This window comes from Streptomyces sp. NPDC019443 (genome assembly GCF_044389785.1).
Taxonomy (GTDB): Bacteria; Actinomycetota; Actinomycetes; order Streptomycetales; family Streptomycetaceae; genus Streptomyces.
The window spans coordinates 1-57,340 of record NZ_JBIRYJ010000023.1 but is presented as its reverse complement, the minus strand read 5'-3'; the positions used below and the strand labels follow the sequence as shown (position 1 = coordinate 57,340).

General features: G+C 68.9%; 49 protein-coding genes and 5 pseudogenes (1 of these 54 cut by a window edge). 33 read left to right on the top strand and 21 right to left on the bottom strand.

Features of this window, described 5'->3' with window-relative positions; all coding sequences use genetic code 11:
• The 4 genes from ACH492_RS37045 to ACH492_RS37030 form a co-directional block, all read left to right on the top strand.
• On the top strand, positions 1 to 2,529 hold the 3' portion of the coding sequence (locus ACH492_RS37045) for a putative T7SS-secreted protein (RefSeq protein ID WP_398993363.1). It extends 1,881 nt beyond the left edge of the window; only the last 2,529 of its 4,410 coding nucleotides appear in the window; its start codon lies beyond the left edge, outside the window; it ends in the stop codon at positions 2,527 to 2,529.
• A 3-nt stretch (positions 2,530 to 2,532) separates the two neighbouring features.
• Positions 2,533 to 2,865, top strand: coding sequence for a hypothetical protein (locus ACH492_RS37040; protein ID WP_398993361.1), 333 nt, complete (start codon positions 2,533 to 2,535; stop codon positions 2,863 to 2,865).
• A gap of 983 nt (positions 2,866 to 3,848) precedes the next feature.
• Complete coding sequence (locus ACH492_RS37035) at positions 3,849 to 5,102, top strand: choice-of-anchor Q domain-containing protein (RefSeq protein WP_398993360.1); 1,254 nt, start codon at positions 3,849 to 3,851, stop codon at positions 5,100 to 5,102.
• Positions 5,103 to 5,188: 86 nt separating this feature from the next.
• Positions 5,189 to 6,832, top strand: a complete 1,644-nt coding sequence (locus ACH492_RS37030) for a carboxylesterase/lipase family protein (protein ID WP_398993358.1) — start codon at positions 5,189 to 5,191, stop codon at positions 6,830 to 6,832.
• Between the two features lie 798 nt (positions 6,833 to 7,630).
• Here ACH492_RS37030 and ACH492_RS37025 read toward each other — a convergent pair.
• A complete protein-coding gene (locus tag ACH492_RS37025) occupies positions 7,631 to 8,287 on the bottom strand; it encodes a TetR/AcrR family transcriptional regulator (RefSeq protein WP_398993356.1) in 657 nt (218 codons plus the stop codon).
• 278 nt (positions 8,288 to 8,565) lie between these two features.
• On the opposite strand from ACH492_RS37025, the gene ACH492_RS37020 reads away from it, so the two are divergent.
• Positions 8,566 to 9,048: a peptidoglycan recognition family protein gene (locus tag ACH492_RS37020; RefSeq protein WP_398993399.1), complete on the top strand. Its 483-nt coding sequence runs from the start codon at positions 8,566 to 8,568 to the stop codon at positions 9,046 to 9,048.
• Between the two features lie 173 nt (positions 9,049 to 9,221).
• Here the strand turns inward: ACH492_RS37020 and ACH492_RS37015 are convergent, their stop codons facing one another.
• Positions 9,222 to 9,548, bottom strand: coding sequence for a tetratricopeptide repeat protein (locus tag ACH492_RS37015; RefSeq protein WP_398993354.1), 327 nt, complete (start codon positions 9,546 to 9,548; stop codon positions 9,222 to 9,224).
• 464 nt (positions 9,549 to 10,012) lie between these two features.
• On the opposite strand from ACH492_RS37015, the pseudogene ACH492_RS37010 reads away from it, so the two are divergent.
• A pseudogene (locus ACH492_RS37010) lies at positions 10,013 to 11,448 on the top strand (IS1380 family transposase).
• 706 nt (positions 11,449 to 12,154) lie between these two features.
• Here the strand turns inward: ACH492_RS37010 and ACH492_RS37005 are convergent.
• Together ACH492_RS37005 and ACH492_RS37000 are read right to left on the bottom strand one after the other, a co-directional pair.
• Positions 12,155 to 12,625 carry a hypothetical protein gene (locus tag ACH492_RS37005; RefSeq protein ID WP_398993352.1) on the bottom strand — a complete coding sequence of 157 codons (471 nt, stop codon included), beginning with the start codon at positions 12,623 to 12,625 and terminating at the stop codon, positions 12,155 to 12,157.
• A 346-nt stretch (positions 12,626 to 12,971) separates the two neighbouring features.
• A pseudogene (locus ACH492_RS37000) lies at positions 12,972 to 13,314 on the bottom strand (transposase); the annotation flags it as partial.
• Positions 13,315 to 13,436: 122 nt separating this feature from the next.
• Here ACH492_RS37000 and ACH492_RS36995 point away from each other — a divergent pair.
• The 4 genes from ACH492_RS36995 (at position 13,437) to ACH492_RS36980 (ending at position 18,674) form a co-directional block, all read left to right on the top strand.
• Positions 13,437 to 14,912 (top strand): IS1380 family transposase, encoded by a 1,476-nt coding sequence (locus ACH492_RS36995; RefSeq protein ID WP_398993397.1) that lies wholly within the window; start codon positions 13,437 to 13,439, stop codon positions 14,910 to 14,912.
• A 456-nt stretch (positions 14,913 to 15,368) separates the two neighbouring features.
• Positions 15,369 to 17,627, top strand: coding sequence for an ATP-binding protein (locus tag ACH492_RS36990; RefSeq protein ID WP_398993350.1), 2,259 nt, complete (start codon positions 15,369 to 15,371; stop codon positions 17,625 to 17,627).
• 167 nt (positions 17,628 to 17,794) lie between these two features.
• Positions 17,795 to 18,193 carry a hypothetical protein gene (locus tag ACH492_RS36985; RefSeq protein WP_398993348.1) on the top strand — a complete coding sequence of 133 codons (399 nt, stop codon included), beginning with the start codon at positions 17,795 to 17,797 and terminating at the stop codon, positions 18,191 to 18,193.
• 85 nt (positions 18,194 to 18,278) lie between these two features.
• Positions 18,279 to 18,674, top strand: a complete 396-nt coding sequence (locus ACH492_RS36980) for a hypothetical protein (RefSeq protein WP_398993346.1) — start codon at positions 18,279 to 18,281, stop codon at positions 18,672 to 18,674.
• Positions 18,675 to 19,293: 619 nt separating this feature from the next.
• On the opposite strand, the gene ACH492_RS36975 is transcribed toward ACH492_RS36980, so the two are convergent.
• On the bottom strand, positions 19,294 to 20,535 hold the full coding sequence (locus ACH492_RS36975) for an IS110 family transposase (protein ID WP_398993395.1): 1,242 nt from the start codon (positions 20,533 to 20,535) through the stop codon (positions 19,294 to 19,296).
• Positions 20,536 to 20,918: 383 nt separating this feature from the next.
• Entirely contained in the window at positions 20,919 to 21,293 is a 375-nt protein-coding gene (locus ACH492_RS36970) for an AQJ64_40280 family protein (protein WP_398993344.1), read from the bottom strand.
• A 438-nt stretch (positions 21,294 to 21,731) separates the two neighbouring features.
• On the opposite strand from ACH492_RS36970, the gene ACH492_RS36965 reads away from it, so the two are divergent.
• The 6 genes from ACH492_RS36965 to ACH492_RS36940 are packed head-to-tail and all read left to right on the top strand — an operon-like array spanning position 21,732 to position 27,124.
• A complete protein-coding gene (locus tag ACH492_RS36965) occupies positions 21,732 to 22,250 on the top strand; it encodes a hypothetical protein (protein WP_398993343.1) in 519 nt (172 codons plus the stop codon).
• The gene (locus tag ACH492_RS36960) at positions 22,247 to 23,335 is read left to right on the top strand and encodes a peptidoglycan-binding protein (protein ID WP_398993341.1); all 1,089 of its coding nucleotides are present in this window, start codon (positions 22,247 to 22,249) and stop codon (positions 23,333 to 23,335) included. The genes ACH492_RS36965 and ACH492_RS36960 overlap by 4 nt, the downstream gene beginning before the upstream one ends.
• Positions 23,332 to 24,075 (top strand): ABC transporter ATP-binding protein, encoded by a 744-nt coding sequence (locus tag ACH492_RS36955; protein WP_398993339.1) that lies wholly within the window; start codon positions 23,332 to 23,334, stop codon positions 24,073 to 24,075. The genes ACH492_RS36960 and ACH492_RS36955 overlap by 4 nt, the downstream gene beginning before the upstream one ends.
• Positions 24,069 to 25,262, top strand: coding sequence for an ABC transporter permease (locus ACH492_RS36950; RefSeq protein ID WP_398993338.1), 1,194 nt, complete (start codon positions 24,069 to 24,071; stop codon positions 25,260 to 25,262). Before ACH492_RS36955 ends, ACH492_RS36950 begins: the two co-directional genes overlap by 7 nt.
• A gap of 54 nt (positions 25,263 to 25,316) precedes the next feature.
• Positions 25,317 to 25,970, top strand: a complete 654-nt coding sequence (locus tag ACH492_RS36945; protein WP_398993336.1) for a response regulator transcription factor — start codon at positions 25,317 to 25,319, stop codon at positions 25,968 to 25,970.
• A gap of 20 nt (positions 25,971 to 25,990) precedes the next feature.
• Positions 25,991 to 27,124, top strand: a complete 1,134-nt coding sequence (locus tag ACH492_RS36940; protein ID WP_398993334.1) for a sensor histidine kinase — start codon at positions 25,991 to 25,993, stop codon at positions 27,122 to 27,124.
• 202 nt (positions 27,125 to 27,326) lie between these two features.
• On the opposite strand, the gene ACH492_RS36935 is transcribed toward ACH492_RS36940, so the two are convergent.
• Both ACH492_RS36935 and ACH492_RS36930 read right to left on the bottom strand, forming a co-directional pair.
• Positions 27,327 to 27,578 (bottom strand): DUF6207 family protein, encoded by a 252-nt coding sequence (locus tag ACH492_RS36935; RefSeq protein WP_398993332.1) that lies wholly within the window; start codon positions 27,576 to 27,578, stop codon positions 27,327 to 27,329.
• 150 nt (positions 27,579 to 27,728) lie between these two features.
• Complete coding sequence (locus ACH492_RS36930) at positions 27,729 to 28,394, bottom strand: winged helix-turn-helix transcriptional regulator (RefSeq protein ID WP_398993331.1); 666 nt, start codon at positions 28,392 to 28,394, stop codon at positions 27,729 to 27,731.
• A gap of 78 nt (positions 28,395 to 28,472) precedes the next feature.
• Between ACH492_RS36930 and ACH492_RS36925 the strand changes: the two genes are divergently transcribed.
• The 5 genes from ACH492_RS36925 (at position 28,473) to ACH492_RS36905 (ending at position 31,733) form a co-directional block, all read left to right on the top strand.
• Positions 28,473 to 29,321 (top strand): alpha/beta fold hydrolase, encoded by an 849-nt coding sequence (locus tag ACH492_RS36925; RefSeq protein ID WP_398993329.1) that lies wholly within the window; start codon positions 28,473 to 28,475, stop codon positions 29,319 to 29,321.
• On the top strand, positions 29,314 to 29,481 hold the full coding sequence (locus ACH492_RS36920; protein ID WP_398993327.1) for a hypothetical protein: 168 nt from the start codon (positions 29,314 to 29,316) through the stop codon (positions 29,479 to 29,481). Before ACH492_RS36925 ends, ACH492_RS36920 begins: the two co-directional genes overlap by 8 nt.
• A 6-nt stretch (positions 29,482 to 29,487) precedes the next feature.
• Positions 29,488 to 30,039 carry a hypothetical protein gene (locus tag ACH492_RS36915; protein ID WP_398993325.1) on the top strand — a complete coding sequence of 184 codons (552 nt, stop codon included), beginning with the start codon at positions 29,488 to 29,490 and terminating at the stop codon, positions 30,037 to 30,039.
• 107 nt (positions 30,040 to 30,146) lie between these two features.
• Complete coding sequence (locus tag ACH492_RS36910) at positions 30,147 to 31,241, top strand: M20 family metallopeptidase (RefSeq protein ID WP_398993393.1); 1,095 nt, start codon at positions 30,147 to 30,149, stop codon at positions 31,239 to 31,241.
• Between the two features lie 138 nt (positions 31,242 to 31,379).
• Positions 31,380 to 31,733 (top strand): hypothetical protein, encoded by a 354-nt coding sequence (locus ACH492_RS36905; RefSeq protein WP_398993324.1) that lies wholly within the window; start codon positions 31,380 to 31,382, stop codon positions 31,731 to 31,733.
• Between the two features lie 345 nt (positions 31,734 to 32,078).
• On the opposite strand, the gene ACH492_RS36900 is transcribed toward ACH492_RS36905, so the two are convergent.
• Positions 32,079 to 32,471, bottom strand: a complete 393-nt coding sequence (locus tag ACH492_RS36900) for an alpha/beta fold hydrolase (protein WP_398993322.1) — start codon at positions 32,469 to 32,471, stop codon at positions 32,079 to 32,081.
• A 15-nt stretch (positions 32,472 to 32,486) separates the two neighbouring features.
• On the bottom strand, positions 32,487 to 33,107 hold the full coding sequence (locus ACH492_RS36895; RefSeq protein WP_398993320.1) for an isochorismatase family protein: 621 nt from the start codon (positions 33,105 to 33,107) through the stop codon (positions 32,487 to 32,489).
• A gap of 137 nt (positions 33,108 to 33,244) precedes the next feature.
• Here ACH492_RS36895 and ACH492_RS36890 point away from each other — a divergent pair, with 137 nt between their 5' ends.
• Positions 33,245 to 34,123, top strand: a complete 879-nt coding sequence (locus tag ACH492_RS36890) for a LysR family transcriptional regulator (RefSeq protein WP_398993318.1) — start codon at positions 33,245 to 33,247, stop codon at positions 34,121 to 34,123.
• A 472-nt stretch (positions 34,124 to 34,595) separates the two neighbouring features.
• Here ACH492_RS36890 and ACH492_RS36885 read toward each other — a convergent pair whose 3' ends face one another.
• Together ACH492_RS36885 and ACH492_RS36880 are read right to left on the bottom strand one after the other, a co-directional pair.
• Entirely contained in the window at positions 34,596 to 35,036 is a 441-nt protein-coding gene (locus ACH492_RS36885) for an ArsR/SmtB family transcription factor (RefSeq protein ID WP_398993316.1), read from the bottom strand.
• A gap of 527 nt (positions 35,037 to 35,563) precedes the next feature.
• Positions 35,564 to 38,353 (bottom strand): AAA family ATPase, encoded by a 2,790-nt coding sequence (locus ACH492_RS36880; protein WP_398993314.1) that lies wholly within the window; start codon positions 38,351 to 38,353, stop codon positions 35,564 to 35,566.
• An 868-nt stretch (positions 38,354 to 39,221) separates the two neighbouring features.
• On the opposite strand from ACH492_RS36880, the gene ACH492_RS36875 reads away from it, so the two are divergent.
• Complete coding sequence (locus ACH492_RS36875) at positions 39,222 to 39,836, top strand: hypothetical protein (protein ID WP_398993312.1); 615 nt, start codon at positions 39,222 to 39,224, stop codon at positions 39,834 to 39,836.
• Between the two features lie 450 nt (positions 39,837 to 40,286).
• Here the strand turns inward: ACH492_RS36875 and ACH492_RS36870 are convergent, their stop codons facing one another.
• Positions 40,287 to 40,451, bottom strand: a complete 165-nt coding sequence (locus ACH492_RS36870; protein WP_398993310.1) for a hypothetical protein — start codon at positions 40,449 to 40,451, stop codon at positions 40,287 to 40,289.
• Between the two features lie 928 nt (positions 40,452 to 41,379).
• Between ACH492_RS36870 and ACH492_RS36865 the strand changes: the two genes are divergently transcribed.
• Positions 41,380 to 41,691, top strand: a complete 312-nt coding sequence (locus tag ACH492_RS36865) for a hypothetical protein (RefSeq protein WP_398993308.1) — start codon at positions 41,380 to 41,382, stop codon at positions 41,689 to 41,691.
• 138 nt (positions 41,692 to 41,829) lie between these two features.
• Here ACH492_RS36865 and ACH492_RS36860 read toward each other — a convergent pair whose 3' ends face one another.
• Entirely contained in the window at positions 41,830 to 42,306 is a 477-nt protein-coding gene (locus ACH492_RS36860) for a GNAT family N-acetyltransferase (RefSeq protein ID WP_398993306.1), read from the bottom strand.
• A gap of 157 nt (positions 42,307 to 42,463) precedes the next feature.
• Positions 42,464 to 42,862, bottom strand: a pseudogene (locus tag ACH492_RS36855) (ATP-binding protein); the annotation flags it as partial.
• A 323-nt stretch (positions 42,863 to 43,185) separates the two neighbouring features.
• Here ACH492_RS36855 and ACH492_RS36850 point away from each other — a divergent pair.
• Together ACH492_RS36850 and ACH492_RS36845 are read left to right on the top strand one after the other, a co-directional pair.
• A complete protein-coding gene (locus tag ACH492_RS36850; RefSeq protein ID WP_398993304.1) occupies positions 43,186 to 43,863 on the top strand; it encodes a hypothetical protein in 678 nt (225 codons plus the stop codon).
• Between the two features lie 1,350 nt (positions 43,864 to 45,213).
• A complete protein-coding gene (locus ACH492_RS36845; protein WP_398993302.1) occupies positions 45,214 to 45,453 on the top strand; it encodes a hypothetical protein in 240 nt (79 codons plus the stop codon).
• Positions 45,454 to 45,505: 52 nt separating this feature from the next.
• Here the strand turns inward: ACH492_RS36845 and ACH492_RS36840 are convergent, their stop codons facing one another.
• On the bottom strand, positions 45,506 to 45,664 hold the full coding sequence (locus ACH492_RS36840) for a hypothetical protein (RefSeq protein ID WP_398993300.1): 159 nt from the start codon (positions 45,662 to 45,664) through the stop codon (positions 45,506 to 45,508).
• Positions 45,665 to 46,363: 699 nt separating this feature from the next.
• Here ACH492_RS36840 and ACH492_RS36835 point away from each other — a divergent pair.
• Positions 46,364 to 47,176, top strand: coding sequence for an alpha/beta fold hydrolase (locus tag ACH492_RS36835; protein ID WP_398993298.1), 813 nt, complete (start codon positions 46,364 to 46,366; stop codon positions 47,174 to 47,176).
• A 675-nt stretch (positions 47,177 to 47,851) separates the two neighbouring features.
• Here the strand turns inward: ACH492_RS36835 and ACH492_RS36830 are convergent.
• The 4 genes from ACH492_RS36830 to ACH492_RS36815 form a co-directional block, all read right to left on the bottom strand.
• Positions 47,852 to 49,393, bottom strand: coding sequence for a hypothetical protein (locus tag ACH492_RS36830; protein ID WP_398993296.1), 1,542 nt, complete (start codon positions 49,391 to 49,393; stop codon positions 47,852 to 47,854).
• Positions 49,390 to 49,725: a helix-turn-helix domain-containing protein gene (locus ACH492_RS36825; protein WP_398993294.1), complete on the bottom strand. Its 336-nt coding sequence runs from the start codon at positions 49,723 to 49,725 to the stop codon at positions 49,390 to 49,392. Before ACH492_RS36825 ends, ACH492_RS36830 begins: the two co-directional genes overlap by 4 nt.
• On the bottom strand, positions 49,722 to 50,858 hold the full coding sequence (locus tag ACH492_RS36820) for a tyrosine-type recombinase/integrase (RefSeq protein WP_398993293.1): 1,137 nt from the start codon (positions 50,856 to 50,858) through the stop codon (positions 49,722 to 49,724). The genes ACH492_RS36825 and ACH492_RS36820 overlap by 4 nt, the downstream gene beginning before the upstream one ends.
• 546 nt (positions 50,859 to 51,404) lie before the next feature.
• Positions 51,405 to 51,974 carry a GNAT family N-acetyltransferase gene (locus ACH492_RS36815; protein ID WP_398993291.1) on the bottom strand — a complete coding sequence of 190 codons (570 nt, stop codon included), beginning with the start codon at positions 51,972 to 51,974 and terminating at the stop codon, positions 51,405 to 51,407.
• A 72-nt stretch (positions 51,975 to 52,046) separates the two neighbouring features.
• Here ACH492_RS36815 and ACH492_RS36810 point away from each other — a divergent pair.
• The 5 genes and pseudogenes from ACH492_RS36810 to ACH492_RS36790 all read left to right on the top strand — a co-directional run.
• Positions 52,047 to 52,379, top strand: a pseudogene (locus ACH492_RS36810) (Tn3 family transposase); the annotation flags it as partial.
• Positions 52,380 to 52,659: 280 nt separating this feature from the next.
• Positions 52,660 to 53,865 carry an NAD(P)/FAD-dependent oxidoreductase gene (locus tag ACH492_RS36805; protein WP_398993290.1) on the top strand — a complete coding sequence of 402 codons (1,206 nt, stop codon included), beginning with the start codon at positions 52,660 to 52,662 and terminating at the stop codon, positions 53,863 to 53,865.
• Positions 53,866 to 53,898: 33 nt separating this feature from the next.
• Entirely contained in the window at positions 53,899 to 54,798 is a 900-nt protein-coding gene (locus ACH492_RS36800; RefSeq protein WP_398993288.1) for an RNA polymerase sigma-70 factor, read from the top strand.
• 258 nt (positions 54,799 to 55,056) lie between these two features.
• Positions 55,057 to 55,203: a hypothetical protein gene (locus ACH492_RS36795; protein ID WP_398993286.1), complete on the top strand. Its 147-nt coding sequence runs from the start codon at positions 55,057 to 55,059 to the stop codon at positions 55,201 to 55,203.
• 242 nt (positions 55,204 to 55,445) lie between these two features.
• Positions 55,446 to 55,751 (top strand): annotated as a pseudogene (locus ACH492_RS36790) (site-specific integrase); the annotation flags it as partial.
• Positions 55,752 to 55,985: 234 nt separating this feature from the next.
• Here ACH492_RS36790 and ACH492_RS36785 read toward each other — a convergent pair.
• A complete protein-coding gene (locus ACH492_RS36785) occupies positions 55,986 to 56,576 on the bottom strand; it encodes a flavodoxin family protein (protein WP_398993285.1) in 591 nt (196 codons plus the stop codon).
• Positions 56,577 to 56,686: 110 nt separating this feature from the next.
• On the opposite strand from ACH492_RS36785, the gene ACH492_RS36780 reads away from it, so the two are divergent.
• On the top strand, positions 56,687 to 57,199 hold the full coding sequence (locus ACH492_RS36780; RefSeq protein ID WP_398993283.1) for a winged helix-turn-helix transcriptional regulator: 513 nt from the start codon (positions 56,687 to 56,689) through the stop codon (positions 57,197 to 57,199).
• Positions 57,200 to 57,340: the final 141 nt, after the last annotated feature.

Sequence of the window (57,340 nt, the reverse complement as noted above, 5' to 3'; positions counted from 1 at the left end):
ACCACCCGTACTGAGCGGGACGAGACCAACCGGCTACGTCTCGCCGTGACCGACCCGCTCGGCCACGCCACCCGCTACACGTACGACGACTCCGGTCATCTCCTGCGCGTGGAGCGCCCGGACGGCACGACGGGGTCGGCCGCGTACAACGAACTGGGCCTGCCGGTGGAGGTACGAGAGCCGGACGGCGCGCTCTGGCGGCACACCTACGACGCGCGCGGCAACCGCACATCGACCACCGACCCGGCGGGCGCCCAGACCCACTACGCGTACGACGTCCACGGCCATCTGAGCGTCGTCACCGACGCGCTGGGCCACACCACCGCCATCGCCGCCAACGAGGCCGGTCTTCCCATGGCGGTCACCGACCCTCTCGGCCACACCACGTCCGTCCGCCGCGGCCCGCACGGGCGTGTCACGGCCATGACCGATCCCCTCGGCAACACCACCAGGCAGGGCTGGACCATCGACGGCAAGCCCGCCTGGCGGGAACGCCCGGACGGCACCCGCGCGACCTGGCAGTGGGACGGCGAGGGCAACCTCGTCGAACACACGGACTTCGCCGGCAACACCACGCGGCACACCCACACCCACTTCGACCGGCCCGCCACCCGCACCGACCCGGACGGCGCGCACTACGCCTTCGCCTACGACACCGAGCTACGGCTGAAGCAGGTCACCAACCCCCAGGGCCTGACCTGGAGCTACGACTACGACCCCGCCGGCCGTCTGACATCCGAAACCGACTTCAACGGCCGGTCCCTCAGCTACACCTACGACGCGGCCGGACGGCTGGCCTCCCGAACCAACGGGGCAGGCGAGACGCTCCGCTTCACCCGAGACGCCCTCGGCCGGGCCACGGCCACGCGCGCCGACGACGGCACCCGGACGGTCCACGCCTACGATGCCGTGGGCCGCCTGATCAAGGCCGCCAACCCGGAAGCCGAAATCCACCGCGAGTACGACGCCCTCGGCCGCCTCGTCGCCGAGTCGGTCGACGGCCGCACCAGCAGCTACACCTACGACCAACGGGGCCACCGCACCTCGCGCCGCACGCCCACCGGCGCGCTGTCCGAGTGGACCTATGACGCCGAAGGCCGCCCCGCCGGCCTGACGACCGCCGACAACCGGCTGGACTTCGCGTACGACGCGGCCGGCCGCGAGATTTCCCGTACCTTCGGCGACGACATCGCCCTCACGCAGACCTGGGATGCCGTCGACCGCCTCACAGTCCAGTCGCTCACCAGCAATCCGGAGGCCGCCCAGACACTCCTCCAACACCGCACCTACGCCTACCGGGCGGACGACCACGTCACCGAGATCCGTGAACTGACCAGCGGAACCCGGCACTTCGACGTCGACCCGATCGGCCGGGTCACCGCCGTCCACGCTCACGGCTGGACCGAGAGATACGCCTACGACAACCTCGGCAGCCTCGCGCACGCCACCGCCCCCGACCATCCCTCCAACGGCGACCGCGATTTCAGCGGAACCCTGATCCGCCGCGCCGGCCGGACGGTGTACGAACATGACGCCCAAGGCCGCCTCGTCCGCCGTACCCGCAAGCTGCTGAGTGGGCAGCAACGCACGTGGACCTTCACCTGGAACGCCGAGGACCGTCTCACCGACGCGACCACACCCGACGGCGACCACTGGCAGTACACCTACGATCCGCTCGGCCGCCGTACCGCCAAACAGCGCCTGGGCGCCGACGGCGCGATCGCGGAACGCATCACCTTCACCTGGGACGGCACCCGCCTCGTCGAGCAGGCCACGATGGACGGTCATATGACCACCTGGGACTATGTTCCGGGCACGCATCGCCCCCTGACCCAGGCCGACCGCCACACCCCGGCGGAGTACGACACCCGCTTCCACGCGATCATCACGGACGTCGTCGGCACCCCGACGGAGCTGGTGACACCCGACGGCCGCATGGCCTGGCAGCTCCGCACCACCGTATGGGGCACGGACCTCCCGACGCCGCCCAGCTCAACATCGGTCGGCTGCCCTCTCCGTTTTCCAGGCCAGTACCGCGACCCGGAAACCGGCCTCAACTACAACTGCTTCCGCTACTACGACGACGAAGTCGCCGGCTATATCTCAGCCGACCCGCTTGGTTTGAGTGCCGCGCCCAACCACCATGCCTTTGTGCCCAACCCCTTCGGCTGGTTGGACCCGCTCGGACTGAAATGCCTCGACCCCGACGACCAGGTCCGGCATGATTCCGCACGTGCCACGGCCGTCGACGGCGACGGCAAGATGATGGGAGAGGAAGACAGTCCCGGCGTCAGAATGATCGACGACGTGCAGTTGGAGAGAATCCGCCTGGACTTGCATGCCAAGCTCGGCGAGCCCGACGTCAAGAGCACACCGAAGGGCAATATCGAGGTGTGGCAGCTGTCGGACGACCCGAAGGCGACCGTCACCTATCGCCCGTTCAGTAAATCCGGTGGAGCGACCATTGACTACAACGGCGTGGACGGTCTGGATATGAAGCGATTCCATATCCCGCAGCATGGGAACTGAGCCATGGTGAACCAGGACGCATACTGCCGCGAGGTGGAGTATCTGATCCAGTACGCTCACGACGACTGGCTCGGTTTCTCGGTCATCAGCGGGTCCGTGGGCAGCCTCCTCGGACGCGGCGCCTCGTTCCAGGAGCAGCTGACGTTGCTCCTGCGGATCGTCGGCGATCTGTATGACGCTGGAGCGCGAGCGGGCGATCTGACGGAGTCGACGCGGGAGCCTTTCCTGCCGTGGCAAATGGAGAAAGCCGAGGCCCTGGCGCGGATCGCGGCGGAGGTTCAGCCGCATTCCCGGTTGCCCGACTCCGGTGACGTCTGCTGGTTCACGGTGCCGTGATGACGCCATGGCCGCCGTGATGCCCGGCATCACGGCGGCCTCGCGTGCTGAAACCATCGCCAGGCCTGGTGGAGGGCGTTGGGTGCCTCCCCGAGAAGCTCAAGCCGCCGGGCACGTGAAAAGTGGACATTGCTGGTAGCGAGTCGAGGGCGCTCACCGCGTTTGCTGCGGTCGACGCCCCGGGCACCGAGGTCGTCTTCGAGCGCCTGGCGGTCACCGAGCAGCAGCCGGGGTGTCCGGCGGACTCCAGCAGACGGCGATGAACGTCGGCACGACGCTGGGGGGTCGCCACAGCGACGATGCTGATGACCCTCACAGCACAGGCCGCCGCCACAGGCCGCCGCCCCCGGCCGCCCGCCCGGCGACGGACCACGCTGGACCGGCGATGCCTTCACCCCCGTGATGGGGCCTACGTTGGTGTTCCTCGCGGCCGTAGCTGCGATGGGTGCGCTTCTCCGGCGGCTACGCATCTGCTGCCAACGGTCCGGGGCCGCCGCGCCGCGTTCGCGCACATGCGCGCGCGAACGGCAGCACGAACTCTCAGTTCGTCCGCGCTTCGCACCTCCCGGTCGTCCGAAGGCCGATCAAGACGACTTCGGGCCACGGCCGCTGTTTCCCTGTCAGTTCTGTAGACAGCTCCGACCGTGAATGGAACGCTCACTACAGAGAGGCAGGGTTGTGTCGCCGAGAACGCTCGTCCTGCCTGTGCAGGGGACGGCTTTGACGGGCAGTTCGGTGTGACACCAGGTGGGCTTGGGCCGTGGTGCGCAGCGGTGTCCGGCGGGGCCGTCGGCGAGCCGAAATGGTTCTTCGCTCCCGCACTCGGCGGTGGCGATTGCGTTCGTCCGCGCTTCCCTTCTCCACGGCTTCTCACCCCGCAGCCCAGACCGGCCTCGGAGCGATCCCGGCAGGTCCTGAGACCCCGGCAGACATTGCCAGTCGGAGCACCAGTCAGCATTCCTTCGCGGACAGGAGTTCACCAGATGAGACACCGAGCCACCCCAGGAGCACTCGCCGTCGTCGTACTCGTCACGGCGGCGAACTTGGCCGCCTCCTCCTCCGCCTCCGTCTCGGCCGCGGCCAAGGCCGCCGGGCCGACTGAGTTCACCGTGGACACCACCTCCGACGCGGTGGACGCGGACCCGTCGGACGGCGTCTGCCGCACCGCGGCCGGTGCGTGCAGTCTCCGCGCGGCGGTGATGGCCGCCAACTCCCGGCCGGGCAGCACGATCACGCTGCCCGCCGGCCGGTACCGGTTGACGATTCCGCCCAACCCCCTGTTGGTCATCGGATCGCACCCCGACCCGAGCACCGGTGACTTGAACGTCAACGTGCCGACCACGATCCGGGGCGCCGGCACGCGTACCGCCATCATCGACGCCAACCGCATCGACCGGGCTTTCCGCATGCGGGCGAACACCTGGCTGTCCGACCTCACGGTCACCGGAGGAGTCGCCAGGCAGCGCGAAGTGCCCATTACCGACACCGGTGGCGGCGGCATCGCCAACGACAAGAACATGACCCTGAGGCGGGTTGCCGTGACCGGGAACTCCGCCGGATACGGAGGCGGTATCTTCAACACCCCGGATTCGCACCTGGACCTGATCGCCAGCACCGTCAGCGGGAACATCGCGGGGGAAGCCGGGGGAATCAGGTTCGACGACAGCGGCACAGTGGTCAACTCGACGATCGCCGACAACCGCGTGATCGATCCCGGCGGCCGTCCCGGCAGCCTCGGCGGCTACGGCGGGGGCGTGGACATCCGTGGCCTGAGGCCCGTGAAGATCCTCAACTCGACCATCACCGGCAACAGATCGACCGACGGCGGCGGGGGAATCAACATCGCGCCCGCCTACCTGGACAGCCTGCCCTCGCCGATCACCGACATCATCGATGTGCCACTGGGACATCTCACCCTGCAGAACTCGATCGTGGCAGGCAACACCAGCGAGGACGCGTCCGGTGACTGCAAGAAGGTCTTCGCTGACATCGAATCGCGTGGCCACAACATCGACAGCGACGGCAGTTGCCACCTCACCGCCGCGGGCGACCTGCCAAGCCGTACGCCGCTGGTCGGACCTCTTGCCGACAACGGCGGGCCCACAGACACCAATGCGCTGCTGCCCGGCAGCCCCGGCCTCGACGCGGCCGCCCACTGCCCCGCTACCGACCAGCGCGGCGTCCCCCGTCCCCAAGGCGCCGCCTGCGACATCGGCGCCTACGAACACACGCAGTGACACCGGTAACCCTGCTGCGACGGAAGCACCAGGCGGGCACCCGCCGTGTGCCCGCGTCCGCCACCGAAGGAAACAGAAGGAGACCGATGAGATCCCGCAGCGTGCGCCGTACCGCGACCCGCGCCGTGACCGCCGTCGCGGCACTGCTGCTGTCGATCACGGCACCCCCGGCAGCCTCCGCCGACTCCGGACACGACCCTCTGGTCGTCCGCACCACGCACGGCATGGTGCGCGGCGCCGCCGGTCCCGATGGCGGCCGGGTCTTCCAGGGCATCCCCTTCGCCGCCTCCCCGACCGGGGAGTTGCGCTGGCGCCCGCCCCAGCCGGCCGCAGCGTGGTCCGGCGTACGGGACGCCACCGCACCGGCCAGCCCCTGTCCCCAATTACCGCTGACGCTCCTCCCGGATGGCGGACCGGTCCTGCCAGGTGACTCCAACCGGACCGGCAGCACCTCGGAGGACTGCCTGTACCTCAATGTGTGGACCCCGGCCCGGACCGGCAACAGGACCCTGCCGGTGCTGGTGTGGTTGCATGGCGGCGGCAACGCCTACGGCGCCGGAAGCGATTACAACGGCGCGGCGCTGGCCGCGCGGGGCGTGGTCGTGGTCACAGTCAACTACCGCCTCGGAGCACTGGGGTTTCTCTCCCACCCCGCCCTGTCGGCCGAGAGCGCGGACCATGCCTCGGGTGACTACGGCCTAATGGACCAGCAAGCCGCGCTGCGCTGGGTACGGAGCAACATCGGAGCGTTCGGCGGCGACCGGACCAGGGTCACCCTCGCCGGCCAGTCCGCCGGATCCGTCGACACCTGCCTCCACATCACCTCGCCGACGGCGAAGGGCCTGTTCCACCGGGCCGTCCAGCAGAGCGGCAGCTGCGTATCCCACGGCGCTCTCACCCCGCTCACCCTGGCCGCGGCCGAGATGAAGGGGCAGAGCTTCGCGGCCTCGGTCGGCTGCACCGCCCCGTCGACCGCCCCTGCCTGCCTGCGTGCGGTACCCACCACCGAGCTCATCCGCGGCGCCCCCGGGGCCGCCCCACCCTTGTGGGGAGCCAATACCGGGCCGAGCATCCTTCCGGTCTCGCCGGACAAGGCGTGGGCTGCGGGGCGGGTGAACGCGGTCCCGACACTGAGCGGCAGCACCCACGACGAGTACCGGTACTTCACAGCGCTGTATGTGGATCTGCTCGGCGGCGGGCCGCTCACGCCCCAGACGTACGCCGCCTTGATCAGACTGCAGCATCCCGACCGGGCGGCCGCCGTCCTCGACACGTACCCGGCCTCCGCGTACCCGTCCCCCAACCTGGCCTATTCCGCCGTCGGCACCGACCAGCGGTTCGCCTGCCCGGCGAGAGCGGACAGCCGCCTGTACAGCGGCCGGGTGCCCGTCTACGCCTACGAGTTCAACGATCCCCAGGCGCCGCCGTTCATCCCCGCGCCACACACCCCGCAGGGCGCCTTCCACGCTTCGGAACTGGCTTACCTGTTCCCGATGAACGCTCTGCCACTACCGACACCCGCCCAGCGCCGGCTGTCCGCCACGATGGCCGGCTACTGGGTCAGGTTCGCCGCCACCGGCAACCCCAACGGGCCGGGAGCGGCCATCTGGCCGCGATACGCTGCCGACCGCGACCGCATCCAGGTGCTGGCCCCGGACCGGACCGCTCCCACCACTGGTTTCGCGGCCGACCACCGCTGCACGTTCTGGCAGCCCTCCAGCACCTCCTGACGGGCGCCTCGTCGCTCTACGAAGCGGGTCCACTTCCGCTGCGACGGGCCCCTTCGGCGGCCTCGCCCCGTACGGTGAGGCCGCCGTCCCGGCCCCCGAGCGGGGACCATGCCCCGTCCCCGGCCGGCCACCGAGTCGGGGCTCAACCGTGATCCGTCCTGAGCAGGGCAGGCACGGCGATGATGACGGAAGAAGAGTGTGATGCGTTCACGCTGGTCCGGGACGGGCGCCGGGCGTGCCGACAGGGTCCGGATGGTTTGGCGAGCGTCCTGTGGCGTCCGGTATCCACGCCCGTGCGAGGACTTGCTGCCCGCGATCAAGATCCGCGGCCGCGCCGCGGACCTGCTGTCCTTCTCACGCCGAGACCGCGAGTCCGTCCGTATCGTGCCGATGGCATTCGAGACTTCATCGAGCGTACCCTGACGTCGACTTCTTCCAGATCGTGCAGATGAACCCACCACCTTGCGGGTGCGGATACGGTCGACCCGGGAGCGGATCCGGACAGGGTGTGGAGCGCGGTGCGAACCGAGATCGTTGGCCTGCTCACGGCCCATCAGGTCGCCACTGCACCGTCGAACGCGCCCACGAGTCACCCCCGCAAGCCCAGGCGGTAAATTCCGCGTTGGCATCCCCTTCACGTGACCCATGAGAGCGCGCACGGCGTGCTGGGGCGGGCCATGGGTTTCGTGCTTCCGGGCCTGCTTTCCGCGAGTAATGGCCACGAGCACCGGCGGGATACTCAGTCCGCGGCCAGGCGTGCCCGGCAGTGCGGGGCGGCCTCGACTGTCTGGCGGAGACCTACCGGTTCGCGACACGTCCGGGACGCGGGGCCCCCGCGGACGCATTTCCCAGGGGAACGCCGTGGTGGGCCGCCAAGGCCATCAACGCGACGTGCAGCGGCTCTATCTCCAAGGCAGTGGTTGGTTCGAACCAACGGGCAACGGCGGTTCCACTCGCCGTTCTGAGGGTGAAGCGGGCAAGTTCGTCCGACACCTCCGGGCGGTCGCGCAGGTCGAAGACGACACTCAGGGAGTCCTGGGCCCACGCGGCCAGGGCGTCGCGGTAGTGGTGCAGCTCGGCCACGGCCGCCCTACTGGCGTTCTGCTGCAACATGCCCAGCCCGAGCAGCAGCTTCAGGCCGTGCGGGTGGCGTTGGAATCCGTCTCTGACCGCTTCGAGGAAGTTGTTCAGCCGTTGTGCAACGTCCGCGCCGGGTACCTCGACCGACGGCAGGGCTGCCAGCAAGGTAATTCTGGCGCGTTCGAGCACCGCGACGTAGATGCCGTCCTTGCTGCCGAAGTGCCAGTAGATGGAGCTGGCGGGGAGGCCGCATGCGGCGGAGATCATCGAAATGGACGAGGCGGCGTAGCCGTGCCGCGACATCAGCTCGGTGGCGGTGTCGAGGATCGCGTCGCGTGACCGCATGCCGCGGTCATGGCCAGGTGCCTCCGTCATGCGACCGACTCTAGCCTCGCCGTTTCATTTGGTGTGAGGTCGGGTTTTGAGTGGGAACGTGAAAGTGCCTTCTGAGCCGGGACGATGAGCCTTGTCGAGGGGGTTTGTCGTCACTAGAGGAAGGCACTTTCTGCGTGCCGGCCAGTCGGTTCACGTCCCAAGTTCGTGGTATCCGCAGACGGAACGGGGGGTGCTCGGGCAGGCCGAGGCACTGTTGTTAGCGTGCTGCGGCGCCCACGCAGACCGACACCGTCAACTTCTGGCCGGAGTGGGGCGGCATCGTCCTGCACTACGCCGGGGGCGGGAAGGAGATGCGCGAGGAGCACAGTCCCGGTCGCACCCCGGCCCCGCTCGACGACTGCTACTACCAGGTGCGCCTGATCCAGCATCGGCACATGCACCCGTCCCCGATCACCGGGGGCGAGCGGTACTGGGACATCGCCTACAACTACCTGATCTGCCACCACGGGTACACCTTCGTGGGGCGTGGGCTCGCCTCCCAGCCGGGAGCGAACGGCAGTCGGTACACAAATGAGCGCTACTATGCGATCTGCGGTCTGATCGGCAGCGGCGATCCGAAGCCGACCGACGTGATGCTGCGGGAGACCAAGGCGGTCATGGAGTGGGTGCGGCGCTACGACCAGGCCGGCGCGCGCGTGGAAGGCCGCCATGTGAAGGGGCACAAAGACGTCGACCGGGATCCCCCCACCCAGTGCCCTGGCTCTCTGTACCCGTACATCGGGAACGGCTACTTCGACTAGCGATGGCGTTGTTCGTGGTCAGGCGACGACGGGCGTCGAGGCTGGGATGACTGGTGGGGGTCTTCCAAGCGTGACCGAGGCCGCCCTTCGTACTGGATCCGCGCTGCTCAACGAACGGGGCGCCTTGCGGATACCAGGCAGCCGTATGGCCCGTGCAAGGCACTCGGCGGCGGCTACATCAGGCCCTCATGCTCACCAGGACGATCCAGGAAGGGCGCACTGTCTTCCAGCAGGGGCAGCGTGTCCGCCTCGCGTCCGGCGCCGAGATACAGGCGGCCCAGGGAGTCCATGGTCAGTGCTTCGCCGACTCGGGCGCGGACCGAGCGGAACGGCGGGAGGCACTGTTCGAGACAGCGCATGCCTCGGGAGTGGTCACCCTGACGCAGGCGGATCTCGCCGATGCTGCGCAGTGCCACCGCGATGCCCCGTGCGTCGCCGAGCCGTTCGAAGCGGCCGACGGCATCGTTGAGCTGCGCCACTTGGCGGGCCGCAGAGGTCATGCCGAGGGTGCCCGGGCTCCAGGCCGTCCACGCTGCCCAGATCGGCTAGTTCAGGTCACTGAAGACGGGCATGGCCTGGTGAAGCAGTCCCGGGCCCGTCCCTGGTCCGGCAGCAGGCAGTACGCCTCGCCGAGGGCGCGCAGGCTGGTGGCGTGCAGCATGCGGTCGCCGACCGGACTCCTCCTCGACGAGCCAGGTCTCGGAAAACTGGTGGGGTTGTTCGACTCGCGGAAACAGTCGAGGGCGGGGCTGAGCCGGTAGGCCGAGCGCCGGCCGCCCGTCCGCTGAAGGCCAGGTTCGTGGCGACGACGTGGGCCAGCACACGCTCGCGGAGGACATTGCGGCGGCCCACGGCGAGTGCGGAACGCACTAGCCTCGCCGTTTCACTTGGTGCGGGTAGCGGGTTCTGTGCAGTAACGCGAAAGTGCCTTCTGAGCTGGGACGATGAACCCTGTCGAAGGGTTCTGTCGGTCCAAGCGGAAGGCACTTTCTGCGTGCAGGGTATCGGTTCACGTCCCAAGCTCCATGTCTTCGCTGACGGTGCGGGGGTGGTCGGGCATACCGGAGCACGGTTGCTGGCGGATCTCGCCGACACGACCGGGCTGACGGCGGCGTACTCCACGGCACTTCGGCCCCTTCGGCCCCGTGGGACCGGCCACGAACCGGGCCGGATCGCCGTCGATCTCGCGGTGACGCTCGCTGACGGCGGCGAGGCGATCGCGGATCTGACTGTTCTGCGAGACCAGGGCGAGGTGTTCGGCCCGGTGGCCTCCACGCCGACGGCCTGGCGGCTGCTGGCCGCCATCGACGAACGGGTGCTGGACCGGCTGCGGTCCGCCCGCACTCAGGCCCGGGAAGTGGCCTGGCTACAGGCCGACGAGACCCGGTCCGGCATACCCGCGGTGAAGACGGGCGGACGCGAGGTGACCGGCCTGGTCCTGGACCTCGACGCGACCCTGATCACCTGCCACTCCGAGAAGGAAGCGGCGGCACCCACCTACAAAGGCGACTTCGGGTTCCACCCCTGCTGTGCTTCCTGGTCAATATCGGCGAGGCGATGTCCGGCATCCTGCGGCCCGGAAACACCGGAGCCAACACCGCCGCCGATCACGTCGCGGTCCTCGACCAGGCCCTCGCGCAGATCCCCGACGCCCACCGGCACGGGACCGACATCCTCATCCGCACCGACGGCGCCGGATCCGCGAAGGCGTTCCTCGCTCACCTCCGAGACTTGCGCGGGCACGGCCTGGACCTGCGCTTCTCCGTCGGATACGCGGTCACCGAGCCGGTCCGTCGCGCGATCCGGGCCCTGCCCGAGCAGGTGTCGCACCCCGCCCTGGACCAGGACGGAACACTGCGGACCGGCGCCGCGGTCGCGGAGCTGACCGGCATGGTCGATCTGAACGGCTATCCGGCCGGCACCCGCATCATCGTGCGCCGCGAGCTCCCGCACCCCGGCGCCCAACTGTCCCTGTTCGACCAGGACGAGGGCCTGCGGCACCAGGTGTTCCTCACCGACACACCGTTCACCGACGGCGGTTCAGCCCAGTTCCTGGAGGTCCGCCACCGCGGACACGCCACCGTCGAAGACCACATCCGGTGCGGCAAGACCACCGGCTGCGGCCGCTTCCCCTCCCGCAACTTCGCCGTCAACGCCGCATGGCTCGAGCTCAGCCTCGCGGCCATCGACCTCCTCGCCTGGACCCGTGTCCTCCTCCTGGACGGCGAACTCGCGACCGCCGAACCCAAGAAACTCCGCGACCGGCTCCTGCACGTCGCCGCCCGCCTCACCCGCGGCGGCCGCCGCCTCCACCTGCGGATAGCGGCGACCTGGCCCTGGAGACGAGAACTCGCCGCCGCCTTCCACCGCCTCGCCGCCCTACCCCGCCCCGCCAACTGACCAACCGCCCCGGCCACCCACGACACGAAGGACCTTGGAGAACCCGACCACCGCGCCGGGCTCACACCATGCCCACCAACCGGCACCACCCCGAACGGCCCCCCTCAGCCACCCAGCAGCCTCAACCGAAACGCCGAGGTTAAGACGTCGTCTCATTTGGGTTGGTCGGTAGCCAAAACTTGTGAGGTCCTGACGGCGATCATCTTCGTAGCCAAGGCGGGTTGGAGGCGGGTGGGGTCGCTGGCGGCGTTCTTGTGGGGGACACGCCGAAGGCGCGCTCATCGGGCTCATCTAGCTCGACCGGGGCACATGGGACGAGGAGTCCTCCCGAGCACCGGACGCTCATGTGCTACAGCACCGCAGCACCGAGGCCGAGGTGGGGGTAGCGACGGTTACCCGGTGTCGGCGTACACGTGAGCTTTCTCAAGTACGCCGACACCCGGCGCCCTCCAGCACAGCAGCACCGTCCAAGTCCACCACCCGCCGCGGCCGCCCCGCCCCCAGGACCGGTCCGGCGGCACCTCCCGCACAAGCCGGCTCGCTCCCTGCGGCCGCCGAACGCCGCCCCGGGCGAAGCCTGTAACGCCTGCCGGCCGAGCTGCACGGAAGGGGTTCTTCACCCTTGTGAGGGTGAAGAACCCCTTCGCTGCTGACGGCCGTCCCGGCGGGCCTGGCACGGCTCCGGTCTTGCATCCTCACGCCCCATTCAGACGCCCAGCTGGATGCGGCGGCTGGACTGCTGAACTTGCGTACCTGTCTCCATGTCCTTTACGAATGCCCTCACGTAGATCTCCTCGGCGCCCTCCTCGCCGTCGAGCGAGTCACTGCTCATCCTGAACGTCGTAGTACGGCCTTGGGGTTCGGGGCCGATATTAACGTGCCTGCCTCGCTTGACGAGATCGTCATCAGCGGCGTCCTGCTCCCATATGTCGACCCATGTCTCGTATGGGTGCCCGTCCCGCTTCTCAAAAAAGCTGAAGCCGACGCTGTAATTGACCGTAAGATCCCACCTCTCGCCCGTCTGCTGCGCCGATATCGTCACGCCGGTGACCGATCCGGCGGGGAGGACAAGAGTTCTGCCCGCAGCTTGCGGTGTTGTGGCTGCTGATGTCGTGGGCACACCTCCCACCAGCGCCAGAATTGCCGCCGTGCATACGATTGTCTTGCGATTGCGCATGGTGACCTTCCAGCGAATTGCCTGTCAGATTCGTGGAAAACGCCGGTCGCCCAGATCCAACGATTGGGAGCGCGATTAATAGGTGACCATTAGTCGACCCGGTCCCATTGCCTCCGGCGCGCGCCTCACTCACCCCGATCAACTAGTACGGGAAGAAGATCCGGCGTTCACGTTGCTCGGGTCATTGACCCCGAGGTGCACGAGGCTGTAAATTCCGGCGCTCTAGCGGCCTACATCAGAACCCTAGCTCTGTTACTCCCTTCGCGCATCCCAGCCCGTGCCAGGGAATCGAGAGCTCTTCCCCCATGACCGTACTGACGACCACTTGCCCGTCCACCGATGCAGCCCCCCTGTCCAACCGACCTGCCAGTCCCCCTTTCAGGGCCCGCATGTTCACCGAGGCGATCGCGCAGCGCGACCAGTCCAGGTCGCCGCGCGATCCCAGTTCGTCGAGGAGGACGCGGTGCAGCTCCCAGACCCGGGCGGCGGTCCATTCGGTGAACCGGCGGTGTGCGGTTGGACCCGAAGGGCCGAAGACCGGCGGCAACTGCCGCAGGTGCAGCCCGTCGTGGCTACGAAGATGATCGCCGCCAGGACCTCACGGTCTCCGTGCCGTCGTCGGCACCGCCCTGGGGCCGTGTCGGGGTCGGCGGGACCACCCGCTGGAAGAGGTCGTACAGCTCGTCCAGACCAAGCGTTCCACCAACAACACAAGTTCAGGCTACCGACCAATGCAAATGAGACGACCCCTAACGTGCGCGTTGCACTTGCTGCCGTGTCCGGATCTTGGGCGGAAACACGAAAGTGCCTTCTGAACTGGGATGATGAGGCTTGTCTAGGGGTTCCGTCACCACAGCAGGAAGGCACTTTCTGCGTGCACACTACCGGGTCGCGTCCCAAGCTCGTCGTCTCGGCCGACGGTCGCGGAGTGGTCAGCCACGCCGGATCCCGCCTGCTGGCCGATCTCGCCGACGCCACGGGCCTGACCGGCTCCTTCGCCAACGCACTGCACCGGTTGCGGCCGCGCGGCACCGGCCACGATCCCGGCCGGGTGGCGGTCGACTTGGCGGTGATGCTCGCCGACGGGGGCGAGGCAATCGCCGACCTGGCCCTCCTGCGCGACCAGCGCGAGGTGTTCGGTCCGGTGGCCTCCACCCCCACCGCTTGGCGCGTCCTGGCCGACATCGACACCACCGCACTCGCGGCACTGCGCACGGCCCGCGCCGCTACCCGGGAGATCGCCTGGCTGCAGGCAGCCGAGACCCGGCGCGGGATACCGGTCTCCCGCGCGGGCGGACGCGAGCTGCCTGGCCTGGTCCTGGACCTCGACGCCAACCTCGTCACCTGCCACACCGAGAAGGAACAGGCAGCCGCCACCTACAAACACGGCTTCGGCTTCCATCCTCTGCTGTGCTTCCTGGACAACACCGGCAAGGCTCTGGCCGGCCTGCTGCGGCCGGGCAACGCCGGCGCGAACACCGCGAGCGACCACATCACCGTCCTGGACGCCGCTCTCGCCCAGATCCCCGATGACCATCGCCACGGCACCGACATCCTCATCCGCGCCGACAGCGCCGGAGGCGCCAAAGCGTTCCTGACCCACCTGCGATATTTGCGGGCTCAGGGCATCCAGACTTTCTTCTCCGTCGGACACCCCGTCACCGAAGCGGTCCGGCGCGCGATCCGGGCCCTGCCCGACCAAATCTGGCACCCGGCCCTGGAACAGGACGGATCCCTGCGCGGCTCAGCCGAGGTCGCCGAGCTGACCGGCATGATCGACCTGGCCGGATATCCCGACGGCACCCGCATCATCGTGCGGCGTGAGCGCCCGCATCCCGGCGCCCAGCTCTCCCTGTTCGACCTCGACGAGGGCATGCGCCACCAGGTCTTCCTCACCGACACTCTCATCGCGGGCGGCGGCGGATCCATCCAGCACCTCGAGGTCCGCCACCGCGCGCACGCCCGCATCGAGGACCGCATCCGCTGCGGCAAAGCCACCGGCTTCGACCGCTTTCCCTCCCGGCTCTTCCATGTCAACGCGGCCTGGCTGGAGCTGCTGTCCCTGACCGCAATCGACCTGCTCGCCTGGACCCGCACCCTGCTGCTGGACGGCGAACTGGCCACCGCCGAGCCGAAGAAGCTCCGCTACCGGCTGCTGCACGCCGCCGCCCGCATCACCCGGGGAGGCCGCCGCCTCCACCTGCGGATCGCCGCCACCTGGCCCTGGCGACATGAGCTGGCGAACGCTTTCGCCTGCCTCGCGGCCCTGCCGAGGCCAGCCACCTGACCAACGGCGCTGCCTCTGCCTACCCACAACCCGAGGAACCCGGAGCACCCGACCCGAGCGCCGGGTCCCAGGCATGCCCACCAGCCGACAGCCACGGCCCACCACAGTCAGCCCAGCTCAGCCGACCCAACTGAAACGGGGAGGCTAGCTTCACGAATCCTTCGTGCGAGGGAACGACCCTGCTGTGGTCTGTGCAACGTCCTCGTATGGAAGGAAATCACCGGTCTGCTGACGGGCCATGCGAGAGCAATGGCGAAATTCGCCGTGTGCAACCGCCGGTAATTCCGCCGTTCAAGCCTATGGTCAACGGCCGAAAGACATGCCGGGCCGTAAGTCGCGGTCGGGAATCAGTGGCACCGGCTATACGATCGCCCGCGGCTCTACGGCAGTTGAGGGGGACAGGAAGCTCTCGGCCGCGACGCCTACTTCAACGCTGGGGGCGAAGTGTCAAGAAGCTTGGGTGCCGCTGATGCGGGCGCCATGGTGTTCGGTCCGCTTCTGAAGGCGCTGCGGCACTCGGGCAACTGGACCCAAGAGATGCTGGCCGAGCGGTCAGGCGTGAGCGTACGGACCATCAGCGACCTTGAGCGGGGCCGTATCCGGCGTCCGCAGCAGCGGTCGGCCGTGGCGCTGGCGGCCGCCCTCGGGGTGGCGGGGGGCGATCGGGAGGAGTTTCTGCGGGTGGCGCGCAGCGGGCCGCGCCTGGTGGTGCCGGTGCGGGCTGTGGAACCGCCGGGAACGCCCCTGAGTGACCGTCCGGCCCAACTACCGCGGCTGCCAGCGGGTTTGGTGGGACGAAATCAGGAGATGGCTGCGCTGGCCGAGGCCACCGTCGTGGGGACCGGCAGGGTGTGCGCAGTCATCGGCCCGGCCGGAGTGGGCAAAACCTCCTTGATTCTGCGGTGGGCGCACCACGCCGCTGCCGAATTTCCGGACGGGCAGCTTTTCGCCGATCTGCGTGGCTTCGCCGAGGCGGAGCCGCTCGAACCGGGCGTCGTATTACGCGGCTTTCTGGCCACCCTCGGGCTGCCCCACCAAGCCGTGCCGGAGGATGAGGCCGCAGCGCAGGCCCTCTACCGCTCCACGCTGGCCCGACGCCGGATACTCGTGGTGCTCGACAACGCCCACAGCTCCGAACAGGTGCGCCCGCTGCTGCCCGGCAGCGATACCTCCGCGGTGGTCGTCACCAGCCGTAACCGGTTGCAGGGGCTGGTAGCCCGCGACGGCGCCCGCGCCGTCGTCCTGGACATGCTGGACCGGCGGGAGAGTCTGCTCCTGCTGACGGCCGTGCTGGGACGTGAACGGATGGCCGGCGCATCGGAGGCCGCCGGACAGCTGGCCGATCTGTGCGGTGGGCTGCCGCTCGCTCTGCGTATCGTGGCCGCCCGGCTGGTGGCCCACCCGGCCTGGACCGTGGAGTCGCTCGTCGGTGAACTCGCCGATGAGCGGCGTCGGCTCAGTGCGCTGTGCGCCGAGGACGCGGATGTCGAGGCCGCGCTGGGCCTCAGCGTCCGTACGCTGCCGCCACCCGCAAAGGCGGTGCTCGGGCTCTTCGGCGTACATCCCGGTGGCGATCTCGACGCCGCTGCGGCGGCCGCGGCACTCGGCTCGACCCGGTCGTCGGCTGAACGCGCGCTGCGGCAACTGGCCTCGGCCCACTTGGTGCAGGAACGGGTCCCAGGCCGCTACGGCTGCCACGACCTGGTACGGCTCTACGCCCGGCAGCAACTGGACCGCCCCCGCCGGGCCGCGCTGCTCCGGCTGCTGGACTACTACCTCCACGCGGCTTACGTCGCTTCCCGTGCCGCCGACCCTTCGGGTCGGCCCTGTTGCGACCTGCCCGCCTGGACTCCACCGCCCCCGGTTCTGCCGGCGTTGCCCACGTACAGGGACGCGATGCGCTGGTACGGCACCGAGGCGGAGAATCTCACCGCCATGGTCGACTTGGCCCGCACCTTGAGTGAACCGCGACGCGCCTGGCGGCTGACCGTCCTGCTCTGGCCGCTGCTGACCGCTCGGCACCACCGTGACTGGACCGCGCTCCTTGCACAAGGGCTCACCGCCGCCGAGGAGCTTGCCGACCCTGTGGCCCGGTCGCGGGTCCTGGTGCTGCTCGGTTGGGCCCTGACCGAGTCCGGCCGCTGCGAGGAGGCCCTGGTGCGGCTGCGGCACGCGGTCGAGCTCGCCGAGGGCACCGGCGACCGCTGCGACCAGGCGACCGGTTTGGTCAATCTGGGTCTCGCCCTTGCCCGCAGCGGTCGGACACAGGAGGCCTTTTCCCACCTCGAGAAGGCTGCGGCCCTCGCCCGGGAGATCGGCGACGAACGCACCACGGCCCTCGCCCTGCAGAGCTCCGCCCGGCTCAGCCTCGAGCTCGGCAGGCTGGACGATGCGCTCGAACAGGGTCGGCAGGCACTCGAACTGCGCGCCACGGCACCGCTCGGGCTGCTGGAAATCCTGCTGCTGGAGATAGTCGGGGCCGCCCTGTGCGGGAGCGGCCGTATCGGCGAGGGTGTTCCCCTGCTCCACGAGGCGTTGGCCCGCGCGCAGGCGGAGCGGTATCTGCCCGGTGAGGCGGCTGTCCTGGAGCACCTGGCGCGAATACTGGCGGACACCGGCGCCCCGGCGAGGGCTGAGGAATATCGGGTTCGGGCCCGGGCGCTGCGCGCCGGGCTCCGTGGCACGAGCCTCGACCTTCCGCTCGACAACGGCTGACACAACTCGACGCTGTCATCTTCCCTACTTCTGCCGGTACTTCTGCCGATGTTCCCGCGGGTTGTTCCGCATGGTCTCGCAGCGGCCGCATTGCTTTGCTGATCAGGCGGAATCGAATCGGCGTTGTGCGAGGTCGCTCGTGCTTCGCGTCGACGGGAAAGGATGCGATGAAACTCAAGAACCGAGGGCGAGCCGCGGCAGGAGCGCTGGCCGTTGTGGCCGGGCTGGCGGTGTCGGTCATGCCGACGGATGCGGCATGGGCTGCCCGGGACACCGGCGCGGTGACGCGTCAGGCCCAAGCCGGCTCCCCGGCCACAGCACTCGCCGCAGGCGACATCTGCCAAGTCAGCCAGGGCAGTGGCCACCACTGCTGGAACACCGACACGCAGCACAGCATCGGGATTCGCAACATCGGCGACAATCCGGTGGAAGTGAAGAGGAACGGCGACCCGAGGTGGTACCGCATCGAGCCGGGCCGACGGATGGAACTCAACGGCCTCGACTTCTGGGGAGACACCGTCCGCGCACGGGCCATCGGCGGCAACAGCTTCATCCGGCACGACTGATCCGGGCGTGTTCCTTTCGGACAGGCGGAATCGAATCGGCGTTGTGCGAGGTCGCTCGTGCTTCGCGTCGACGGGAAAGGATGCGATGAAACTCAAGAACCGAGGGCGAGCCGCGGCAGGAGCGCTGGCCGTTGTGGCCGGGCTGGCGGTGTCGGTCATGCCGACGGATGCGGCATGGGCTGCCGGGGACACCGGCGCGGTGACGCGTCAGGCCCAAGCCGGCTCCCCCGCCGCAGCACTCACCCAGGGCAAGGTCTGCGAGGTCTTCACCAGCAGTACCCACTGCTGGGATACCGGCACGCAGCACAGCATCGGGATTCGTAACGTCGGCATTTACCCGGTGGAGGTGAAGAGGAACGGCGACCCGAGGTGGTACCGCATCGAGCCGGGTCGGCGGATGGAGCTCAACGGCCTCGACTTCTGGGCGGACACCGTGCGTGCACGAGCCATCGGCGGTATCGGGTACATCGAGCGAGAGTGAGCTGAGCAAGCTTCCGTACCAAGGGCACGCGTCGCCATCACGGCGCGTGCCCTGGCACGTCACGTGAGCGCGGTTGCACCCCGCTCCGGCGTCATCCAAGACCGACCGGGGCATCAGCTCGTAGTCGGCGGCTGGCGGATCAGCGCCCGTCCCGCATCGCCGTACCAGACAGAGATCGTTCCCGCCCTTCCGCTTCTGTAACCGCGGAGCATTGAAAAGTGGCCCCGGCGCCCTTGGTGTCCGGGGCTTTCGCCACAACAAAGTCTCTTGCTCGCTGGCAGCGGCCTGGTTTCGGCCATCCAGCCGGACGCGCCGCGTACCGTGCGCAGCGTGGCGTGCGAAGGGCGCCGCCGGTGATGTCCGGCGGCGCCCTTCAGTGCGGTGCAGCGAGGGAGGCGAGGCGGCGCCAGGCCTTTTCGCAACTGGCGGGGATTCTAGAACCGGCTGCGGATGTGGGCCGTCGACGGAACTGGGAGCGCGTGTTCACAGCCTTGATGGCCAACGCCGACGCCGACGAGGACCTCAACTGGGCCATCTCGGTGGCCCCGACGACGAGGACGGCCCCCGGACCAGCCCTGATGTGATCCTGGCCGACAAGACGCCCCATGCGGCTATCAGGTCAAGCCGCCGTCGTGAGCGGGGGTGGGGCGGGTGTGCTGAAGGCGATTGTTTCGTCGAACTTCTGGCGGTTGCTCAGGCAGTGGTGGAGCTGGCCGAGCATGCGGTTGAACAGGTTGCGGAGGGCGGCGTGGTAGCGGTCGCCGGTATCCCGTCGGCGGTTGTAGTGGGCATGGGCGCCGGGTGAGGCGGTCAGTGCGGCGAACGCCCAGTGCCGGCCGGTCGAGGCCAGGCGGCTGTTCTTGATCCGACGGTGGGTGACGTGGCGGCTCTTGCCGGACTGGCGGGTCACTGGTGCGCTTCCGGCATAAGCCTTCAGATCGCCGGCCTGGATGAACCGGCTTCGGTCGTCGCCGATCTCGGCGAGGATCCGCGCGCCGGTGAGCGTGGCCAGGCCGGGGAAACTCGTGATGATCTCCGCGTCGGGATGCTGCAGGAACAGTTCCTCGGTGTCGCGTGCCAGGTCATCGCATGCCTGGCAGGCTGCGTCGAGTTGGGCGAGGAGGGCGAGTGTCTGCCGTCCCATCGCCTTCTCGACCAGGGCGGGCTGGCGGAGCCAGGTCCGGTGGAACACTTCAAGGAGCCGGTCGGTCTCGGCTTCGATGCGGCGTTGGCGTCCGGCTCTCATGACCGCGGTCCGCAGCCGGTGGCGGGTCAGCCGGGTGGCCTCGGCCGGAGTGGGCGCGATCGCCAGGATCGTGCGGGCTTCCCGGGACAGCAGCCGCTCACGCTTTGCTGCGAACGCCTCGAGGATCGCGGGGTAATACTCGTGCAGGTGGGATCGGAGCCGGTTGTGGGCGCGAGTGCGGTCCCAGACCGCGTCCTGCTGAGCTCTGGCGAGGACGGCTATCGCTTTCACCAGGTCGGAGTCCCGCGGCAACGGGCGGTGCAGCGAGGCATCGGTGCGCAGGATGTTCGCCAGGACGACGGCGTCCTGGTGGTCGGACTTCTTCCGGGAAACGGCGTGCCGGCCGCGGTAGCGGGCGACGGCCATCGGATTGATCGCATAGACCCGGCGCCCGGAGGCCCGCAGGCAGGCAACCAGGAGGCCCCGGGAGGTCTCGATCGCGACCGGGATGGGATCGTCCGGGCTGTCACCATGCTCGGCGAGCAGGTGCAGCAGGTCTTGGAAGCCCGCCGCGTCATCGCTGATCCTGAGTTTGCCGAGCAGTTGGGCGCTGGAATCGACCACCGCGACATCGTGGTGGTCCTCGGCCCAGTCGATTCCGCAGGTTGCGTGCACCACGCGCTCCTTTCCAAGGCTTCGCTGTCCGTCGGCATCGAGCCGCATAAGGACCACCCGGCGACCTAATAGAAGCGCTCGCGGGCGCACCACCCCATCAGCCGTCCGTGGCCCCAGCCCTGCTCAGGGGCCTCACTCTCGTGAAGAGCTCGACGGCTCCGGCTGATTGGGAGGTGGCCCTGGGAATGGCTCGAGTCACGGAACGGTACGGCGAGCGAGCTCGTGACGGCAGGGGCCAGAACGCATCCCTCTTGTCGAAGCACTCGCGGTGCTGCTTACAGCACAGATGTCCCGCCCGGGCCCCTGCCTGGACTGACCAACGGCCAACCCACGTGCCTATTAGGCCTACTCATCACGCGCCATGGCACCTTCTGGGTGCGACGTCACCTCCCCGCCATTCCCTCATCCCAGACGTTCTGGAGAGCAGTCCGCACGCCCTCACCCAGCATGTGGTGCACGGTCATGCCCGGCAGGGTGGGAAGTTGCGCCCAGTGAGTTACGGGTTCGGCGCAGGGGCGGCCGTAGGGGAGGCGGACGACCCGGTCGGAGTCGACGAAGCAGTCGCGGTACTCGGTCCCGTCCTCACCGATGTGGCGGGTGGTGAAGTACATGGGCAGCACCAGCCAGAATTCCTGTCCGGACGCCGTATCGGGCTCCGCGCTGTCGGGTGGGTAACGGCCCGACGTCGCCGCTGCCACTGGCATACCGTCCCTCGGCAGCCTCTCGCGTGCGTCCACCCACTCCACCACTGCGTCCATGTCCACTCCCAGCTCAGGCCCTCCGTCAGATACGCCATTCTCGCCATTCAGGCCTGGCGTGTACCACAGTGACTTGCGGCTCCACATTCACGGCTCCACTGCACGCCAGTCAGCAAACGGTCGGATGTGTAGCGCCCGAGGCCACCCGCGCCGGGCCGCCGGCCCGTGGCCACTCGGTTCGGTCGAACCAAGGTCTGCCGCGTGACGCATGACATGACCAACGTGCCTCATGAACCCGTGGATATCTGCGAGGCAAGTACGCCATTCCGCATGTTGCCCCACATGCCTCGAAGTCCGCAGGGTCCCGAGATAACAGATCCAGTCATCGCAGCCCGTGTGGCGCGCGGGGCGCCGCGAAAACTCCGCGCAACATCCCTCCCCGTATCCCTTGATACGGCGGGACGGCGCGAGGCCGCCCGCCGGACAAGAGGAGCCAGAATGCTGATGCTTATGGCGCGGAGAAACCGGTGGCGCAGCGCCCGCCGGATGCTGGTCGTCTCCGGGGTGGCAACGGCGGCGGTCGTGTCGCTGGCAGCGTGCGGCCGTAGCGACGGCGAAGGCGGGGACGAGGCCGCCGACAGCGGCAAGGACAAGAGCCTTCAGTACGCGAAGTGCCTACGGGACCAGGGTGTGGATGTTGCGGACCCCAAGCCTGGTGAACAGGTGAACCAGTTCCCCGCAGACCTTCCACGGGCCAAGGTGGAAGCCGCGCAGGAGGCATGCCAGAAGTACGCCCCTCAGGCGCACACCGATGAGGAGATGGCCGACTTCCAGAAGGAGGCTCTGGAACTGGCCAAATGCTTCCGGAAGAACGGCGTCGAGGTTGACGACCCGGTGAACGGCGCCTTCATCCCGCCACAGGGCGAAGCAGCCCAGAGCACGCCGACTTTCAAGAAGGCGATGGCAGCATGCAAGCAGTACATGAAGGGCGAGGAGCAGGACGTGAGCGGCCAGTGAGCCGGAAGCGATGGCCGAAGACCGTGCTGGTCACGGGTGTGGTGGTGCTGGCCGGGGGCGGGGTGTCCGTTGCCGCACTCGCACTGGGCGGCGATGCCGACACGACGGCCGCCACACATTCCGCCCAACTGCCGTCCGCTACCAGTGAGATCAGCCGCAGCGATCTGGCCGCCTCGAAGCTGGTCGCGGGCGAACTGGGCTACGGGGATCCGGTCACGGTGAGCGGCCGACTGCCTGGCACGGTCACCTGGTTACCGGAGCCGGGGTCGACGGTGGGGCGCGGGGATACGCTCTTCAAGGTCGACAACCAGCCCGTGACGGTGATGTACGGCACCGTCCCGATGTACCGGGACCTGGTGCCCGGCACCCAGGGACCGGATGTTGAGCAGCTCAACGACAACCTGCGGGCGCTGGGTTACGACGCCCCCGACGGGGAGGACTACACCGCCCGTACAGCTGCCGCACTGCGCGCGCTCCAAAAGAAGCGGGGCGTGAAGACGACCGGTGAGCTCAAGAACGGGCAGGCCGCCTTCGCCTCCGGACCGATCCGTGTCGCCGCTTTGGAGGCCGCCGTGGGCGATCCGGCGAGCGGCAGGATCCTGAGGCATACGAGCCGGGAGAAGCGCGTCAGCGCCGAACTGGACGTCGGTGACCAGGGGTTGGCCAAGAAGGGCGCATCTGTGGGTGTGGTCCTGCCCGATGGCACCACCGTCACGGGCAAGGTCAGCACCGTACGGACGGTGTCACCGCCCAAGGACGACGCTTCACAGCAGGGCGGCGGCGGTGAAGAGCCGCAGACCAAGGTTGAGGTGGAGATCGAGATCCCCGATCAGAAGAATCTCAAGGGCCTGGACGCGGCCACGGTGGATGTGAAGTTCATCAGCGCCATCGCGCAGAAGGCCATGTCCGTGCCCGTCACCGCACTGGTGGCACTGCCTGACGAGGGTGGATACGCAGTGCAGGTCGTCGAGGGCGGCGGCCGGACCCGTACCGTGCCCGTCACGCTCGGGCTCTTCGCCCAGGGCCGGGTCGAGATCACCGGCAAGGGGCTGCGCGAGGGCATGAGGGTAGGGGTGCCCAAGTGACCGCACTCGCCTCTGCCGCCGACTCGTGCGTCGTCGTACTGGAGGAGGTGACCCGTACGTACGCCGGGGGAGTCGCCGCGCTCGCCGGCGTCAGCCTGACCGTTCAACGTGGTGAAATGGCCGCGATCGTCGGGCCTTCCGGGTCTGGGAAATCCACCGTGCTGAACGTGATCGGGACACTGGACCGGCCCACATCGGGCCGCGTCGTCATCGACGGCCATGACGTGGCCGCCCTCTCCGACCGGCAGCTCTCGGCCCTGCGTGCGCAGAGCATCGGCTTCGTCTTCCAGCAGTTCCACCTCCCGGCCGGCGTCTCCGCGCTCGACAGCGTCGCTTACGGACTTCTCTACAGCGGGACCGGACAGCGCGCGCGCCGCGAGCGGGCCGCGGCCGCCCTGGAACGGGTAGGGCTCGGCCGTCGCCTCGATCACTGCCCGCACGAGCTGTCCGGCGGTGAGAAGCAGCGCGTCGCGATCGCCCGTGCGGTGGTCGGCGAACCGGCCGTCCTGCTCGCCGACGAGCCCACCGGAGCACTCGACTCCAAGGCGGGTGCGGCGGTGATGGAGTTGCTGCACGAGCTGCACGAATTGGGAACCACCATCCTCGTCATCACCCACGACCGCTCCATCGCGGACTCGCTGCCTCGCCAGGTCGCCATGCTCGACGGACGCGTGCAGTCCGATTCCGCGACCGCCACCGCGACCGCCACCGATTCCGCCGCGCTGGGGGCCACATGCTGACCCCGGCCCGTCTCAGCCCCGCCGACTGTGTACGTGTCGGAGGGTTCGGCCTGCGCAGCCGTCCCGTACGCGTCCTGCTGTCCGCGCTCGGCATCGCCATCGGCATCGCGGCCATGGTCTCGGTCGTCGGTATCTCCAGCTCCAGCCGGGCCGAGCTGGACCGCACCCTCGCCCGGCTCGGCACGAATCTGCTGACAGCCACGCCCGGGCAGTCCCTCGACGGCGGCACGGCAAAGCTGCCCGAGGAAGCCATGGACATGATTGGCCGGATCGAGGGTGCGGAGTCGGCCACCGCGATCGGGACGATCGACGGCGTGAAGACCTACCGGACGGACAAGATCCCCAAGGCGCAGTCCAACGGGATCACCGCCGCGGGTGCGCGGCAGGATCTGCTGAAGTCGGTGGGCGCCACCATGGCGCGCGGCAACTGGCTCAACGAGGCCACTGGCGAGTATCCGGTCACCGTCCTCGGTGCCACCACCGCGCAGCTGCTGGGCGTCACCGAACCCGGGCCGGACACCAGGGTCTGGCTCGGCGGCCAGTGGTTCACCGTCGCAGGCATCCTCGCCCCGGTGCCGCTCGCCCCCGAGCTGGACACCGCCGCCCTGGTCGGCTGGGACGCGGCCAGGAAATACCTCGGCTTCGACGGTCACCCGACCCTCGTCTACACCCGGGCCGCCGAGAAGTCCGTCGGCAGAGTACGGGAGTTGATCGGCCCGACCGCGAATCCGGCCGACCCCACCACCGTGAAGGTCTCCCGCCCCTCCGACGCACTCGTCGCCCAGCAAGCCGGCGACAAGGCCTTCACCGGGCTGTTGCTGGGGTTGGGCGGCGTGGCGCTGCTGGTCGGTGGGATCGGTGTCGCCAACACCATGGTCATCTCGGTTCTGGAGCGCCGCGGCGAAGTGGGCCTCAGACGCTCCCTGGGCGCCACCCGGAGCCAGGTGTGCATGCAGTTCCTCACCGAGTCGCTGCTGCTGTCCGCGATCGGTGGGGGGGCGGGCGTGGTGATCGGCTCGGCAGTCACCGCCGCGTACGCCGCTACGCAGGGCTGGCCGGTGGTGGTACCGCCGTGGGTGATGGGAGGTGGGGTCGGCTCGACTCTGATGATCGGCGGCGTGGCCGGTCTCTATCCGGCGGTACGCGCCGCCGGGCTGGCCCCCACGGTGGCGCTCGCCGCGACCTGACCACCCTGATCGGCCACCGTTGAATCACATCCTGAGTAAGTAAGGGAGAACGACGTGCGGGTACTCGTCGCCGAGGACGACGCGCTGATCGCCGAGATGGTCACCCTCGGGCTGCGCCGCCACGGATTCGCGGTGGACACCGTCCACGACGGAGCCGAGGCGGCACACAGCCTCCAGGTCTACGACTACGACGTCGTGGTCCTGGACCGGGACCTGCCCGGGGTGCACGGGGATGTTGTCGCCGCAGACCTGGCCGGCTCGGGGGCGAGGACCCGCATCCTGATGCTCACCGCGGCCGGCGGTCTGCACGACCGGGTCCAGGGCCTCAACCTGGGGGCCGACGACTATCTCGCCAAGCCCTTCGAGTACGACGAACTCATCGCCAGGGTCCACGCGTTGTGCCGCCGCAGCGCACCGCCCCTGCCGCCGGTACTGCAGAAGTCGGGCGTGGTGCTCAACACCACGCAGCGCAACGCCACGCGCGACGGCCGGCCGCTCGATCTCACGCCGAAGGAGTTTGCCGTACTGCATCTGCTGCTGGCGGCCGACGGGGCCCCGGTCGGCGCGGAGGAACTCCTTGAGCGTGCCTGGGACGAGCACGCCGACCCGTTCACCTCAGCGGTCCGCGTCACCATGAGCAAGCTGCGCGGCAAACTCGGCGAACCGCCCCTGATCCGGACCGTACAGGGCGTGGGGTACGCGCTGTGACGGGCTTGAGGGCATGTGCGGTGCGGGGGCGGCGGGGCGCGCACCGGGCCACAGTCCGTACCCGCATCGCTGCCGTCTACGGCCTGGTGTTCGTCCTGCTCGGCGGCATCCTGCTGGCCCTCGTCTACTTCCTGTCCCGGGCGGACGCCATGGCCAAGGCCAACGAGCTGATGGACCGCAGGCCACGGATGGTGCCGCAGGGGAATCCGCCGTCCGATGCCGGAACGGTCAGCCTCGAACTCGCCCACTTCGCCTCCCGGCAGGTCCTGCTCTGGTCGGGCGCGGCTCTGCTCGCGATGACTGTGCTCGCCGTCGGCGTCGGCTGGTGGATCACCGGGCGGGTGCTGCGGCCCGTGCACTCCATGACATCCACGGCCCGCCGGATCTCCCAGGAGAACCTGCACGAACGCATTGCTCTCGACGGCCCGCGGGACGAACTCAAGGAACTCGCCGACACCTTCGACGCGCTCCTTGCCCGCCTTGAAACCTCCTTCGACAGCCAGCGCCGCTTTATCGCCAACGCCTCCCACGAACTGCGTACCCCGCTCGCCGCGCAGCGCGCAGCCCTCCAGATCGGCCTGGAGAACCCGACCCCCGAGGAACTGGCCCGGGTGCGACAGTCCCTCCTGGACGCCAATCGGCGCAACGGGCAGCTCATTGAAGGACTGTTGCTCCTGGCGCAGAGCGAGCGGGGCATCGAGACCCACAAGACCGTGGATCTGTCGGACGTGGTCGCCGAGGAAGTCGCCTCCTGCGGGGCTGTTGCCGCCGAGGCGGGCGTCGTGGTCACCGTCGAGGCCGAGCCGTCGCCCGCGCCCGTACCGGGAGACCGGGTCCTGCTCGGCCAGTTGACGGCGAACCTGCTGCGCAACGCCATCGCCTACAACCAACCGGGCGGAGGTGTCGAGGTGGCCGTCTCCCGGGGCCGCCTGACCGTCACCAACACCGGACCCGAGGTGCCGCCCGACACCGTCGAGACGCTCTTCGAACCGTTCCGCCGGGGCCATGGCCGGGACCGCACCGGCGCGGGAGCGAACCGGGGCCACGGCCTGGGCCTGTCCATCGTGCGCTCTATCGCCACCGCCCACGGCGGCACCGCCACCGCCCAACCCGGCCCTAGGGGCGGTCTACGCGTCGAGGTACGGCTGCCCTGAAGTCCGCCCCGGACGAAGGCTGCCCACCCACCGGCATGCAAGTCACCGTGGCGTGACGGCGTTTAAGGCCCGGGTCGGTCCGACCTGTCAGCGCCGCGACCGGGAACGGCAGGTCGGTTGGTACGGAACCGACGGAAGGTAGGTCGCCCACTCCTGCCGGGTGAGACTGCGGCCGGCGGCAGCGAAGAGGCGATCCTTGACGTCATGCAGGTCCAGGGGCCATCGGATGATCCTGCCGTCCTCCCCGCCGGAGACCAGGACTCCGGAAAGGGGCCGGGCGTCGTAGGTCTGCGTACAGGCGTGCTCCGACTCCGGCCTCGCCGGGCACCCGCCGCAGGGTGCCCGTACCGGAGGTGGCCCACAGCCGGTCCAGCGCCGCCATGACGGCGAGGGCGGTGGCTTGGTCGGCGGCGGTGATGTCGAGGACGGTCAGGTCCGGTTCGGCTACGTACACGGCACGAAACGAATATCGGCACACACTGCTCTGCTGCCATAACCCGTAAATGGAGGAGCGCCTCATGCCGCTTGACTCCAGTCCCCCTCACCCCGCCCCAGCCTCGAGGAACAACGGCCGATGGAGCAGCGGTTCACCGTTCGGGCCCGGTTACGCGACTCCGCTCGCATCCCGGGCGGCGCGGAACAGGTGTGCGAAAGCGATGACTGTCTGCGAGTTGCCGGTGGCGGTCACGTGCTGGTCGCGCAGGGCCTGCTCCAACGGGTACCGGCCGGAGGCGACACCGAGAGCGTGTTCGGGGGCGCATGTGAGTACGGCATCGGGTCTGGCGGCCCCACCTGCTACCACTTCTGTACGGCCGGACCGCACGGTGACGGTCACCGTCATCCCGTCCGTGCGGAACTCGCAAGTGCCAGTGACCCCAGTGGGTGCCGGGGCCGGAAGGACCGCGCGCAGCGCCAGGACCAGCCACTCGGCGCGGAATGTCTCCCCCGGCTTGCGAGAGCCCATGAACTGTCCGCCCCACCGGATCAGAGCCATGACCGCCTCTTCCAGGCCCTGGCCGTGCTCGGTGAGTTCGTACACGACCGCAGCGGCCGGCGGTGGCAGCTCGCGGCGTCGGACGAGGCCCCCGGTCTCGAGGCCGCGCAGCCGGTCGGCGAGGAGGTTGGTGGCGATACCAGGCAGCGCCTGCCGGATGTCGGAGTAGCGCCTGGGCCCCAGCAACAGCTCCCGTACGACCAGGAGCGTCCACCGGTCCCCGACGTGATCGAGTGCCCGGGCCAACGCGCAGTACTGCTGGTATCCACGTCTCATTCCTGCATAATACTTGAGTTTTTTGTCTTTGTGCTTTACTTTCTAGTCTAACTAGCCAATCCGAGGAGCGTGGCACTCGTGACAGCCATCGCCACCAACATCTCCGCAGGCCCTGACCTGGAGATGGCCGTCACCATCCGCGGAACCGGGCAGCCGGTCGTCCTGCTGCACGGCATCCCGGGGTCCGGTCGGGTATGGGACCGTGTTGCCGAACGCCTCGACCAGCGGTGCCGTATCGTCATACCGGACCTGCTCGGCTTCGGGTCCAGCGCGAAGCCAGTAGACGTGGAGATGCTCTGGGCCACCGGTCAAGCGCGCGCGCTCGCCCAGGTCCTCACCAAGCTGGGCATCGACAAGGCGGCCATTGTGGGCCATGACTTCGGCGGCCCCACCGCGCTCGCTTACGCGGCCGAGTTCCCGGACCGGGTTACCCACCTGGTGCTCGCCGCGACCAACGCCTTCCCGGACACGCCCATCCCGTTTCCGCTGTCGGCCGTCACCTGGCCGGCCCTCGGTCCGCTGACCGCGCATGCCCTGTTCTCCCGCCCGGCCCTGCGGCTGATGCTCTGGCAAGGGACCGGTCGACCTCGCACCTGGCTCAGCCCCGCCACGTATCTGGGTGACCCTGAGCAGCTGCGGTCGATCCGGTTGATCTTCGCAACCGGACTCCGGGAGCTCGCCACCCGGTACGTACCCTGCGCGAAAGCCCTGAGCGGGATCACGGTGCCCACGCTCGTAGTCTGGGGCGACAGCGACCCGTTCTTCCCGGTCACACAGGGCAAGCGGACCGCCGACGACATCCCAGGGGCCCGCTTCGTCGTGTACGAGGGTGCGGGCCACTTCCTGCCCGAGGAACGCCCCGCCGAGCTGGCCGCAGCCATAGCCGAGTTGATCGGCGCACCCTTGCCTGGAACCTCGGGTGACTGATCTTGTCAACCTCGCCGTCGAAGCCCACGGCGGCCTCGAGCGATGGCAGTCCGCTCGAGAAGTGGCGATCGACGGTTACGCGGCCGGACCCGCCTTCACGTCCAAGTTCCAGTCCCGCACGCTACGCGAGATGCGTGCCCAGATCGCAACGAGCGATTAACGAGTCGTGCTCGACCCGTACGCGGAGCCGGGCCATCGCGGCATCTTCCACCGGGGCGACGTCTGGATCGAGGACGCCCAGGGCACCGTGCTTGCGCGGCGGGAACATGCCCGGGCGGCCTTCTCCAGTGTTCGCCACCAGCTGTGGTGGGACCGCCTGGACTTGCTGTACTTCGCCGGAAGCGCCCTGTGGACGTACGTGTCGCTGCCCTTCGTCCTGGCCGACGAGGCGTACGACGTCGAGGAGCTGGAGCCTTGGAGCGAGCACGACAAGATGTGGCGCCGGCTCCGCGTGTGCTTCCCGGGCGAGATCCACACCCACTGCCGGGAGCAGATCCTGTACCTCGACGAGCGCGGGCTGATCCGCCGCCACGACTACACGGCCGAGCTGTTCGGCAACTGGGCCAAAGCGGCCCACTACTGCCACGACCACCGCGACTTCGGCGGCCTGGTCATTCCGACCCGGCGCGTGGTATTCCCCCGCAGACCGGACAACCGTCCTCGCCCCGGCCCGGTTCTGGTCCACATCGCCTTCGCCGGGGCCAAACTCACTGCCTGAATCGAGACAGACCTAACGGAGTCCTATTAAACGCTGAGCAAGAAACGATGACCCGGGCAGGTAAACCCATTCCGTCACGGCGTACCAAGTACCCTTGCAACGTGGCGATGCACAAGACCGTCGATGTCAGTGTTGGCGCGATGATTGAGGACCTGGGGACACTCGTCGAAATCGAGTCTCCATCGCGCGATCTCGACGCCTTGATGGCATCGGCCAAAGCTGTCGCTGCTGTCATCGAGAGCCGCCTTGGCGGGCAGGCCATCCTCGTTGAGAGCGAAGCAGGGCCGCACGTCCACTGGTCAGCTGGTGGCGATCCCAAAGTACTGATCCTCGGTCACCATGACACGGTGTTTCCGCTCGGCACCCTTGAACGGCGCCCGTTCATGGTCGAAGACGGGCGTGCAACCGGCCCCGGGGTCTTTGACATGCTTGGCGGTTTGGTGCAGGCCGTTCATGGCCTGGCGACGCTCGATGACCGGTCAGGCGTCGAGATCCTGATGACCGCCGACGAAGAGGTCGGCTCCCGCTCCTCTCGAGCTCTCATCGAGGAACGAGCCATTGCCTGCGGCGCTGTACTTGTGCTCGAGGGCGCCGCAGATGGCGGGGCCCTGAAGACCGGCCGTAAAGGCTGCGGCACATTCCAAGTCTCTATCGCGGGCCGGGCGTCGCACGCAGGCCTTGAGCCCGCCGCCGGGGTCAACGCCCTGATCGAAGCATCGCACCAGGTACTGGATATTGCAGCGCTTGGTCGACCCGACATGGGCACGACTGTTACCCCGACCGTCGCGTCCGCAGGAACCCTGGACAACGTCGTTCCCGCAGAGGCGACCGTCATCGTCGACGTCCGGGTCGAGTCGGTCGGCGAGAAAGAACGAATCGAATCTGCGTTCGCAGCACTGGTACCGCGTCTCGATGAGGCGGAGATCGCGGTTCAGGGAGCTATCAGCCGACCCCCGATGTCTGAGTCGGCGTCGGCCGAGCTCTTTGCGGTGGCAAGGCAGCTGCTTCCTGACCTCGAAGGCAAGGCGGTCGGCGGCGGAAGCGACGGCAACTTCACGGCCGCTCTGGGGGTGCCAACACTTGACGGTCTTGGAGCGGTCGGGGGCGGTGCCCACGCCGACCACGAGTACCTGGTGATCGAAGCCATGGCCGAGCGGGCGAACCTTGTTGCTGGACTGGTGAACGCGATTCAGAACGCATAGGAGAACGAGAGCATGCGCGACCTGTGAGCGATCACGCGCGGTCGCGATCTGCGATCACTGAGATTCGCGTTCGGTGATCGGGCCCGCTGCCGGCGGTGCGGTTAGCGGCGGCTCTTTTCGGGGTCGGTGGCGGCGATCTTGAGCTCGCGGACCCGCCAGGACGGGCCGCGGACGCGCCACGAGGTCGGCCGCCTCGCGGTCGAGGTGGAGGCGCACCACCGTTACGAGATCGGCCAGTTCGTGGTTACGTTCGTGCCCAGCGTGCACGCCAAGCTCTTGGCCGGGGTCAAGATGCCAAGTGGCGGCGAGGCCATATGCGAACACGTGGGTGAGCTGCGACCCGATGGGTACGGGTGCCGGCAGGTGTGGGGGCATTCGCATCGAGGTGGCCGAGGCAACGCTCTCTACCACCAGGGGGCGGCCGAGCTGCTTGACGACGGGGTGCCGCCGAGCGGCGTGGACCCGTTCCTTTGCGGTATCGCAGGCCGCTAGTTGTTGCGGGGTAGAACGTTCGTGACGGCTCGGCCAGGGGTGTGAGGCTGCGAGGGCAGGCCCTCCACGGCAAGGATGGGTAGCGCAAACCGACTCATCCGTGTCGGGCCAGCGAAAGGACCTGACCTCATGTCAACAAACTCGCCATCTGCACCGAGCGCAGGGCCCGTGTCATCGAGGCGTTCATCGCGCTCGCCAACGCGATCACATCCGCGCGATCTTAAGTCCCGAACTTCACCGAGCCGGTCGCGCGGTTCGAGTCGGCCCAGACCTGTGAGCCCCGTGAGTAGCGTGGCCTTTCCCGCCCGGCGCAGGTCCTGCACGGCCTGGTCCGCGTACTCTGCCCTACCGTCGGCATACAGGGCCATTGAGGACGTTCACGAGCATTCCCTCGGGCATCAGCCGCAGCATCAGGCGCTGTACGGAGTCCCGGCGCCGTCCCCGCGCCACACCGCCGGACAGGACCAGGGCCGCGACCTGAGCCGGCTGCGCGAGCGCAGTGAGCAGTGCGACGGAGACCGAGCCGGAGACGGCCACCAGGTGGACGGGCTCGGCCTGGCCGCGGAGCAGCCGTCGTACGGCCGCGAGGGCTTCGTCCAGTGAGAACGGGCCCGGTGCGGCGCCGTGGCCGGGGAGATCGGGGGCCAGCACACGATGCTTGTCCCCCAGCTCCTCGATCTGCGGCCGCCAGGCGCGGCTGCTGGATCCGAACGCGTGCAGAAAGACGATGACTGCCACGTGATGCCCTTCGGATCAGCCGCGGTAGGCAGCGGCGAGCTGCCCCACGAGGGTGGCGAACGGCATGGCGAGGTCGCCGTACACCCCCGCGGCGTCCGGATGCGCGTTGTCCGCCAGGACCTCGACGGCGAGCGAGGCGTAGTCGCTCACGATGACGCCCGCCTGCTGCAGGCGCAGCAGCCCCGTGGTCCGCTTGGTCTCGGAGAAGGTGCCGCACGCGTCGACGGCCACGTACGAGTCGTAGCCGCTCGCGGTCGCGGAGATCGCCGGGAATGCCGCGCACACCTCCAGCGAGAGCCCCGCGATGATGAGCTTGCTGCGTCCGGTCGCCTCGATGGCAGCGCGTACCCGGTCGTCGTGCCAGGCGTTCACCGAGCTGCGGTCGATCACCTTCAGTTCCCGCGGCAGTACGGCCTGCAGTTCCGGGATCAGGGGTCCCCACATGCCGTCGGCGGCCGTGGTGGTGACGACAGTCGGAAGGTTCAGGCGCAGTGCGGCCTTGGCCAGGCCGGTGACATTGTGCTTCAGCTCATCGACGCCGATGTCCCGTACGCCGGTGAAGAGACCGATCTGGTGGTCCACGAGGAGCACGGCTGCGTTGTCGGCCGTCAGGGGGGTGTGGAAGCGGTCCTGCATGTCTGTCGCTCTCCTGTCGAGGTCTGCGTACGCGACGCTCGGTACGCAGAACCAGCATCGACACGCTGACCTGCTGGAACAACCGCGATCTGGCACACTTTCGGTGAGCTGGGCTCACCAATGGACGGGGCGGACGAGTGGAGAAGCACGAGATCGAGACCTTCCTGGTCTTGGCCGAGGAACTGCACTTCCGCCGCACGGCCGAGCGCCTGGGCCTGTCGCAGGGAAGGACCAGCCAGATCATCCGGAAACTGGAGCGCCGTATCGGCACCCCGCTGTTCGAGCGCACCAGCCGGCGCGTCGCGCTGACCCCGGTCGGGCGTCGACTCCGCGACGGGATCGAACCCGCCTACCGGCAGATCCAGCGGGAAATCGCCAAGGCGTCCGACGCCGGGCGCGGCATCCAGGGGACCCTGCGCATGGGCTTCCTCGGCCCGGGGACCGCGCAGGCACTGACCGGGATCATCGAGGAGTTCCACGACCGCCACCCAGACTGCCGGGCCCAGCTCATCCTGGAAACACAGATCGACGACCACCTGGCGCCGCTGCGTGACGACCGCGTCGACCTGCTGGCCACCCTCCTCCCGGTGAACGAGCAGGATCTGACCGTCGGCCCGGTCGTCGTACGCGAGAGCTGGATGCTGGCGGTCTCCGCCGACAACCCCCTCGCGCGCCGCGACACGGTCGTCCTCGACGACCTGGCCGCCGACACGGTGCTCGCCGTCGACAGCGCCCCCGCGTACTGGCTCGACCAGCACCTCCCGCCGCGGACCAGCACCGGGCGGCCCATCCGCCGCGGGCCGTCCGTGACCACCTTCCAAGCGGCACTCGCCCTGATCGCGGCGGACGCCGGAATGCTCCCGGTCACCAGCCAGGCAGCCCTCTACTACCCCCGGCCCGACGTCGCCTACGTCCCCATCACGGACGCACCGGAGGCCGCGTACGGGCTCGTCTGGCGGACGGCCGGCCAGAACGCGCGCATCCGCGCCTTCACCAGCATCGCCGCAGCTGCCTGATCGTTGTGCTCCCGGGGCACCGCGACCGGCTTGTCCCGCCGGGCCTGCTTCGCCCGCTTCGCATCCCGACCCACAGCCCGGTTCCTCCTCGCCGATCAGCTTCGGCCGACCAACGACCACCACAACGGCAAAGTGCGGGCCCCACCACCCAAACAGCGCAGCGCCTCAGCGGCGGCCCGCCCGGGCCAGCACCTTCGAACCGAAGGCTACTGGCGGGTTACTAGTCGGTTGGTTCGCCCGTCGTTAACGGCAAGTCGGCAGCCTCCTGTACCAGCTTTGCGCGTTGGCCTCCCGGTGGGGCGGGGTTATGCCTGCCTTGCGGCGGAACCAGCGCACGACGCCCTCCCGGGCTGTCAGTCTCCCGGCCGGAACGGAGCTGCCAGGCCGCCAACTCCGTGCTTCACCTGGTGACCCTCGGCACCGACCTTAGTGGTCGGCTCCGGAAGTCCTTCGGGGGTTGACTTTCGGAGCCTCAGGCGGAGGCGGCTTTGACGAGGGTCTCGGCGGCGGCGGTGCGGGCGTAGAGGACGGAGCGGCCTGCGCGGTGGGCGCTGACCAGGCCCGCGTTGCGCAGCGCGGTGAGGTTTTGGGATACCCCGGCAGGGGAGAGCCCGGTGCGGCGGGCCAGTTCGGTGGTGGAGGCCGGGGTCTCCAGTTCGGTCAGCAGCAGGGTTCGCGAGCGGCCGAGGACGGGGGTGAGGGCGGGGGCTCCGATGACAGGCTGCGTCTCCCACAGCGGTCCGACGCCACGTGCTGGATAAGCGAGCTGTGGTGGGTCCGGCAGTCTCACCCTGGTGCGTAGGCCGGGTCCGGTGAACGCTGAAGGGATCAGCAGCACTCCCGCGCCCGCGGACTCCCGGGGCAGGTTTCGTCTCCGGCGGACCAGCCTCAGCGCGTTGTCGTTCCAACTCACTGAGCGGTGCAGGTCATTGAACAGGTGGCCCGCGCCGTGCTCGGCGACCGTGCGGGCCCGGTAGAAGATGTCGGCGATTTGCCCTTGGTCGTCAGCTGGAAGGCCACCGCGTCGTCGCCCGCGTCGGGGGCGGTGCCGGCTTTACCGGCGGTGCGTGCGGGCACGCCGCCGTTGTAGCGGCGGGCTCGGAGATGGAGCCGCCGTCGGGCCTCGCGGGCCAGTCGCTGATCTGGAAGCCGTCCGCGTCAGTGCCGGACAGCGCGAGGACTTCAACCGGTCGATGCTGAGGCGCGTCGGCGGGGGCCTGGGTCTGGGTTTGCCTGGTCGTCGCGGATGCTTGCGGGGAGGAAGGGCTGCTCTTCGCGCCGGTGCCGCCTGTGCTGGTCCCGCCGTGGCCGCATCCGGTCAGGAGGGCCGCTGTGAAGAGCACTGACATAGTCGCCCTGACCCGCACTTGCTGACTCCCAGCTCTCGGCATTCGCTGGTTCGATCTTTCCGGGCGGGGAGTCGTGGTGGCATCGGTGAGACTACCTAATCTCGTCGCGTAGCTCGGCGCGGACCTGGAGAGCGGCGAGGGCTGTCCGGGACGTGACACCGGTCTTGCGGTAGATGCGGGCGAGATGGGTCTCGACCGTACGGGGGCTGAGATAGAGCCGGGTGGCGATGGCGGGGGTGGTGAGGCCTTCGGCGACCATGGCGGTGATCTCGCGTTCGCGCGGGGACAGGGACACGACGCCCGGCCGGTCACCTGCGGCGGCGGACATGGCGGCGCTGATCTCGTCCGCCAGGTTGACCAGTTGCTGGGCCCCGCCTGCCACGGCGAGGTGCCGGGCACGCTCCCACATGACGCGGGCGCGCTTCGGATGGCCGGTGGCCGCTGCCAGGGGGGCGGCGAGCAGCAGGGTGCGCGCCTCCCAGAGCGCCGATCCGCCACGGGTCGTCTCGGCCACCGCGAGGTCGGCCAGCTCGGCCGCCGCCGCCGTGTCACCGTCGCCGAGCGCGATATGAACGGCGCTGCGCAGGGCGGAGGCTCGCTGCGCAGGCAGGTCCAGCTGCTCGGCCTCCCGTCGGGCACGTTCCGCCCAGGGCACCGCTGGGGCCGGGTCACCCACGACGAGCGTGGAAGCCACCAGCGCCTCGATGAACAGTGGTCGCATGGACGGCTGGAGTCCGTTCAGGTCGTCGCCGCCCGCGCGCAGCAGGGCCGCCCGTGTGCGCGCGGGCTCGCCGACGTGGATCGCCGCGTAGCCGAGCAGGCACCAGGCGATGGACGCCCACCAACTGGTGCTCGTACCGGCCGCCGCAACTCCTTCCTCGGCCACCGCCAGTGCGGTCCGGTCGCCGGGCGGGAGGGTGTGGACCAGGGCATGGGCTTTCTTGGACAGGACCAGTGCCAGCAGTTCGTCGCTGCCGATGCCACGGGCGATGGTCTCGGCCTCGTCTGCGAGTTCTACCGCCGAGGTGAGTCGGAGGGTCTGGATGTGGACATGCGCTTTGCACAGCAGCAGGTGCGGCAGGACGTGGAGTTGGCCGCCGCGCCGGGCGATGGCCAGGCCTCGGTCGGCGTGCCGTTCCGCGTCGGCATACCGCTCCAGGAAGGTCTCCGCCCAGCCGAGGCGCGCCAGTGGCTCGCACAGGCCCGCGAGATCGTTGTCGGTCAGTGCGTCGACGAGCGCCGCCGCGCGATCGGTCACGTCCCGCGCGGCCGGCATGGCGCCTTCGTACGCCTCCCCTAGGGCCGCGACCGCGAGGGCGCCCGCCTCGGCAACCTCGTCGCCCAGCGACCTGGCCAGGTCGAGGGCGCGGAACAGGTCGGGACGCACCTCCGGGTAGTCGGTGGCGTGCGGCGCGGACGAGACCAGTTCAAGGCCGAGTTCGATGGCCTGGGCCGGGGATGGACCGGGCGTACGGGAGAGTTCGCGGCGGAGCAGCGCGACCGCCTCCGTGTAGCGGCCGAGATGACGCTCCATCACAGCGCAGAGCGTCACGGCGGAAGCCCGCAAACCCGCAGCACCTGCATCGCCCGGCGGTGACATGGCGATCACCTCGTGCAGCAGGTCCCGGCTCTCCCGCAGGCCCCCGCAGACGCCCAGCGCACGCGCCCTCCACAGCATCAGCTCACGCCGCCGCGCGGTGTACTCCGGCGTATCCGGCAGATGCCGGAGCGCCACCTTCAGCCAGTGGGCGCAACTCGCGGGGGCGGTGGCGGCGGACCTCTCGGCTGCCTCGGCCAGTACGGCGACGGCCTCCCGGTCCCATCCGGTCAGCGAACGCTCGACGTGGTGTGCGCGTTCGGCGGCGGATGCCCCGGCTTCGGCCAGTCCGGCCGCGGCGAGGCGGTGCATCCGGGCCCGCAGGCCGGGGTCCGTGTTCTCGTGCACAACGGCCCGCAGCACGGGATGGCGCAGCGCCCACCGCCCGCCGTGGCCGGGGCGCAGCAGATCGCGGCCGGCCAGCGCGGCCAGGTCGGCGTCAAGTCCGTCGGCGTCGGACTTGTCCCGGCCCGTCACCACGGCGAGCAGGGCGGGAGTGGCATGGTGACCGAGGACGGCCACCGCCTCGGCGGTACGGCGCTGCGCAGCGGTCAGCGGTGTCAGCTCGTCCAGCAGAAGGGCGCCGAGCCCGTCGGCGTGCCCGGCCTGGAGGAGGGCGAGGAAGTACAGCGGATTGCCGTCGCTGGCGGCGTACAGCTCAGCGGCCCGGCCGGGCGGCAGGCCGGGGGCGAGACCAGGCGCCAGCTCCTCGACGCATGCGCGCTCGGCGAGCGGCCCGAGGCCCAGCCGGAGCACCGTGCCCGCGTCGATGCCCCGGGTGAGCGCGGCGCTCAGGGAGGCCGTGGTCTGGCGGTCGCGCCGGGCCACGACGACCACGACGGAGGTGGACGGAGGATGCCGGACGAGGTGGTCCAGCAGCTCCAGCGATGCCGGATCCGCCCAGTGCAGGTCGTCCAGGGCCACGACGAGCCCGGGGCCGGTCCCGGCGATCCGTACGAGAAGCTTCGCGACCGACCGGTGCAGCTCGAACCGGTCACTGACGCCGAGCCCGGAATCGAGGCCGGCGTCGACGTCGAGTTCGGCGAGGGCGTCGGTGAACGGCTGGTACGGGATGTGCCGCTCGTACTCCGTGGCCCGGCCGCGCAGCACCGTCATGCCCCGGTCCTCCGCCCGCCGGCAGAACTCGGCCATGAGCCGGCTCTTGCCGATCCCCGCAGCCCCCGTGAGGTCCACCAGCGACGGCCCGCCGCCCCTCCCGGGCACCCGGTCGAGCACCGCCTCCAGGCGGGCCAGCTCTGCCGCCCGGCTCACCAGCGGAGTCATGCCGCCCACACCACCACGTCCCCACGCCCCTACCGCCCTTGGCTGTTGGAGAGTTTACGTACACCTATAGGCGCAGCCGCTCCGCGCGCCCGGTCCACAGCACGCACACGACGCACGGCGCCCACGTGGCGTCACTGAGTTCACGGTGGCCTCACCCGCCAACAGCTCCAGGTCGCCTTGTAGTTCGTGGTCCCTGACCACGCCGAGCTGCTGAGCATGCTCGACAACTCGTCAACGCGCTGACGCGACTTCCTCGACGGACCGGCTCCCCGGTGTTCACCAAGCGCGCCGGCCGGCACGCGGCCGTCATACGGCGCAGCACGACGACCGTTTCCGGCGGACCTCCCCACGGGAAACGGATCTCGGCGAGGCCTTCGTACCCGTCCGGGGAGAAGCGCCGGTTTGGGCTGATCTCCCGTTCGCATGCCGCCCGTCGCGCGGCGGGCGTGCTGACGGGCTTCTTGATCTTGTAGGCGCGGTCTCCGATGAATATGACATCGCGGTATGCGTCTCGGACACCTCCGCACGAAGCCGCTCGGCGACACTGGCACGCCGTCGACGGGAATCGATGACATCACTGGCTCCCTGACTCAGCAGCGGAATCCATCAACTCCAGAGTTCCGGGCCGTGCGGCTGATGCGTAGGGCCGAGTGGCCCTCCGACGGCGCCGTACGTCACGTACTCAGACGTCGTGTCGCGGGAGTCGGCCGGGTACTGCCGACGGCCGGGAGGCGGCGCCCGAGCCGTCACCTGCCGTGGCCGGGGCCGGTTGGTCCCCACGAGGGACCCTGGGCCCCGTGACTGCGGATCTCCGCTGACCGACTATGGGGGCACGAGGTCGAACTCTTCGAGTTCAGGAGGCCGGATCATGGACACGTCGCAGCCGCAGAACCGGAGAGAAGCGCGGCCGCACAGGCACCGGCTCTTCGTCGGCACAGGCAACCCCTTGCGCCGTCCGTCCGACCGGTTCCAGGTCTGGTTCGGCCTCTTCCTGATGGCCCTGTTGATTCTGGGTGCACCGGCCGGCGGATGGGTGGCCGGCGCCATGACGCATGCGGCGTACCAGCGCATCGCCGACACTCAGCGGGCGGAGCGCCACCAGGTCATGGCACGCCTCACCGCGAATGCCACGGTGGTGAGCGGGCGGGTGGTGGATGAAAAGGCCTGGGCGCCGGTTCGCTGGAACGACGGGGACGGGTCCGTGCACACGGGTAAGGCCGAGGTGGCGAAGGGCTTGGAGCGAGGAATGACCGTCCGTGTCTGGGTGGGCCCGGAGGGCGTCGTCACCGCGGAGCCGATGACATCCGCAAACGTCAAGGCCACCGCCTGGGCAGCCGGACTCACCGCCGCGGCCACCGTGGCTGCGGTGACTCTCGGTGTCGGGGTGTGCGTGCGAGCTGCTCTCGACCGCCGTCGCTGTGCCGCCTGGGGCAAGGAGTGGGAGTTGCTGGAACCTCAATGGTCCCGGCGCACCCATGAATGAAGTGGCCCGCTCGACGAGACGCCGTCCGCGTGGAGAAGCTCACCGTTCACGTAGGCGCGGATACGGAAAGGACAGGCAGGCCATGTCGCTGTGGCGGCCTGTCCTCTGGGGCAGGGTGCTGCTCGTTGTGGCGGATGAGCACCTCCGCCCGCGCGCTGCCCGTGCTGCTGGCCCACCACGCTGCTCAGGAAGCGGCGGTGCTGGGTGACGGACGACTCGTCGTGATCGTCCCGGACGACGGGGTTCGCCGAACTGGCCGCCGCGACCCAAACCACACTCCCCAACGCAACCTTCGGCCCGCACACCCCGATCTAACGGCACCGGTTGTGGTCCTGGGAGTCAAACAGGCCAAGGGGCTCGAATTCGACGCGGTGCTGATCGCCGACGCGGCCGCGATCCTCGCCCGCTCACCCTGGTTTGGACGCCTTGAGCGCCTGCCCCGGGGCAGAGCTACGGCTCGAAGTCGCCGCTGTCGGCCGGGTCCAGCTGGTCGGGCTGTGCCAGCGGCTGGCGGTCGCGGCGGGCCAGTCGAGCTCCCAGTCGGGCCGGTAGCCGCAGGCTCCCCAGCCGTCCGCCGTCCGTGGGGGATCTCGAGTCCGGCCTGTTGCGCGGCATGTGCCGCGTCGTAGACCTCGTGCGCGATCCGGGCGGCCGCCGTCTTGGAGTCGGCCCGGCCGGTGAAGACGTGGACACCGCGCAGACCGGCGGTGCTCCTCATGGGGACGTCGACCTCATAGAGAGGCAGGGGCATGACGGCCAACTCCCTTCGTGTGTGCTGGTGGTGAGGGACGACCGCGACCGCCCCGGCCCCTGCGCGTTTGCGCGGTCGGGGCGGCACGGAGCGCCCGTCAGCTCATCCGTGGATTGCCTCCAAGGCCTGCGTTCGAGGTCGGCGCCCGTCCGGGTAGTGCGGCAGGGGAGTGGAGTGGGCGGCGCTAGTGACCTGAGTCAGAGATTTTCCTCTGGATCGGTAACAGCCGCTGCGACCGTTGTCGTTCAAGAGGACAGATCACCGGCGCACGGACGATTCAAGGTCGGCGCGCCGTAACAGGCGGAGAATCTCCGACTCAGCTGCGTGGGCACCAGGTTCTGATGTCGGATCCGGCGAGTCCGTGGCTCATCATCCCGTGGGGCTCGTGGACAACCGTGGTGCCGGTTCGGTGGTCTGAACGCGTAAGGCAACCGAGGGGGCGTGTTTTCGTGGGTGAGGAGTGTGAAGACCAGCAGGGGCCGGCCTCGGGGCGGGGGTGTCGCGGCGGCGGCTGCTCGCCGGTGCCGCCGCGTTGTGCGCGGTGGGTGCCGGTGGGGCGGTGGCCTGGGCGGCGTATGGGAGGGGCGGGGTGCTTTCCGCGCCAGAGCCTCGGTGGACCTTCCGTGCCCGAGCTACCTTCTCGCCCTTTGCGGTGGCTGATGGCGTCCTCGTCCTCGCGGGGGAGAACGAGGTGATAGGCGTCGACATCCGGACCGGGCGAAGGCTTTGGACGAGGCCGGCGGATCTGCGGATGTGGAAGGCGGGCGGCGAAGTGCTGGCCATGACTACGACGTGGAGAACCACACCGACTACTCCCAGGGCACCCAGATGGAACGCCTCTCGACGAGGACCGGTGAAATGGTTCCCGTCGACGGCGACCTCGGTCGTCCTCTGCGGAGCCCCCTTCGTGAACTTCACGACACGGGGGAGCCCGGGGTTGTGCACCTGGAGCACCTGAACTCCGTCGCCGCCTACGACCTGAGGTCGCGTCGCCTGCTGTGGGAACGCAGTCATCCCCAGACCATTCCATTGGCGGTCAGTGGCGACGTCCTGCTGTGCAACTCCGGCGACCTCGGTGAGGTTACCGCCCTGGACTGGCTTTGACAGTGTTGAGTGGCCCCGCTCGACAGTGAGTTTCGGCCCCACTTAGCGATCTTTGAGGCACGATCTGACCTTGAGATTTGGCCCCACCGTTCCGTGTGGCCGAAGGTTGAGCGGGTGGCAGTTTGGGTGGGTGTGGGGTCAGCCGAGCAAGGTGAAGAGCACCTCGTCGACTTCCTCGCCGCGCCCGTTCGCGAAATCCCGCTCGTGGCCGGTGACCACGAATCCACACTTCTTCAGGACCTGGACGGAGCCGACGTTGTCCGCAGCCGCGCGGGCGTGCAGTGGACGCTCCGGTGCGACGCCGAGCAGCTCTCGCAGCGCGGCGGTAGCAGCTCCTCGGCCCCAGTATTGCCGCCCGATCCAGTACGTGACCTCGCGTTCCTCGGGAGGGCCGAACACGGCAGTGTGCCCGACGACCTCACTGCTATCGCCAACGACGGTGCGCACGATGACCGCTGGATCTTGGCGGATCCGTGCCCAGTGGGCCTGGAAATAGGCGCTGTCTGATGGGTCCTTGGCAGTGAACGCCGCCATCCGGAGCCCCTCGGGATCGTTCATCTGAGCGAAGAAGACGGGCAGGTCAGCGTCTCGCACTTCTCGCAGCATGACCTCCATTGGAACCTCCGGGCTGGTCGTGAGTGGTCGCGTGCGTCGTGAGGCGCTTCTTCGATCATTTCAGGTGATCCCCACCTCCGAGGGCGTTTCACAGCTGTTCCGCCGAGCCGCCGAGAGCCATGAGAGACCATCAAACGAAGGGGAAAGACAGCCTGGCTCAACCGGCGCCCTGCTGGTTCTTGGCGTGGGCGAGGCGGTAGGAGTCGGTGCCGGTCTCGATGATGTTGCCGCCGAAGGTGAGCCGGTCGACGATGGCCGCGCAGAGCCTGGGATCGGTGAAGGTCTTGGTCCAGCCTCCGAACGATTCGTTCGAGGCGATGGCCACGGAGGCTTTCTCCTCCCGTTCGGTCAATACCTGGAAGAGCAGTTCAGCGCCGCGGCGGTCCAGTTCCAGGTATCCCAGCTCGTCGATCGCGAGGAGGTCCACGCGGCCGTAGCGGGCGATGGTCTTGGTCAGCTGCCGTTCGTCGGCGGCCTCGACGAGTTCGTTGACGAGTTTGGCGGCGAGCACGTAGCGGACCCGGAAGCCGGCCATCGCGGCCTCGGTGCCCAGCGCGTCCGGCTTGGCTGGCAAGGCCGCGCCGCTGCTTGAGTCGGTTGATGGAGCGTCCGACGGTGTTGCGCCGCTTGTAGACCTCACGGTTGAAGGCGGGTGGTGTGCGGCCGTCGGCATCGATGGGGCTGCCCCTCGCCGCGCAACCATCTGGGCTCCCCATGGGTCATGTACGTGTTTGGTTGCTGACGCAGGAAGGGCGGGAGCGGGTGTCCGGAGGGATGGTGAGTGTGGTGGCCGCGGTACTGGTCGCGGTGAACGGGACGGCGGTTGCGGCATCGCCCAGCCCGTCACCGCCGCCCGAGGAACCACTCACGCAGTGCCCAATGTCGTGGACGGAGAAGGTCGACAATCCCGACCGGGACGACGAGCCTGACAGCTTGTTCGACTTCGCTTTCACCGGAGCGCCTCAGGCCATCGTGTCAGGTAGTGGCTGGCACACCTTCCGTGTGCGGCTCACAGACTTCGAGCCGGCAAAGGAGCAGTACCGGTGGGATCTGGATGTGGTGGATGCCAAGAACCGGTCGCGACACGTCATAGGAGCGCGGGTCGAGTACAGGGGCGCACAGGGCCACTGGCAGGCCGTGACCTGGACAGGGCTGCACGACGCACCGGACTTCCTGCGTCCCCGCCTGCATCCAATCCAACCGTACACACCGCCGCCTGGTTCCATCGCCGAAGACCGGGATGGGCTGCCGGTGATCACCCTCACCTTGCGCGTGAACGTCGGCGCCGAGGCGGGAACCGAAGTGGCCTTGCTGGAGATGTCCGCCGGGAAGGTCGAGATGGCCTCGGAGTGGATGCCGACCTGCCTGGACATCGCACGGTCCAGTGACCCCCACACCAGACCGCAGTCAGTCAGCCAGCCAGCCGCCAAGACCACCCGGGGCCCGCTACGGGGGTGGGGCCTTCCACTCGCCGCCCTCCTCACTGGCGTCGTCACCGTTGCCGGTGTCCTCCGCGCCCGCAAACGCCGCCATCCCGCTAGTCAGTTGCACACCTAGTCGGGGGTGTAGTTCAGCGCACCGCAGTTCCAGCAGTCCCAGTCGTCGGGGGCTTCGACCAGGTCGCAGCAATCACAACCCTCGCCCCCACACCGCGCAGTCCTCGCCGCAGCGCCAGCAGGTGAAATGCAGGTGTGCCATGCCCTTGCGTCCTCCCCGTTGCGTGTGGGGGCCCGACAGAAGCATGCGCCAGTACCTGGCTTACTGCGGTGATGCCGAAAGATGGCTGAACTTCCCAGTCAGATGCTAGAGATGAAGCCGGTGAGCGAGGCGAGGCCGCCGCCGATGACCAGGGCCAGGCCGGTGGAGGCGAGGGTGAAGCCGAACCGCGGCGGGGGTACCGACGAAATTCGTCTACCCGCAGTTTATTCGCCAGGGGTCGGTGTGACTCCCGTGTTGAGACCCTCCGATTCCCTGGAGGTTGGGAGCAACGTCTACGGGAGAGTGATGCCGTCGATCTTGGCTCTGCCCGGCGAGGGCGCCCAGGCGCTGCCGAAGTCCGAGGTCGACCGGTACGCGCCGAACCACTGAGACTCCGCGGTCGGCCTGTCGATCAGAGTTCAACCAGAACCGGTGTCGAGTGCCTGATGCTGCACAAGGCCCTCTTGACGCCTTGGCCGACCTGTTGCAAAGCCGAACCGAGAGCCGAAAGAGGCCACCCAGCAACGGGTGGTGAGGACCCCAGGTACCCAGATGCGGCTCCGGCTGATGAGTGGTGTCCTGGAAGAGGGTTTTGGCACGCCGCCACTGCTGCGTCTCGGTGCGAGCGGCCGCATACACCTGATCCGTCCCGTACGGGCTCCCGACAAGCGTCGGCCCGTTGTATCTGGGCACGGCAAGCATCCAAGCCTGATCATCTTCTAGTCGCCACGGAGGCGCATCATGCCAACCGAGAAGCGGACGATGGATCGCCTGCGCTTCGCCGGCAAGGGGGAGCGGCCGCTGACGCCGTATGAACTCGCACAGATGCGGCCCAGTCTGGGAACCGGCGAACGGCTCCGGCGATGGTTGAACTCGCCAACCACCAGCGCATCCACGTCTTCGCCGATGGAAGCCCCCCAGAGCCAGAAGTCCACCGCATGGACGGGGCCGAGGGGAATCTATGGCGTGGCGAGGCCGCGTTCCGGGGCAGGGCGAGCCGGACGTCCGGCTGGACTCGGTGGCGGTCGGCCCCGACCGGCCGGTGTGGATCTGCGGCAGCCGAGGCGGCACCGCCCGCCTGTTGCACGGAGATGGGCGGCAATGGCGATGGCTGGACCCGCTGCCTGTCGCAAGCGTAAACCTGTACCGGGTCGTCCTGGGCTTGCCGGGCGAGGCTTGGGTGAGCGGCGACCAGGCAACCGGCGGAGGATGGTCCGACTTGTGGCCCGCTGGAACGGAGCGTGGACGGTCCTGTCCCCGATCGCAGGCGCCCGTCTGGGCATCAGCGATCTGCACCCGGCTGGTTCCGGTTCGGACGATGTATGGGCGGTGGTCACCGAGGCCGGCGTCGGCGGACCACCGGGGCGCCCCGGCAACCCTGCCCTGAGCCACTGGGACGGCACGGCCTGGACGCGCGGGTACAACCGGGCTTCGGAATCGGCTCGTTGACCGGAATTGCGGGTGACGCACAGGGTCGCGCAGCATGGATATCGGGCTGGAACTACCAGGACCAGAGCCGCAGCACGTACCTGCGCCGGGACGGCAGCACCTGGACCGTCGTACGAGGCCCGGCCGGCGCGGCGACGGCGCCGTACCTCAACGACGTGACACCCACTCCCGGCACTGCAGGATTCTGGTCGGCGGCCATGACGAGTCCCACCCCGGCCCCTCCGACCGAGGCATACACGGAACGCGCCTCGAAACCTGAGCTTGTCCTACGTTCCGAGCGTGGGTGTGAGGCGGTCATTCGTAAGACCGGCGGGCCCCGGGGTTCTGGGTATGGCTGTGAGCTTGTCGCCGTCTGCGCGCCTCGCGGGCACGTTCGCGCACCACATTGGTGCGATACCTCGTGAGGTCGCGTAACTGCCGGATCAGGCCGGGCGGCACGAACGACGGGGGGACCGGGCCGTGTAGGCCGCTTGGGGATCCGCTCTGAGTCCTTCACGTCCGTCTTGGGGCCCTGGAACGCCTTCATGTGGCGGGAGTTGAGCAACCAGCAGTCCATGTCTTTCTCCAGCGGGGTAGACCACCGGCTTTCAGTAGCGCCCGGTCGTCTCCATTCCCACCACCGTGACGCCCTCGGCCAGCAGTCAGTCGCGCAGGGCCAGCAGCCCGGACGTCAGAGCGGGGAAGGTCTGCACCTCCCCGCGGCGCCGCGTCCCCTTGCCCGCACCGGGCACCCGGATACACACCCCACGCCCCCAGCCGCACCTCCGTACCGTCCTTCAGCGTCTCTGTGTGCGCCCCGGGGGTTGAGGAACGGCGTTCGGTCGGCGATAGGTGTGTCGTGGCGGTGTGGGCGGGTCTGGCGCCGAAACAGGTGGGCGGGATCGGCGGTCACGAAGCTAGGGTGCCCGGCATGAACTCCGTAGCCATACGTGGGGCAACGCTCCACTACGACGACCTCGGCCCCTCGGGCGGGCTGCCTGTCCTCCTGATCCACGGGCATCCCTTCAACCGCAGCCTGTGGGCGCCCCAGGCCACGGCGCTGTCCGAGGCGGGGTACCGCGTCATCGCCCCGGACCTGCGCGGCTACGGCGACAGCAGCGCCACCCCAGGCAAGGTCTTCCTATCCGATTTCGCCGACGACCTCGCCGGCCTGCTCACCCACCTCGGCATCGAGCAGGCGGTGGTGGGCGGTGTCTCCATGGGCGGCCAGATCGCCATGGAGTTCCAGCGCCGTCACCCGCACCGCGTGCTCGCCCTCGTGCTGTCCGACACCTCCGCCCCCGCCGAGACCCACGAGGGCAAGGAGTTCCGCAACCGTCTGGCCGACCGGCTCATCGCCGAGGGCATGGACGGATACGCGGGCGAGGTCATCGACAAGATGCTCGCTGCCTACAACGTCGCCGCCCTGCCGGACACGGCCGCGCACGTCCTGGACATGATGCGCGCTACCAATCCCCGCGGCGCCGCGGCAGCACTGCGGGGACGGGCCGAACGCCCCGACTACCGGGAGACGCTGGCCGCCGTTCGTACCCCGGTTCTGATCATCGTCGGCGCGGACGACGTCTACACCCCCCTTGCGGACGCCGAGGCCATCCACCGCCTCGTCCCGCACGCCACCCTGACCGTCATCGACCAGGCCGGCCATCTCCCCGGTGTCGAGCAGCCCGAACGCTTCAACGCCGCCCTGCTCGACTTCCTCACCCAGGTGACCATCCATGCATAACCCGCAGCGGCACGCACCTGCCATACATCGGCCGACTGCACACCTCCAGCGGGCGTCCAGTGTCCCACCTGGTCCGCCCCGCCAAGGCTGCTCGTAGCAAAGCTGGTCGGGACGTGACTGGGGAATGACGGCCAGCGCCCAGCCCAGAGCCGAACGGAGTCGGCGATGCGGCCGAAGAGCCGCGGAGCAGGGGCGTGACCTCCTGGAGGCACCCGCACAGCGTGCACAGCCGCGTCGCTGGGTTCTCCGCAGCGTCCAGGGCGCGCAACAGATCGAGCAGGCGCAGCATCCGGTGGAACTGCTCCAGCACGCAATGCTGGGGGCCGACCCCCGTTTTGCTGCCTTGGGCCCGCGATCCGAGGATCTCATCGCAGGTGCTCCATGCGCTCGGGCAGCGACAGTGGCTCACCGCCCGGCCCCGGGACCGCGATCGCCGACCTCGGCTGTGGCCCCGGGCACGTCGCGGCCTGGCTTGCCGATAAGGGCCCCGTACGAACATCCCTGGCGTCTTCGGGGCCGGTGAACCGGCGTTCTCCGTGCAGACGAAGAGCACCTCGGGGGCCGGGGCGGCGTTGATCAACTTGCCAGGTGGTTCGCTGGCTTGCCGGAGCTCTTGGGGCTCGTCTACGAGGCGCTGGGCACTAAGTCGGCCTTGGTACTGGTGGGCTCTCGTATTCAACTGTCACCAGTTCCCCGTGGAAGCCAACCTGCTGGTGACCGTGTGTGATCTCCAGCGGCGTATCGGCTCCACGTTCCGCCGGTCTCGTTGAGCAGGCGGGTGGTGGTCTTGTCGTGGTAACCGAGATCGTCCGCGACGACGGGAGCGGGCATCTCAAGGAGTTGTTGTCGGATGGCGGCGCCGCGGGCGGCAGCCACTGGGACACCGATCTCGTTGAGGAGCGCAGACAGGTGGTCGGGACGGAAGGGCTGGCCCGCCCGGCCTCCGGGGAACAGCCAGGGGGATGCCTGATTGGTGGCGGTGTTCATGTTGTCGCGGTCGGCGATGTACTCCAGCAGCAGGCATGCGGCCGGCTCGGGGACGGGTGAGGCTGGCTCCCCGAGACGGAGAGGTACTGCTTCTCCGTCGTGCACCACGTCGTCGACGGTGAGCCGGACGATCCGGGTGAGGGGCTGTGCGTAGAGGAGCACGACGACGCCGGCGACGCGGAGGTTTTTCGGTGTGTCCTGGTCGGTCAGCAGGCGGCCGAGGGCGTCCAGGCGTTCGTCTTCGCTCAGCGCGGCTCGCCGGGTGGCCTTCATCGCGGGTATGGAGAGGGACCGTCGGCAATGGCGGCTCTGCATGGCCCAGTTGAGGAAGGCCCTCAAACAGTTGCGGCCGTGCTCACTGTTCTCAGCCCACCAGGCGTCGACGTCGATCTGGCCGCAGGAGGTGAGAGTGGTGTTCCGCTCGCCGAGCCACTGGAGGAAGGCGGCCGCGTACTTGATCTGCTCGGCGGCGAAGCGGCGGATGCTGGGTGTGATGTGGCTCCGATCGGCTCGTGCCCGCAGCCGGGGAAGGACGCGCCAGGTCGCGAAGAGCCGGATCGTCTTGGCGTGTTCGGGATCGGCGATATCGGCCAGATGACCGGGCATCCAGCGCTGGAAGGAGCAGATGTACTTGTCGACGGCGGGCAGGACTCCGCTGGCCATCAGGAGTTCTTCCATGTGAGCGGCTGACCTCCAGGGCTGGAGTTCGTGGAAGGCGTCGTGGGTCAGCGGGATCTGCCCGAGGCCGAGCTGCCGCAGCCGCTCAGAGGCGTTTCCCGGCTGATCGTGGCGTAGGGCCAGCCAGGCCAGCCCGCTGCTGGGCTTGTCCATCGCCACCAGCAGGTCGAACAGCGGGGTCAGTTCGGGACGGACTCGGCCGGTGCCGTCGTCGAGGAGGACGGTGAGCCGGTTGGCGAGCGTGCAGCGTTCGCAGAGCCGCCCGCCCAGGAGTTTCCCTTCGAAGCCGCAGCGTGAACAGTCGAAGGTCTGGGAGAAGCCAGCGCAGGTCGTGCAGATCGCGATGCCGTCGGCAGGGCGGAGACCGGGAAGGGACCGGTCCTGGCCGCATCCCGGGCAGATGCCCCGTGTTCGCACCGCGCGATCCGAGCACGTCCGGCAGACGTATCCGTCCGGCCAGGTGCCGGCCTTGTGCTTGCGGCGTCCGCAACGGCAGCACTCGGCCAGGAACCAGCGCTCGTACTGCTCGTCGGTGGCGTAGGTCCGGCTCATGCGTCGGGCAGGATGCGGGCCGCGCGAGGCCGCAGCTTCGCAACGTTCTCGGACAGAGCCGGGATGTCGCCGGTGGCGGTCTTGCGGACCCCTGCGTTTTCGGCGGTGGTAGCCACCAGGTCGGCCGGGGTGCAGGAGAGGATGTCGCAGAGCGCCGCCATGACCTGCAACGACAGCCGTTCCGGGGTGCCGGAGACCAGGCGGTGGACCTGCGAGGCGGACAGGCCGATCCCGCGTTCGCGCAGCAGCGGGACCAGGTCCGTGGCCGTGAAGATTTGGTGCTTGGCCATCAACTCGCGCAGCCGCCAGGAGTAGCCGACTTTGCGCTTCATGCGTTCCTCCCGCTCCGGCCCTGAAGGGCCGCGGCGATGGTGGTGTCCAGGTGCCGGCGCAGGGTGCGGGTGCGGAAGTCCGAGGACACGCAGGTGTAAATGGAGGTGGTGCTGGCGTGTTCGTGGCCGACCTGTTCCTGGACGAAGCGCGGGTCCCAGCCGTCTTCGATCAGGTGGGTGACGTAGGACCTTCGCAGCGAGTGGAAGTCCAGTCCGTCGTCCAGGCCGAGAGCCTCGCGGTATGCCTGGAATCGGGAGTTGATCCGCTGGCAGCCGATCCGCAGGCCTCGTTCGGATGGCCAGGCGGCCGGATTGCCGTCGGTCCCGAACTGGGGCCGGACTTCGGTGAACCACTCGTCCAGGACGTCAGGGGTCCAGTCGAATACGGTCAGTACTCCGCGGCGCTTGGGCGGCGAGCCCTTCTTGGCCTTGCCGAACCGGACCTGGCACCGGCCGTACTCGCCGAACTCGACCCCGTGCGGGTTCCGGCCGAAGTCAGCGGCGTCGAGCATCCGTGTCTCGTTGCGTCGGGTTCCGTAGGCGTAGGCGGTCTTGAACACGGTGGCGTCGCGGAACGCGGGCAGCCAGCCCTTGCGGCCCAGCGAGCGGATGCGGGCGACCTCGTCATCGCAGTGGGCAAAGAAGGCGTGCAGTTCAGCCTTGGTGAACGCCCGCTTCTTCGGGTCGGACTCGTTGTCCTGGACGTGCACCGCGGTGTTCCACTCGTGCACCACCTGGACGGGGTGAGTGCCGAAGCGGTCCTCGCAGGTCGCGGTCCATTCATAGAGGGGGTCGGTCACGAAGTGGCAGAAGGACCGGACGGCCTCGGAGTACGAACGGATCGTCGAGCGCTTCAGATCGCGCAGTGAGCGCAGGTCTCCGAGCCACTCGTCGACCATCGCCGGCGTCCAGTTCCACGGGTAGGTGTTCACGTACGCGGTGAACGCCTTCACCGTGTTCTCCCGGCCTTCCACGGTCGTGCGGGCCAGGTTCCGTGCCAGCTGCTGATTCGCGAACCCGGTCAGCATCGCCGTGAAGACCTGTTCCTCCGGCCGCAGCAATGCGATCCCATCGACCAGGAGCAGTCTCGCCGCCCCCGGCACCGACCCGTTGAGCCCCCATCGTGCCGCCACCCTCCGTCACTCGCGTTGGATGCGAGAAGACCGCATCCGATGCGAGTCGGCGGATGATCCGCAGGTCATCCAGCCATACGAGTGACATGGCTGGCGATCACGTGCCGCAGCCCGCTACCGTCGCTTGCCACCTCCGGGCTTCAACCTCCCTGGTCACGCAGGAGAATCCGGCGCGTGCCGAGGTCGAATCGCAGACCGTCGCGAGTTCGCATCCAATGCAATAGGCGGCGCTTGGACCAGCGGTACAGCCGTTGGCGCTAAGCACTTGATCATGGTCGTCTAGTGGCTCGTCACGCAACCTTGGCCGGGTAGTCGGTCCACGAACGCATCGGGGAGTCGGGCGCGAAGTTCGTCTTCGGTTGGGCGAGGGCGTCGCGCCAGCGGACGTAGGCGGCGATGGCGGCGTTCTGCTCATCGTGGGTGCGGTGGTCGGTGCCGCGGCCCGTAGGGGTGCACCCCTACGAGCGGTCCCTGGTGTCCGTCGCGGGTGGCGGGCCTTTCTGAAGTGCTACACGGGACCGTGGGCGGGGCGTTGGCTGGGGATCGTCAGCCATGGGCCGCGGGGGCGGGGATTTCGCCGGTGGGTCTGTCGATGCGGTAGACGTAGTGGGTGCGGTCGTCATCCGGGTTGTCCGGGGCCAGGTCGGCAGTGCCGATCCTGTGCAGCCCGGCCTTCTCCAATGCCCGCCACGAAGCGCGGTTGGTCGCGTGGACCGGGACAACGACGGCGGAGGCGCCCGGATGGTCGGTCCATGTGGCCGCCACGATCGCCCGGACGATGCGTGGGCCCAGCCCCTGCCCCACCCGCGCGGGGTCACCGAGCAGGTAGTCGATCGTGACCGCCGTGTCGGGGAGTTCGATTTGGCCGGTCAACTCCGCGCGGTAGTCGGGGTAGTCGGCGAACCGACACCGCTGGACCAGGGCAACCGGCGTGCCGTCCAGCATGACCAGCAGGTCCTCGGACGGCTCCTCGCCGCGCGCCGCCGGCCCGAAGTCCCGCGCGACCGCCTCCGCGGATGTGTCGTGGTGCCACCACCGGGCCACGTGCGGCTGCGCGAGCCATTCCCGCAACAACCCGAAGTCCCCCCGGGCCACCCGCCGCCATGTGATCACCATGCCTCCTCGCAGTCGCCCTCAGGTCACGCCAACTCTATTGGCTCGTAACGCAGCCTTGGCCGGGTAGTCGACCTCGCCCGCGACGTGTGCCACGGCAAGAAGGGCACCATCCACCAGGCGTACGGGGACGGGATGGAGGACCAGCTCGGCGCCCTCGGCCTGGTCTTGAACGCCGTCGTGCTCTGGACGACCCGGTACATCGACGCCGCGGTCGCCCAGCTCCGCGCCGAGGGCCACGAGATCCGGGGCGGGGACATCGCCCGGCTGTCCCCGCTCCAGCACCGCAACCTCAACGTCCTGGGCCGCTACAGCTTCACCGCGTCCGTCCCGCGCGAGGGGCTGCGGCCGCTGCGCGACCCGGACGCGGTGGAGCTGGACGACGATGACGACGGCCGCGAGGCCTGAACGGGCTATGGCTGGGACGGGATCAGGGTGATCCTGACACTGCGGTCCAGGTACCGGCTGAGCGGCGCCGTCGGGGCCTCGCCTCGTCTCGGCCGGCCATCGGTCGTCACCGGCTTCGCGACGGCGGCACCGGCCAAGCAGATGATGGCGCCGGTGGCGTCCCGGCGGTCGGACCGGAATCCAGGCGGCCACGCCTGCGACGTGATCTGACTCACATGCTGTCACAGGGATCGATTAGGCGGTGTCTTGTGCTCGAACCGCTCGAAACGAGGGAGACATCATGGCTGAGAACACCGATGTGGTTGTGATCGGCGGCGGATACGCCGGCGTCATGGCGGCCAATCGCCTGACGCAGTGCGGCGACGTGACCGTGACGCTGATCAACCCGCGCCCGACCTTCGTCCACCGGGTCCGCCTGCACCAACTGGTGGGCGGGTCCGACGGCGCGGTCGTCGACTACCAGGAGGTCCTGGCGGAGGGCGTCCGGCTGGTGGTCGACAGCGTGACACGGATCGACGCGGCCGGGCGTAGCGTGACGCTGGCGGCCGGTGGTGCGGTCGGCTACGACTACCTGGTCTACGCGGTGGGCAGTGGCAGCGCCGACCCGCGGGTGCCCGGAGCGGCCGAGTTCGCCTACCCGATCGCCAGCCTGGAGGAGGTGCAGCGGCTGCTGCCGGTCCTTGATGCCGCGCCCGCATCGGCCGCGGTGACGGTGGTCGGAGCCGGTCCGACCGGTATCGAGACCGCCGCCGAGCTGGCGGAGCAGGGCCGCAGCGTGAACCTGGTCTGCGGTGGGGTGCTCGGGCCGTACTTGCACCGGCGGGGGCGGCGTTCGGTGGCCGGGCGGCTGGCCAAGCTCGGTGTGACCGTGCTCGACGGCCCCGACACGAAGGTGACGGCGGTGACGCGTGATGCGGTGCGGCTCGGCGGCGGCCGCGAGCTGCCGAGCCAGGTGACCATCTGGACCGCCGGCTTCGGCGTGCCGGACCTGGCCGGCCGCAGCGGGCTGAGCACCGACGCCCTGGGCCGCCTGCTCACGGACGAGACGTTGACGAGCGTGGATGACGAGCGCATCGTCGCGGCCGGGGACTCGGCGGCGCCGTCGGGCCTGCCGCTGCGGATGAGCTGCCAGGCTGCGATGCCGCTGGGTGCGCGTGCCGCCGACACGGTGCTCAGCCGGTTGGCGGGGGAGCAGCCCGCGACCCTCAACCAGTCGTTCGGAGCGCAGTGCATCAGCCTGGGCCGGGGCACCGGCATCTTCCAGTTCGGCAACAGGTCCGACGTCGCGGTGTGGTTCCACATCGACGGTCGCCTCGGCGCGAAGATGAAGGAGGCCGTGTGCAAGGGCATCGTGAAGCACCTGGCCGATGAGGCGCACAAGCCCGGTGGGTACAGCCTGCACCGCATGAAGGGAGGCGCCGGGCGCCAGGAGGCGCTGGAGGCCATGCGCGCCGAGGCGCCGGTCGTCGTCGAACGGGCTTCCTAGGTCCGGGCCGGCCGAGGGGGAGATGATCAAGACATGAGTGATGATCACGCCGTTGACCGGGCGACCGAGACATTCGTCGCCCACCGCAATCTGCTCTTCACCGTCGCGTACGAGATGCTCGGCTCGGCGGCCGATGCCGAGGACGTCCTGCAGGAGACCTGGCTGCGGTGGGTCGAGGTCGACCTGGAGCAGGTGCGCGACCAGCGCGCGTACCTGGTCCGGATCACGACCCGGCAGGCGCTCAACCGGCTGCGCACGATGTCGCGGCGCAAGGAGTCGTACGTGGGCCCGTGGCTGCCGGAGCCGCTACTGACCGCGCCGGACGTGGCCCATGACGTCGAGCTCGCCGAGAGTGTGTCGATGGCGGTGATGCTCGTCCTGGAGACGTTGTCGCCGACCGAGCGGGCCGTTTTCGTGCTGCGCGAGGTCTTCGACGTCGGCTACGACGAGATCGCGGCGGCGGTCGACAAGACCCCGGCGGCTGTCCGCCAGATCGCGCACCGGGCCCGCCGGCACGTGGATGCCCGGCGCCCGCGCGAGGTGGTTTCCCAGAGCGAGACGCGGGCGGCTCTGGAGTCGTTCTTGCGGGCGCTGGAGGGCGGGGACCTGCAGGGCCTGCTCGACGTACTCGCGCCTGAGGTCGTCTATATGGGCGACGGTGGCGGTGTGAAGCACGCTGCGCTGCGGCCGATCGTCGGCGCCGACAAGGTGGCCCGCGTCTTGGTCGGCGGCCTCGGCAAGAACACGATCCCGATCGCCTTCGGCCCCACCGTGGTCAACGGCAGCCCGGCGCTGGTCGTCCACCTCGACGGTGAGCTGGACGGCATCGTGGCGGCCCGCGTAGAGGCTGGCCGCATCACCGGCCTCTACTTCGTCCGCAACCCTGAGAAACTGTCCCGCATCGCATCCGAGACCCCGCTCACCCTGCGATGAACTCCCGGTGGCGGATCAGCCACTTGGGGATCAGGCGCAGCACTGAACCCCGTACGGTTCACCTCGCGTGTCACAACATCGCCTGTCAGAACACGCAAAGTTCGCCTTGCTGTATGGCTTTGCGCTCCACGTCCTACATAACTACCGGGCCCCGAAGGGCGATGCCCTCGGCCTCATTCTCACAAATGGAGGCTTGGAGCAGTGAGCGGGCAGCGGCTCGCCAGCACTCACGATGTGCTCGGCTGAAAGGGGAGGCACATGTTCACTGCCTACGCGATCGTCACCGGCATCACGATCGCGGCCAACGCTGGGATTGCCGTTGCGGACCTTTCGGTCGCCGCCGGTGGCCTCGGCCTCGTGGAGGCGGCGGTCCTCGCGGAGCCGGCTGGTGGTGATGCCGAGTAGTCGTTGATCCAGACGTGGCTGACCGGCTCCACGCCGCAGCCCGTGGTCTGGGAGACGAACAGGTGGGGGGTTTGCGGTGCGGGGCCATCGGCGGTTTCGGTAGCCCAGGTAGGCAGCCAGGCGGGTACGTACCGGGTCGGCGAGCAGGACAGTCCGGTTCGGCAGGAGCAGTCGCCCGTCGCGCAGATCCGTGGTCTTCAGCATGCGCAGTTGCCCGGTGGTGAGCGCGTGGAAGATGGCCAATGCCGCCAGGGCCGCCCGCGGTACTTCCTGGTCGTGTAGGGCTTTGCGGAGGTCGTCGACCGCGACCGGCAGGGGAGTGGTGGATCGGCACGAACCACGAGGTCATCTCCGACACCACCGTCGTCAATATGCTCAAGCGCCGTGGCGGCGAACTCGCAGAACACTATCCCGCCTTCCACGCCGCCGACTTCACCCCACATGACTTCCGTCGACTCCTCGCCACTGACCTGGCGAACCACGGGCTCCCGATCCACATCGGCGCTGCTCTACTCGGCCACTTGAATCTGCAAACAACTCGTGGCTACGTCGCCGTGTTCAACGAAGACGTCGTTCGCCACTATCAGGGCTTTCTCGACCGCCGCCGCCAGGCCCGCTCCGCAGACGAATACCAGCGGTCGACGTGGCCTTCGCGGAGAGGGCCGCCTGTCAGGTTCAGCACTCGGATGGCTGAGTTCGTCAGCGGTATCGCGTCAGCGTGTCTGGCCAGGGCGAGGTGTCCGTCGAGCGGGCCCTTCCGCTGTCTGGGGCCGTGTACGGCGTCAGGCGGCGACGGCCGCCCGGCCTGCGATGAACGTACGAGCGGTCTCCGCCACCCGGCCGCCGAGGTGCTGCGCGGTCGCGATGTCGGCCTTGTGCACGCCCTCCGGCCCCTCGTCGGAGTTCGTCTGGGCAGCGGCGCCGAAGAAGAAGCCGAGGCGGTTGAGGTCGTGCTCGGAGCCCTCCCTGGAGTTCCATCCGGGCTTCAGTCCGAGGTTCACCCAGTGCATGCCGTGCTGAGCGGCGAGCGTCGCGAAGTACTGCAGGGTGTGCAGCTTGTCGCCGCTCTTGGAGGCGGAGTTGGAGAAGCCGGCCGCCAGCTTGTTCTTCCAGGCGTCGGTGAACCAGCGCTTGGAGGAGTCCTCGGCGAACTGGTGGAAGGCGCCGGAGGCGGTCCCCATGTAGGTGGGTGACCCGAAGACGATGGCGTCGGAGCCGTCGAGCAGCTCCCACTGGGCCTCGTCGATCTCGTCGACCTTGATCAGGTGGACGGTGGCACCGGCGGCGGCCGCTCCGTCGCGGACGGCCTCGGCGATGACGGCGGTGTGGCCGTAGCCGGAGTGGTAGGCGATCGAGACAACAGGGGTGGTCACGGTAGGGGCTCCTCGAAAGCAATGTGCTCGTCGTTGGGGCCCTAAGAGAAACACTAACTTTTATAAAGCGCAACCCCTTGGTTAGCGCTGTGGGTGAGTATGGTTGCTGTATGAAGACGAGCGAGACCAGCACCCAGGAAGAGAGCAGCGGAGCCTGTCCGGCCGATGACCTCGCCTTTGACGTGTTTTCCCGCAACTGCCCGTCGCGCGGCACGCTGGAGCACGTCACCGGCCGTTGGGGCAGCCTCACGATTGGAGCACTGCACGAAGGCGCGTTCCGCTTCAACGAGCTGCGCCGCCGGGTCGACGGCGTGAGCGAGAAGATGCTGTCCCAGACCCTGCATGCCCTGGAGTGCGACGGTCTCGTACAACGGGAGGCGCAGCCGACGAACCCACCGCGGGTCGACTATGAGCTCACCCCACTGGGGTACGAGGTCGCCGAGCGGCTACTGGGCCTCATCCGTTTCCTGGAGGGCCGGATGCCCGAGGTGCTGGCGGCGCGGGAGCGTTGCGACGAGATGCGCGACGCCTCGGCAGCCGCTGACAGCGGGGGTAGCTGGAATGATTCGTCCAGGCGCATCGGGGTGGCGCAGCGGCGGCAGGGCTCGTCCTCCCAGCCGTAGGCGTCCAACGAGCGGTCGAATAGCCTTGTTCGCCGTTCACGTTCATATGCAGGCTGTCGAAGCTGGCGCCGCCGACAGCCAGGCCACGTTCATCACGTCCCGTACGTGACCGAGCAGTTCGACCGAGCGGGGCGGGGGATG

What these genes read in the sequence shown, in the direction of transcription:
- ACH492_RS36950 (WP_398993338.1), top strand. Translation starts at nt 24,069, where the DNA reads ATGCTGACCCCGGCCCGTCTCAGCCCCGCCGACTGTGTACGTGTCGGA.
- ACH492_RS36980 (WP_398993346.1), top strand. Translation starts at nt 18,279, where the DNA reads ATGAAACTCAAGAACCGAGGGCGAGCCGCGGCAGGAGCGCTGGCCGTT.
- ACH492_RS36825 (WP_398993294.1), bottom strand. Translation starts at nt 49,725, where the DNA reads ATGAAGCGCAAAGTCGGCTACTCCTGGCGGCTGCGCGAGTTGATGGCC.
- ACH492_RS36835 (WP_398993298.1), top strand. Translation starts at nt 46,364, where the DNA reads ATGAACTCCGTAGCCATACGTGGGGCAACGCTCCACTACGACGACCTC.
- ACH492_RS36830 (WP_398993296.1), bottom strand. Translation starts at nt 49,393, where the DNA reads ATGAGCCGGACCTACGCCACCGACGAGCAGTACGAGCGCTGGTTCCTG.
- ACH492_RS36875 (WP_398993312.1), top strand. Translation starts at nt 39,222, where the DNA reads ATGGACACGTCGCAGCCGCAGAACCGGAGAGAAGCGCGGCCGCACAGG.
- ACH492_RS37040 (WP_398993361.1), top strand. Translation starts at nt 2,533, where the DNA reads ATGGTGAACCAGGACGCATACTGCCGCGAGGTGGAGTATCTGATCCAG.
- ACH492_RS37035 (WP_398993360.1), top strand. Translation starts at nt 3,849, where the DNA reads ATGAGACACCGAGCCACCCCAGGAGCACTCGCCGTCGTCGTACTCGTC.
- ACH492_RS37025 (WP_398993356.1), bottom strand. Translation starts at nt 8,287, where the DNA reads ATGACGGAGGCACCTGGCCATGACCGCGGCATGCGGTCACGCGACGCG.
- ACH492_RS37030 (WP_398993358.1), top strand. Translation starts at nt 5,189, where the DNA reads ATGAGATCCCGCAGCGTGCGCCGTACCGCGACCCGCGCCGTGACCGCC.
- ACH492_RS36985 (WP_398993348.1), top strand. Translation starts at nt 17,795, where the DNA reads ATGAAACTCAAGAACCGAGGGCGAGCCGCGGCAGGAGCGCTGGCCGTT.
- ACH492_RS36795 (WP_398993286.1), top strand. Translation starts at nt 55,057, where the DNA reads ATGTTCACTGCCTACGCGATCGTCACCGGCATCACGATCGCGGCCAAC.
- ACH492_RS36880 (WP_398993314.1), bottom strand. Translation starts at nt 38,353, where the DNA reads ATGACTCCGCTGGTGAGCCGGGCGGCAGAGCTGGCCCGCCTGGAGGCG.
- ACH492_RS36870 (WP_398993310.1), bottom strand. Translation starts at nt 40,451, where the DNA reads ATGCCGCGCAACAGGCCGGACTCGAGATCCCCCACGGACGGCGGACGG.
- ACH492_RS36800 (WP_398993288.1), top strand. Translation starts at nt 53,899, where the DNA reads ATGAGTGATGATCACGCCGTTGACCGGGCGACCGAGACATTCGTCGCC.
- ACH492_RS36780 (WP_398993283.1), top strand. Translation starts at nt 56,687, where the DNA reads ATGAAGACGAGCGAGACCAGCACCCAGGAAGAGAGCAGCGGAGCCTGT.
- ACH492_RS36860 (WP_398993306.1), bottom strand. Translation starts at nt 42,306, where the DNA reads ATGGAGGTCATGCTGCGAGAAGTGCGAGACGCTGACCTGCCCGTCTTC.
- ACH492_RS36850 (WP_398993304.1), top strand. Translation starts at nt 43,186, where the DNA reads ATGTCGTGGACGGAGAAGGTCGACAATCCCGACCGGGACGACGAGCCT.
- ACH492_RS36930 (WP_398993331.1), bottom strand. Translation starts at nt 28,394, where the DNA reads ATGAGACGTGGATACCAGCAGTACTGCGCGTTGGCCCGGGCACTCGAT.
- ACH492_RS36805 (WP_398993290.1), top strand. Translation starts at nt 52,660, where the DNA reads ATGGCTGAGAACACCGATGTGGTTGTGATCGGCGGCGGATACGCCGGC.
- ACH492_RS37005 (WP_398993352.1), bottom strand. Translation starts at nt 12,625, where the DNA reads ATGCGCAATCGCAAGACAATCGTATGCACGGCGGCAATTCTGGCGCTG.
- ACH492_RS36845 (WP_398993302.1), top strand. Translation starts at nt 45,214, where the DNA reads ATGGTCCGACTTGTGGCCCGCTGGAACGGAGCGTGGACGGTCCTGTCC.
- ACH492_RS36910 (WP_398993393.1), top strand. Translation starts at nt 30,147, where the DNA reads ATGCACAAGACCGTCGATGTCAGTGTTGGCGCGATGATTGAGGACCTG.
- ACH492_RS36895 (WP_398993320.1), bottom strand. Translation starts at nt 33,107, where the DNA reads ATGCAGGACCGCTTCCACACCCCCCTGACGGCCGACAACGCAGCCGTG.
- ACH492_RS36815 (WP_398993291.1), bottom strand. Translation starts at nt 51,974, where the DNA reads ATGGTGATCACATGGCGGCGGGTGGCCCGGGGGGACTTCGGGTTGTTG.
- ACH492_RS37015 (WP_398993354.1), bottom strand. Translation starts at nt 9,548, where the DNA reads ATGACCTCTGCGGCCCGCCAAGTGGCGCAGCTCAACGATGCCGTCGGC.
- ACH492_RS36965 (WP_398993343.1), top strand. Translation starts at nt 21,732, where the DNA reads ATGCTGATGCTTATGGCGCGGAGAAACCGGTGGCGCAGCGCCCGCCGG.
- ACH492_RS36970 (WP_398993344.1), bottom strand. Translation starts at nt 21,293, where the DNA reads ATGGACGCAGTGGTGGAGTGGGTGGACGCACGCGAGAGGCTGCCGAGG.